Below are 57,671 nucleotides of genomic sequence, written 5' to 3' on the forward strand. Positions count from 1 at the left end.
CCCGTAGTCCTTGTCGCTGTTATTGACCGTAAACGCTGTCAAGGGCGTATCATCGCCCCATGCCCATGGATGGCCAGGTCAATGACGCTTTTCCGCGCTGAGCATTTCTCGCTCAAGACACTGGGCGCCCTACTGCCAAAGGTAGGGCGCTTCATGTGGCGTGTGCTTCTGGCCTTTCTGCGTAACCGAGGCATCCTGCTGGCGGGAGGCGTCGGCTATAACATTCTGCTGTCGATCGTGCCGCTGTTCGCCCTGCTGGCCGTGCTGCTGGCCGGAGTGGTCGATCAACAGCGGCTGCTTGACGTCCTGACGATCCAGGCGCGCCACCTGGCGCCTTCGCATGCCGAAGTGGTGCTCGAGGCCGTGCGTACCCTGCTCGATTCGCGTGACGTCATTGGCATCCTCGGCTTTCCCGTGCTGCTGCTGTTCAGCTCCTTTGCCTTTCGCATGCTGGAGGATGCTCTGGCGCTCATCTTCCACGCGCATGAGACACACCATCACCATCGCAGCGTCTGGGTATCGGTATTGATGCCCTATGCCTTCATGCTGGTACTTGGCGCCGGCCTGCTGGCCCTGACCCTGCTGGTGACCCTGGTCAGCTCGATCAATGCCTTGTCTCTCGCCGTCTTTGATCGCGAGTTGCCGCTGGCCGGGCTCTCGGAGTCGATGCTGAACCTCTTCAGTTTCGTGGGCGTTTTCCTGCTCTTCAGTGCCATCTACAAGGTGTTGCCGGTGGTCAAGATCGCCATCCGGCGAGCCATCGTCGGGGGGTTCGTGGCAGCGCTACTCTGGGAGGGGGTGCGTCTGTTGCTGGTGTTCTATTTCGCCAACCTGTCGTTCGTCAATGTCGTCTATGGCTCGTTCGCCACCCTGATCGTGATGTTGTTGAGCCTGGAAGTAGGCGCGATCATCCTGCTGCTGGGCGCCCAGGTGATCGCCGAACTCGAGTATAATGCGCGCCATGGCCTGCCCTGGCATGTCGATCCCCGCCGCCAGGCCGTGACGCACGTCGAGTGAGCCAAGGCACGTGGCATTAGCACGGGTCAGAAGGTCGACAGCCCCGTGGCCTCCATCACGCGATAGCGCAGCCGCTTCCAAGAGCCAGTCTCTTGATAGGCTGAGAAAGGCTCGCTGGTGATCTGCGTGGGCGTTGACAGCCAGCGACGCTCGAAGAAGTCAGCGGCGTCACGCAAGGCGCGAAACTCAGCGCGCCCCTGGAGACGCACGCTGGTTTCCAGATTGAGATTATCGAGATTGCGGCGAGTGAAGTTGGCCGACCCGAGAATCATCTCCGCCTCGCCACCGTTGGCCGACCGTCGCAGCAACAGCTTGCTATGGCACTGCTCGCCCTGCGTCAAGCACCATCGCACCGCGATACCGGCATCGACCAGCTCCTGGGCAACCGGACGGTTGGGGATGCCGTCCTTGTCGAGACCGAAGGCATCGCGGTTGGGGTCGAGCAGCACCCGAACCGCCGTGCCGCGCGCCCGGGCCGCGATCAAGGCCTCGATCACTTCACGATGCGCCAGATAGAATACCGCCACGTCCAGCCGATCTCCTGGCCCGCTGGCAGCGATGGCATCGAGCAGTGCTTCGCGAATCGCTCCTTCGGTCACTACTTGCAAACGAGCCTGCTCGAGCGGCCCCCCTGCATCCTCGGGCGGCACTGGCCCGGCCAGATCCACGCCTGACCAGTCCGCCACCGCACGTTCGGAGGCCAGCAGGTCGAGTGCGGCAGGTCCCTCGAAGCGCAGCGCCACGTTGCCGTGCAGGCTGCTGGCGTCATGGGGATTGGCCGAGGTCACCAGGCCCGCCCAGCCCTCTCCCCGGTCGACCACCAGCGTCTTGCGATGATTGGCGTTGAAATTGAGCAGCGCGAGATAACTTCGCAGCGTGACTTTTCCCGGCCCCAGCACGTTGGGCAACCAGCCGTTCGACTCGCTATTGCCCAGCCAGCGTGGCCCCAGGTGCCAGATACCCGACCACAGCGGGTTGGAGGCACGCAGCTGCGTCAGGTCGGTGACGACCACGGCGACCCCAGCTGCACGAAGCGCCTCGAAATGCTGAAGCGTCAGCCCGCCATAGAGGGTATTCAGGGGGTCGGTGATAACGACGGCCTGAAGCTCGGGATAGCGATGTACCTGCTCGATCAACGCAGTGGTCAGCTCGGCGGATAGCGGGCGGAACCCCTCATCCTCTGCCGCGCCGGCAAAGTCGTTGTAGAGAAACATGTCGAGCACGATCAGGCGTTGCGCCTGTCCGATGAGGCCGAGTATTTCATCGAAGATCTGGCGATTGGCGTGACGCCGGCCCGACGCGTCGTACCAGGTTTCGTCGGCCAGAAAGCGCACTTCCTCGGCGGGTCGCGCCGGGAAGGCCTGACCGACTCCGTCCGGCAGCGGCTTGTAACGCTGCCAGATGCCCACCGCTACCCAGGCCACCAACAGTACCGCCGCGATCCATGGCCACATTCGCCGTCGCCTCCCTGTCTTCTGGCCCTTCATGACATTCATGACTTCCTCGTGATGCTTGCCGCCGGGTCGGGCGGCGTCAGCGGCCAGCATAGCGACAGGCAGCCCAAAAAGCAGCGCGCCCGGCCTAAGCCGGGCGCGCTGCGTGCTGAGCGTCGATCAGGTTCAAGCCTGTCGACGTAGCCGGCGGCGGCGCAGCACCCGAAACAACGGCACCAGCGCCGCCACTCCCAGGGCCGCGATCCCGAGCACCATCAGCATCGCCGGGCTGCCGGTATGGGCATGGACCGAGGGGGCGCCATGGCCGGAATGGGCCAGTACGGTGGCGGCAGGCAGCAGCAGGCAGGTGCCGAGCACGACGGGTCGAAGCAATTTGAAAGAACGCATCATCATGGGAAATCTCCTGGCAATAGCGAAAGATGGCAATGGCGAAAGGGGGTGAGTAAAAAAGCGGTCAGGCGGTGGCGGCATCGGCTCGAGGCCGGCGCTCGGGCGGCCGGCGTTCCGGCAACATGCCGCGATCGAGGATGAAGCGGATGATCTCCTCAAGCCCCACGCCGTCATAAAGATTGGTGAACACGAAGGGTCGCTCGCCGCGCATCATCTTGGCGTCACGCGCCATGACCTCGAGCGAGGCGTGTACGTACTGGGCGATGTCGATCTTGTTGATGATCAACAGGTCCGACTTGGTGATCCCCGGCCCGCCCTTGCGCGGGATCTTGTCGCCTGCGGAGACGTCGATGACGTACAGCGTCAGATCCGACAACTCGGGGCTGAAGGTCGCCGAGAGGTTGTCGCCACCGGACTCCACCAGCACCAGCTCCAGGTCGGGGTGTCGCGCCTGAAGGTCGTCGATGGCGGCGAGGTTCATCGACGCATCCTCGCGGATGGCCGTATGTGGACAGCCTCCGGTTTCGACCCCGAGAATGCGGTCGGCCGCCAGCGCCTCGTGCTTGAGCAGGAAGTCGGCGTCCTCGCGGGTGTAGATGTCATTGGTGACCACGGCGATATCGTAGTGGTCGCGCAAGGCCAGGCAGAGCTGCTTGAGCAGTGCCGTCTTGCCGGAGCCCACCGGGCCGCCGACGCCGATACGCAGGCAATGGGTCATGGTCTTTTCTCCTAGCTTCTGAACAGTCGCGAATACTGGGTTTCGTGCAGGGCGCTCGCCAGCGCCAGGCCGGGCAGTGCCGGGCCGAGCTCGTCGTCGCCCAGGGATAACGCCTCGTCCACGGCCGTGACCAGCAAGGGGCGAAGGCGCTCGACCAGACGCTGGGCGGCGGTATGCCCCAGCGGCAGCGCCTTGCAGGCCACGGCGAGCTGGTTCTCGAGCCATGCCCAGGCGAAGCCCAGCAGCGCCTGGCGAAGCGGCACCCCCCGCATCTGCGCGGTCCAGGCGAACAGCGTGACGTACCCCGCACTGGGAGGCAGCGCTGGCGAGTCGGGCAATAATCGAAGGCTCGACAGCAGCCGCGCCAGCGAGGCGCCCAGCCGGCTATCCTCGGCGGCGAGCTCGGCCGTTTCGCGGTTGGCGGCGAGCCAGCCATCCCACTCGACGATGGTCTCGCCATCGCGCTCGGCCCAGGCGATATGCAGGCGCGCGAGCACCGGCAATTCACAGCGCATCAGGCCATCGTCGAGCACGCCTTCCAGCCAGTCGCCGAGGCTCGCCTCGTCACTGACCCAGCCCAGCTCGAAGGCACTCTCGAGCCCTTGGGAAAACGCGAAGGCGCCGATGGGCAGCGCCGGACTGACCAGTTGCAGCAAGCCGAGCAGCGCCAGATCCTCGCCCTGGCCTGCATGGCTGGGCACGTCAGTGTTCATGGTCATGCTCGTGAGAATGGGCGTGCTCGTGGTTATCAGTATGGTGGGAGGAATGGTCATGCCCGGCGTGGGCATAAGCGCCAGGCTCAGGATCGAAGGTGGCCAGGTGATGCTCGAGGCTGGCCCCTAGCCGTTCCGCCAACTCCTCCAGCACATGATCCGGTGGAAAGCGCACGTAGCCGCCCTGACCTGGTGAAGAAGGGTCGTCCTCACCGAGCGCCAATTGCACGTGGCGGTTGCCTAGATGGTAGGCGAGCCGCGCCAAAGGTAGACCCGCGGCGATGCGGGCGGTGACGACCGGCTCCACGGCGGCCTGGATGCGCACCAGCTCGCCACTCTCGGCACGCAATCCCTCGCCATCTCGCAGCACCGGGCCGCGGTCGAGGAAGAGGCCCAGCTCGCGGCCAGCGTCGCTCATCGCCCTGAGCCGGCCACGGATCCGCAGCTCATAAGGCAGGGTCAGGGTGTCACTCGCCTTGTTTGCCTCGATGGGGCCAAGCCGTTCGGTCAATTTCCACATACGCTGCCCCTTCAAAACAGGTAATATCGCTGAGCCAGCGGAAGCTCGGTCGCCGGCTCGCAGGTCAGCAGTTCGCCGTCGGCATGCACCTCGTAGGTCTGCGGGTCCACGGTCAGCTCGGGACAGGCATCGTTGAGCTTCATGTCACTCTTTCTCACCTGCCGGACATCGCGACATGCTGACAGCGGGCTCTGCAGGCCCAGCCGCTCTCCAATACCGGCCTCAAGCGCCGCCTGGCTGACGAAGGTCAGGCGGGTCTGGCTTGCCGCCCGGCCGAAGGCGCCGAACATGTAGCGGTAATGGACCGGCTGGGGCGTGGGGATCGAGGCATTGGGGTCGCCCATCGGCGCGGCGGCGATCATCCCCGACTTGAGAATCAGCGCCGGCTTGGTGCCGAAGAACGCTGGCTTCCAGAGCACCAGGTCGGCCAGCTTACCAACCTCAATGGAACCCACCTCGTGACCGATACCATGGGTAATCGCCGGATTGATCGTGTACTTGGCGATATAGCGCTTGGCGCGGAAATTATCGGCCCCGAGCGCCGCGTCCTCGGGCAGCAGACCGCGCTGCACCTTCATCTTGTGGGCCGTCTGCCAGGTGCGGCAGACCACTTCGCCGACACGCCCCATGGCCTGCGAATCCGAGGCGATCATCGAGATAACGCCGAGGTCATGCAGGATGTCCTCGGCGGCGATGGTCTCGCGGCGGATACGCGAGTCGGCGAAGGCCACATCCTCGGGAATCTTCGGGTCGAGGTGGTGGCAGACCATCAGCATGTCGAGATGTTCGTCGATGGTGTTAACGGTATAAGGCCGAGTCGGGTTGGTCGACGACGGCAACACATAGGGCTTGGCGCAGGCGGTAATGATATCCGGCGCATGGCCGCCGCCGGCGCCTTCGGTATGGTAGGTGTGAATGCAGCGCTCCTTGAACGCTGCCAGGGTATCCTCGACGAAGCCCGACTCGTTGAGCGTGTCGGTATGGATCGCCACCTGGACGTCGTAGGCGTCGGCAACGGAGAGACAATTGTCGATCGAGGCCGGGGTGGTGCCCCAGTCCTCATGCAGCTTGAGCCCCATGGCACCGGCCTTGAGCTGGGCCTCCAGGGCCTCGGGCAGACTGGCGTTACCTTTACCGAGAAACCCGATGTTCATCGTCATGTCGTCGACGGCCTGGAGCATCTTGCCGATGTGCCATTCACCCGGCGTACAGGTGGTGGCATTGGTGCCGGTCGCCGGCCCCGTGCCGCCGCCCAGCATGGTGGTGATGCCGCTCATCAGCGCTTCTTCCATCTGCTGCGGGCAGATGAAATGGATGTGCGCGTCGATGCCGCCGGCCGTGAGTATCTTGCCTTCGCCGGCGATGATCTCGGTGCCGGGGCCGATGACGATCTCCACGTCGGGCTGGGTATCGGGGTTGCCGGCCTTGCCGATGGCGGCGATGCGCCCGCTCTGAATGCCCACGTCGGCCTTGACGATGCCCCACCAGTCGAGGATCAGGGCGTTGGTAATCACGGTATCCATCACCGTTCCATCGACACGCTGGCTCTGGCCCATGCCGTCGCGGATGACCTTGCCCCCGCCGAACTTCACCTCGTCGCCGTAGTGAGTGGCATCGCGCTCCACTTCGATCCACAGCTCCGTGTCGGCCAGGCGCACCCGGTCGCCGACCGTGGGGCCGTACATGTCGGCGTAGGCCTGTCTCGAAATTTTCATTGCGTGCCATCCTCCAGGCTACCCATGACGGCGCCGCGAAAGCCGTAGATATGGCGGCGGCCGACATAAGGAATCAACGTTACCTCGCGGCGCTGGCCGGGTTCGAAACGGATCGCCGTGCCGGCGGCCACATCGAGGCGGTAGCCGCGTGCCTTGGCACGGTCGAAGGTCAGCGCCGGGTTAGCCTCGGCAAAATGGTAGTGCGACCCGACCTGGATGGGCCGGTCGCCGGTATTGGCCACCTCCACGGTGATCCGTTCGCGCCCTTCGCAGAGCTCGATATCGCCTTCCTTGAGTTGGTATTCACCTGGAATCATGGCGCACACTCCTTAAACGATGGGTTCGTGGACGGTGACAAGCTTGGTACCGTCGGGAAAGGTGGCCTCGACCTGGACCTCGTCGACCATCTCGGCCACGCCCTCCATGACGTTGTCGCGATTGATAATCTCGCGCCCGAAGCTCATCAGGTCGGCCACACTTCGCCCGTTACGAGCTCCCTCGAGAATCTCGAAGCTGATCAGCGCCACCGCCTCGGGATAATTGAGCTTCAGGCCCCGGGCCAGACGGCGTTCGGCCAGCTGCGCGGCGGAAAACAGCAGCAACTTGTCCTTGTCTCTGGGGGTCAATTCCATGGCGGCGTCTCCATTGACGGAAAAATCAGGTCAGCCAGATACGCGGCACATGCGCGCGCCGACCGATGAGTAGGGGTCTGAGGATTTCCCAGGCGCGCTGACAGAGCGTCCAGGCTTCGTTGCGCTCATGGCCCAGATAGCGCAGCAGCAGCACACCCTGGCGTACCGTGACCGCCCAGCGGGTGCTGGCGGGAATAGCCTCGCGCAAGGTATTGATCGCGGCAGGTTCGTCGTCGAGCCCCACGGCCCATAATGTCGCCTGCACCGTGGCGCCGCCCTGCCCCCAGCGCCCGCTGAAGCGCGAATGCAGCGGGTCGAGGGGCTGTCGCTCCACCCAGAGCGGCTTGCCGTCTCGGTACAGCCGGAAATGCTGATCGATACGCCCGGTGGCGAAGGGCAAGTCACTGGCGGGTCGACCCAGCGCGATGATTTCCCAGCCGAGACAGCGCGCACTGCCCTCGAGGTCGATCGAGGTCCGCTGCTGGCCCTTCGACCCATCGAAGGCGAGTGTTTCCTGGGGCAACCATTCGAGCACTCCGCCATCGGCGACCTCGAGCCAGGTCTGCTGAGACCAGGCCACGCCATGCGAGTCGGCCTTGTAGAGCTTGTTGGCAGCGGGCGTGGTCAGAAGCGCATGGGCGCCTGGGCCAACGCTGGCATGAATCGCTAGCGCGTCGCCACTGACCAGGCCCCCCGGCGGGTGCAGCAGGTAGGCATGACAGGGGCCGCTCGAGGCTTCCGGATACTTGGCTTCAGGATGAAAGGTACGCTGCACCCTCAGCGGGCCCTGGTGTCGCGAGCGAACCAGCCGCGTCGCGCCGTCACGCACGTCGAAGTCGAGTTCGATCGACGCCGCCCAGTGACGCTTGGCATCGAAACGATGCCCGGTGGCCAAAGGGCGGATCGCAGCCGGGGCAGGCGTGAAGGCCGTCATACCGTCAGGTGCTTCTTGATCAGGGCATCGCTCAACTCGACGATCTCCCCATGGGCCACCGGCGAGCCACGATCCATGATCACGAAGTTATCGGCGTACTTACGGGCAAACGGCAGCTTCTGCTCGACGAGCAGCACGGTCAGGCCGTCCTCGACGATCAGCTTGCGGATGACCTCCCCGATCTGGGCGATGATATTAGGCTGAATGCCCTCGCCCGGCTCATCGAGAATCAGCAGGCGCGGTTCGAGTACCAGGGCACGGCCTATGGCCAACTGTTGTTGCTGGCCGCCGGAGAGATCCCCGCCTCGTCGATGCTTCATCTCATCAAGTACAGGAAATAGCTCGAAGACCCGCTCGGGGATGGTCTTCTTGCCGTCGCTTCTGGCGGCAAGACCGGTGCGCAGGTTCTCCTCCACCGTCAACAAGGGGAAAATCTGCCGTCCTTGGGGGACATAACCGATCCCCAGCCGGGAACGCTCCTCGACCTGGCGCCGGGTCAGTTCGACTTCGTCGGCGTAGCGGACGCTGCCCGAGGCCACGGCCACCTCGCCCATGATCGCCTTCATCAGCGTGGTCTTGCCCACGCCGTTGCGCCCCATCACGCAGGTACAGGCGCCGGTGGGCACGCGCAGGTCGAGATCCCAGAGGGTATGGCTCTCGCCGTAGTACTGGTTGAGCTTATCGATGGTCAGCATCAGGCCACCTCCTCGGCGGGATCGGCACCGAGATAGACCTCGATCACCTTCGGGTCGCTTGCCACCTGGTCCATGCTGCCCTCGGCCAGTACGCTGCCCTGGTGCAGCACCGTCACGGTGCGCGCAATCGAGCGCACGAAGCCCATGTCGTGCTCCACCACCACCACCGACTGCTTGCCCTTGCCGGCAAGGCCGGTGAGCAGTTCGGCGGTGCGCTCCATCTCCTGCTCGGTCATGCCGGCCACCGGTTCGTCGACCAGCAGCAGGCGCGGGCGCTGCATCAGCAGCATGCCGATCTCCAGCCACTGTTTCTGACCGTGCGAGAGGATGCCCGCTGGGTCATGACGCAACTCGATGAGTCCGATGGTCTCGAGCACTTCCTCGATGCGATCGCGGCTCTCGCCGGACATGCGTGCCGTCAAGGTCGGCAGGATGCGCTTGTCGGCGGCCATGGCCAGCTCGAGGTTCTCGAACACGCTCAATGCCTCGAACACCGTGGGCTTCTGAAATTTTCGGCCGATACCCAGGCTGGCGATATCCGGCTCGTTCATGGCCAGCAGGTTATGCCGGCTGCCGAACCACACCGAGCCGCTATCCGGCCGCGTCTTGCCGGTAATAATGTCCATCATGGTGGTCTTGCCGGCCCCGTTGGGACCGATGATGCAGCGCAGCTCACCGTCATCGATGGTCAGGTTGAGACTGTCAAGGGCCCGGAAGCCATCGAAGGTCACCGTCACATCCTCGAGGTAGAGGATCGGCCCGTGGCGGACGTCGACCGGTGACGTCGCCGGGACCAGAAAATCGAAGACGCGATCGCGATCGGCCAGGGAACTCAGGAAACTCATGCAGTGGCCTCCCGGGTGCCAGAGGTGGACGTGTCGGAAGTGGACGTGTCGGGCGCCGACGAGCGGCGTTTGGAATGCCGTCCTTTAAAGCGATGCCCTCGAAATCGATAGCCGAGCAGGCCGGCAATGCCCTTGGGCAGGAACACCGTGACCAGGACGAACAGACCCCCCAGCGCGAACAGCCAGGCATCCGGCATGACGCCGGTGAATACGGTCTTGGCGTAGTTAACGAGAATGGCCCCGATCACCGCCCCATAGAGCGTGCCCCGGCCGCCGAGCGCCACCCACAGCACGACCTCGATGGAGAAGATCGGCGAAAACTCGCTGGGGTTGATGATTCCCACCTGCGGTACGTAGAGCGCGCCGGCCACCCCGGCGAGCATCGCCGAGACCACGAAGACGAACAGTTGAAAGCGCTCCACCCGATAGCCCAGGAAGCGCGTGCGTGCCTCGGCATCGCGCGTGGCCACGCTGACGCGGCCCAGCTTGCTGGCAACGATCGCCCGACAGATCACGTAGCCCAGCGCCAGCGCGATACCCGTGGCGATGAAAAGCCCCAGCCGCGTGGCATCACTGCGCAGGTCGAAACTCAGTAGCTCGCGAAAGTCAGTGAGGCCATTGTTGCCGCCGAAGCCCATCTCGTTGCGAAAGAAGGCCAGCATCAGCGCAAAGGTCATCGCCTGGGTGATGATCGACAGATACACCCCGGTCACCCGTGAGCGAAACGCCAGAAAACCGAAGACCAGCGCCAACAGCCCGGGCGCCAGTATCACCATCAGAAAGGCGAACCAGGGCATATCGAAGCCGAGCCAGTACCAGGGCAGCGAATCCCAGTCGAGAAACACCATGAAGTCCGGCAGGACCGGATCGCCGTAGGTGCCTCGATCACCAATCTGGCGCATCAGGTACATGCCCATGGCATAGCCGCCCAGGGCGAAGAAGGCGCCATGGCCGAGGCTCAGGATGCCGAGGTAGCCCCAGACCAGATCCACCGCCACCGCCAGCAGCGCATAGCTCAGATACTTGCCGAGCAGCGTCACCGTATAGGTGGACACGTGGAAGGGGTTATCGGCTGGCAGGGCCAGGTTGAGAAAGGTGACCGCGGCCAGCGCGGCCAGCAGCACACCGAGAAAGAGCTGGGTCGAGCGTTCACGAAACGGTCTGGATAACCACATATCGAATCAGCCCTCTGCCGCACGGCCCTTTTGCGGAAAGAGTCCGCGGGGGCGTTTCTGAATGAACAGGATGATGAAGACGAGCACCACGATCTTGGCCAGGACCGCGCCCACCCAGGGTTCGAGAACCTGATTGATCACGCCCAGCGACAAGCCGGCCACGAGGGTTCCCCACAGATTTCCGACGCCACCGAACACCACCACCATGAACGAATCGATGATGTAGTTCTGGCCGAGGTTGGGGCCGACGTTGGTGAGCTGTGAGAGCGCCACGCCCGCCAGCCCCGCCACGCCGGACCCCAGGGCGAAGGTCATGATGTCGACGCGGGTGGCACGGATGCCCATGGCGCGGGCCATGGCGCGATTCTGGGTGACCGCGCGCACCTCGAGGCCCAGCCGCGTGCGACGCATCACCAGCATCAGGCAGGCGAACACCACCAGCGCGAAGCCGAGCACGAAGAGACGATTGAGGGTCAGCGACAGCCCTTCGTTGATCATCAGCGAGCCGCTCATCCACTCGGGCGACACCACGGTGCGATTCAGCGGTGAAATGACCGTGCGCACCAGTTGCTGAAGGATCAGGCTGACACCGAAGGTTGCCAGCAGGGTTTCCAGCGGCCGCCCCTTGAGGAACTGGATGACGCCTCGCTCGATGGCGATCCCGGCCAGTGCTGCCACCGCGAAACCGGCGGGAATCGCCAGCACCAGAGACAGTCCCGGCTGGCCAGGCAGCAGCTGCTGCATGCCCCAGGTGGTGTAGGCGCCGAGCATGATCAACTCACCATGGGCCATGTTGATCACGCCCATCACGCCAAAGGTGATGGCCAGGCCGATGGCCGCCAGTACCAGCACCGAGCCCAGCGACAAGCCGAAGTACAGCGTCTCGAGACCACTGTTGATGCGAAGTTTCTGTTCGATATCGAGCAACGCCGCCGAGGCGGCATCGGCTACCAGCGGGTCATCGCTTTGCGTTGCCGAGTTGAGGGCCGCCCGGACGCGACTGTTCAGGCTGCCCTCGAGCTCCGCTATCGCCTCGATGTCGCCTTCGTTGAGGCGATGAATCGCCAGGCCCTGCTCGAGCAGACGGCGAACCTCGGCATCGTCTTCACTGCCGATCAACTCGCGAAGCGGCTCGACCATCGCGGCATCCACGCTGCCCAACAGCTCGCGAGCCGCATCACGGCGGTCATCGACATCATCGGTGTAGAGATCGAGTACCGCCAGAGCGCTCTGCAATTGCCCGCGCAGGGCATTGTTGATGCCGATACGGTCGAGATCGCGCCGAGACATCTCACCGGCTTCCTCGAAACTCAAGGCATCGATAACCGGCCAGTTACGCCCTCGGTTTTCGAGCACGATCACGAAGCGACCGGTATCCTTGTGGCGCTGCAACTTGCCATCGAGCAGTTCATCGAGCCAGCGACGGCTGCGCTCATCGCCACTGGTGATGATGGATTCGATGGCCTCGCCCTTCGCCTCGTATGACGAGACGGCCAGGGCCTCGAGCAGCGCCTGGCCTGCGGCATCGTCGTTCTGGGCCTGGGCAAACGGGACCAGCCCGATCAACAGACAGAGCAACAGCCCAGGCACGAAGCATCGGATCATCCTCATGGGTGAGTCCTGTGGGTTATGGGATAAATATCGAGCGGCGTGTTGAAAGGGGCCGGCCATCGCGGCCAGCCCAGAGCGTGTTATTCGGCGGCGGCTTCGGCCTGGCCGCTGCCGCAGCTGCCCTCGACCACGTTGTAATTGCCGCATTCCATCGGCTTGCGCCAGTCGCTGATCAGGTCACGCGAGCCCTCCAGGTAGTCGGACCAGGCATCGCCGGCAACCGTCGAGGGAGTTTCCCAGACGATGGAGAACTGACCGTTGTCCTGGATCTCGCCGATCAGCACCGGCTTGGTGATGTGGTGGTTGGGCATCATTGCCGCATAGCCGCCGGAAAGGTTGGGCACGCTGACGCCGATGATGGCGTCCTTGACCGCGTCGACCTCGGTGGTGCCGGCCTTGCGTACCGCCTCGGCCCACATGTTGAAGCCAATGTAGTGCGCTTCCATGGGGTCGTTGGTCACCGACATTTCATCGCCGGTATGCTCGATCCAGGCGTCGATGAAGTCGTAGTTGGCGTCGGTATCGACGCTCATGAAGTAGTTCCATGCCGCCAGATGGCCGACCAACGGCGCGGTATCGATACCCGAGAGCTCCTGTTCGCCCACCGAGAACGCCACGACCGGGATATCGGCGGCGTTGATGCCCTGGTTGCCCAGCTCGCGATAGAAAGGCACGTTGGCATCGCCATTGATGGTCGAGACCACGGCGGTCTTCTTGCCCTGACTACCGAACTGGCTGATTTCGGAGACGATGTTCTGCCAGTCGGAGTGACCGAAGGGCGTATAGTTGACCATGATGTCTTCATCGGCCACGCCGTGACTCTTGAGGTACGCCTCGAGAATCTTGTTGGTGGTGCGCGGGTAGACGTAGTCGGTACCGGCCAGCACCCAGCGCTCGACGCCGACGTTGTTCATCAGATAATTGACGGCGGGAATCGCCTGCTGATTGGGCGCCGCACCGGTGTAGAAAACGTTCTCGGAGGACTCCTCGCCCTCGTACTGCACCGGATAGAAGAGCAAGCCGTTGAGCTCCTCGACCACCGGCAGTACCGACTTGCGCGACACCGAGGTCCAGTTGCCGAAGATCACATCGACCTCTTCCTGGGCCAGCAGCTCGCGTGCCTTCTCGGCGAACAGCGGCCAGTCGGACGCTGGGTCGACAACCACGGCTTCCAGCTGACGCCCCAACAGACCGCCCTCCTCATTCTGTTTCTCGATCAACATCTCGACCGTGTCCTTGAGCGTCGATTCGCTAATCGCCATGGTGCCGGAGAGCGAATGCAGGATACCGACCTTGATCGGATCCTCTTGAGCCAGTGCCGGTGCCGCGACGCCAAGGCTCAGCAGGGAGGCAGCCAGCCAACGGGAAGAATGGGCAGGAAGTGTCGGGATCATGGGATCTCCTTGCGATCGATGTTGTTGTCGGTATGGACGGCGGCGGATAACCGCCAGCGAGGTCGTTTCCGGCGCTGCACTATGTCTGTCTCAAGGGATATCGCAAGGGGTGTGCCAGAATGGCCAAAAATTAGTTTTATTACTTATTTACAATAACTTAACCAATGCTCGCATTACTCACAGCTAGCGTAAGCGCCGCTTTGTGGTGCAAGTCGTCGTCTGGTTCGCGCCCTTTTTGTGCTTGGCGTTCGTACGTTGCACCTTTCTGGCGCGATGGGCAGGTAAAGCTGTCACGAGCCAGTTTTGACGTACCAAACGCAAGCAGCCCGGCACATGGCCGGGCTGCTTGATGGTGATACAGGTGGGGAAAGGGCTGGGAAAAAGTTCAGCGCCTATAAAAATCTCGATACCAATCAACGAAGTTGGCCACGCCCTCTTTCACCGGCGTGGCAGGCTTATAGCCCACGGCCTTCTCCAACTCGCTGCAATCGGCATAAGTGGCAGGCACGTCACCCGGCTGCAGCGGCAGCAATTCCTTGATGGCTTTCTTGTCCAGTGCCTCCTCGATCGCTTCAATGTAAGCGGAGAGCTGTACCGGATCGTTGTTACCGATGTTGAAGATGCGATACGGCGCGTTGCTGGTCGCCGGGTCGGGGCTGTCGCTGTTCCACTCGGGATTGGGCTTGGCGATATCATCATTGGCGCGGATCACGCCTTCAACGATGTCATCGATGTAGGTGAAATCCCGGGTATGGTTTCCGTGGTTGAACACCTGGATTGGCTCCCCGGCGAGTATTGCCTTAGTGAACAGGAACAGCGCCATGTCCGGGCGGCCCCAGGGACCATACACGGTGAAAAAACGCAGCCCGGTGGTGGGCAGGCGAAACAAGTGGCTATAGCTGTGTGCCATCAGCTCATTGGCCTTCTTGGTCGCGGCGTAAAACTGCAGCGGATGATTGACACTCTCGTGCTCCGAGAACGGCATATTGGTATTAGCGCCGTATACGCTGCTGGTGCTGGCGTAGGTCAGATGCTGCACCTGGTGATGCCGGCAGGCCTCAAGGATGTTGGTAAAAGCCACCACGTTACTCTGCACATAGGCGTGGGGGTTCTCGAGCGAATAGCGCACCCCGGCCTGGGCGGCCAGGTGAATCACCCGCTCGGGAGCATGCCCATGGAAGGCGTCGTTCAGCGCCGGTTGGTCGGCCAGGTTCTTCCTCACAAACTGGTACTCGCTGCCGGTACGTTGGGCCGTCTCCTCCAGGATCTCGAGCCGTGCTTCCTTGATGGTGGGGTCGTAATAGTCATTGACCACATCGAAGCCGATCACGCTGTCGCCGCGCTCCAGCAAGCGCTTGGCGACGTGAAAACCGATAAAGCCGGCATTGCCGGTCACGAGTATCTTCATTGTGTTAGCAACCTTTATAAAAGCGGCAAGTTCTCAGCGTTATATGACTCAGAAGCGAGAAATGAGGGAGAAAGGGTGACGGAACAGCCACTGGCTATTACAGACGCAGGTCGACTACAGGCGCAGGTCGACGGATTCTTTCGGCAGCACAAACTTGAGGTCGTAGAGCACATGTTCAGGCTTGCCCCAGGCCCGAATGTCTCCCACCCTGAGCTCGCGGAACTCCCGGTGGGCCACGGCCAGGATGATGGCGTCGTAAGCATCGTTCTCCGGCCATTCGACCAAGTGTATGCCATACTCACGCGCGGCCTCGGCCTTGTTGGCCTGGGGGTCGTATACCTCCGCCACCACACCGTAATCGCCAAGTTCGGCCAGGATATCCACCACGCGTGTGTTGCGCAGGTCCGGGCAGTTCTCCTTGAAGGTCAGGCCCATTACCAGAACCCGAGCACCTTGCACTTGTAGTCGACGTTTGATCATCTGCTTGATCAATTGCCCCGCCACATAAGCCCCCATCCCATCGTTGATGCGCCGCCCGGAGAGAATCACCTCGGGGTGATAGCCCACCTGCTGAGCGCGGTGGGTCAGGTAGTAGGGGTCCACGCCGATGCAGTGCCCCCCCACCAGGCCCGGGCGAAACGGCAGAAAGTTCCACTTACTGCCGGCCGCCTCCAGCACCTCCCCGGTGTCGATCCCTAGCCGGTTGAAGATCACCGCCAACTCGTTGATCAGGGCAATGTTGAGATCGCGCTGGGTGTTCTCGATCACCTTGGCGGCCTCGGCGACCTGGATAGAGCTGGCAAGATGGGTACCGGCGGTGATCACCCGACGGTAAAGAGAATCCACGAACTCCGCTACCTCCGGCGTGGAACCCGAGGTGACTTTCTTGATGGAAGCGATCCGGTGCTCCTTGTCGCCCGGGTTGATGCGTTCGGGACTGTAACCGGCGAAGAAATCGCGGTTGAAGACCAGGGGCGAAACCCGCTCGATGACCGGAATGCAATCCATCTCGGTGGCGCCAGGATAGACGGTCGACTCGTAGATCACCACATCTCCCACGCCCACCACCTGGCCCACCGTCTCGCTGGCCTTTATCAAGCAGGTAAGATCCGGACATCGGCACGCATCGATGGGCGTAGGCACGGTAACGATATAGACGTTGCAATCGCGCAGTGCCTCGATGTCATTCGAAAAGTGCAGCTGTGTGGCCGCGGCCAGCAGCGCCGGTTCCACCTCCTGGGTGAGGTCGGTACCGTTGCGTAAATCGCCAATCCGCTGGGTGTTGATATCGAAGCCGACCGTCGGCAGTATCTTTCCGAACTCCACGGCCAGTGGCAGCCCGACATAGCCCAGGCCGATCACCCCCAGGCGCACGTTCTCTATCTTCAGCATCGTCTCATTCCTTGCATGACAATGGATGGGCCCGGTTCAGGTCATGGATTTCATGCAAGCAGCCAAGCGCCGCCTCAATCACGATGCGCTCATCGAACTCCTCCTCGATGCGCACTCGCGCCGCCTTGCCTGCTGCCTGCAGTTCCGCCCGGGGCATGGCAATGCATGTCGCCATGCACTGGGCCAACGAATCAGCACTCTTCACTTCGCACAGCCAACCTGTCTTGCCGGCCACTACCGCCTGGCGGCACCCCGGGACATCGGACACGATGGCGGGCCGTCCCATCGCGGCGGCTTCCAGTACGGTTCTCGGCATCCCTTCCCGATAGGAGGGCAGCACCAGCACATGCGATTGCTCGAGGAAGGGCCGAACGTCGCCCTGCTCGCCAAGCACCTCAATTACGCCCTCTGACTGCCAGCGCTGCACCTCGGCTTCGGTAATCGCGGTACAGTTGCTGGCCTCATGGGGGCCGATCAGCATGAAGCGGCAATCGGGGTAAGCGGCACGCACCTGCCCCGCCGCCTGCACAAACTCGCGCACGCCCTTGTCGCCCAGCAGGCGAGCGATCATCACGAAGGTAAAGGGGACGGGGTTCGGCAGCGGCGAGAAAGTAAAGCGGGTGGTATCCATGCCGGAGCCCGGCAGCACCGTAGTCGGCGTCGTGCGAAGCAGGCCGTGGCTCAGAAACAGGTCATGATCTTCCTGGTTCTGGAAGAACACCCGCTGCGCCCCGCGGTTGGCGACGCCATAGAGCGAGTGCACCCGGCGAAACAGCCAGCTATCATGCAGGAAGGCGGTTCCCAGTCCCGAGACGTTATTGGCATAGGGAATGCCCAATAGCCGACAGGCCAACCCCGAATAGATATTGGCCTTGACGGTGAAGTTGAAGACAAAGGCGGGCTTGAGGCGACGCAGACTCTTGGCCAGGGTCACCAGGCTGTTGCTCTCGCCCAGCAGCCGTGTGCCCTTGCCCTCCATGGGCAGCGGCACATGTTCGATACCAAGTTCCTCCACCAACCGGAAGGAATAGACATCCTCAGGGGCCAGCGCCACCACATGATATCCAGCGCCACGCAGCGCATCGATCGTCCCGCGGCGAAAGTTATAGAGGTACCAAGAGGTGTTGGAAACCAATACCACAACGTCATTGCTTTGCATGCAGTGCTCCGACAGCAGCGGATGCGCTCCCTACTCGAATATGCGCAAAATATTCTGACTAAACTCGGCGACATTGATATCTGGCACCCGGTCATAAGGTGGATAGAACATACCGTGACGTGAATACAGCCCATACACAAAAGTGAAACCATGCGCATAGATAGAGGTCTCGGGCAGTGACATAAAGCGTTCCACCATACCGGAGCTACCCAGTCCCGAGAGTTGATCGATCGACACCGGCTGATATCCCTTGTCGAGAGACAACCATGGCTCGTTAGAGTCCACCACCATCCAACCTAGTGAGGTCAGCACTTCGGTAACGGCATGCGAGCGGACCTGTGGGGTGAGCAGGGACTTGATCGCTGATCCAGTTTCGGAGGTTGAATAGATAGCGATATGACGTGTTTCAAAGCCATGCTGGCGCAGGGCTTTTTCAATAAAGCGACTACGGTCGAAGCAGAGTCCTTTACCTAGCGCCAACAAGTCACTGGGCTCACGTGGCATGCCATGTGGTATCCCTGAATTGACAGGTACCTTGTCGAGCACAGTCACTTGCACTTTCCTTATGAAATCGACCTCTTGCTGAAAAGTCAGGTTTTCGTCATTTGTGCCTTCAAGAAATGTGCCTAACGTTTGCCCTATAGCTTGCTCATCTTCCCGAGTAAGCCCATTATCCACTTGCGTTAGATACAAGTAAGAGAAAAGCAACAAAGGCAATATAATAAATATTCCGACAAGCTTCTTTTTCATCTTCATCAGGACCATCCGAAGTCTTAATTTTTCAAGGCATTGAAAACCAGGCTAATCGGTAAGGCAGCCAGGGAAAACGCATGAAAACTCTCACACCGCGAGAATGTCCGCCAGGTACGTCTCATCCAGCGCGGCTTTCTTCTGCTTTCGCTGAATTCCACCCTTGAAAAGCTTCTCGCCTTTCAGGTAATTCAAGGCAATATGCCGGACCCTGGCGAGGTTTTCGGCTGCCTGTCCGCGGTGAATTTTGCAGGCGTCTTCTCTAAGTGCGACGTCGAGTGACCAGTGGAGTTTATTCTCAACAAACCAATGCTGGCGAGCTGCTTCGGCGAGCTTTTTGGCGCTAAGCTAGGCTGAGCTGATGGTATAGCGAACCATCGGGGCGTCGGGCGCTTCGTCACCTTCTTGGCGGAAGCTCATTACCACACCGACCGTTTTCAAGCCCGGCCATTCGTAGCTAGGCTCCTGAAACTCTTCAGTAGCATCACTGACGATGTGATAGCGCGTCTCCTGGCGCCCTCGGTTCTTCTCATCCGTGACGTAGGCATCCCCTTCGAAATTGACCACCTTCGCCATGGGGAATGCCGCCTCAAATGCGTCTGCCAGGGCGGGCTGATTCTCCTTCACTGACAGCAGGTAATCCGCGCCTTGTTGCAGCACCTGGGTGGCGATCTTTTTCTGGCAGCCCATGGCATCGATCGTCACTAGGCAGCCGTGGAGGTTCAGCAGCTTGAGCAGCTCAGGAATCGCGGTAATCTCGTTGCTTTTTTTCGCTGTCTTGACCTGACCCAGCACCACTCCATTGGCCGCACTGAAGGCGCTGACCATATGGATGGCGCCCTTGTTCTTGCCTCGGCAATAGGAGCCTCGTAGCGTCTTGCCATCAATGGCGACCACCGCCCCATCGGTGACGTCATGGCAGGCTTTCATCCACTCGGCGAACGCGCTTTGCAGCTGATCGGCATTCACCAGCGCCATGACCCTCGCCAGGGTGTCGTGGCTGGGCACCCCAGCGCTAAAATCGCCGTACTGGCGCAGAAAATCCAGCTTCGCGTGGCCAAAATCCTCGATTTCATCCCAACCTTCCGCACCAGAAATCACCGCGCAAACGGTCATAAACAGGATATCCGACAGCTGATGCTGCACTTTCCAGACTTGGCGGAAGTCGGGAATGATCGATAAATGGTGCATAAGTGACGGTGTCAGCATGGGGCCATCCATGAGCAAAAAGCGTTAGATGACCACAACAGCTCCTAGGGGTAAAGCGCTACGAAGCCCGTCATAGCGCGGTTTTTCATGCGTTTGCCCTGGTAAGGCAGCCAAGCATAAGAATTTGCAGAGAACTCGAGCCACACCAGCAACACCACCGCATAGTAGGCCACCACGCTGAAGACGATCACCGGTCCCTCAAAGACCTCAATAACCTGCCAATGACAAATGTAGGCCCCGGGTCAAAAAAATGGGATAACGATGACAACCGAACACTTGATGCGCCCAAGGAAACAGCCTTATTTGTATGCAATGTCGTTCGGCCCAGAAACAACAAAGGACACTGATCAGAAAACAGCTCAACCTCACATTTACGGGCCTTTACTAGCTTCATCATCGCCCGCCTACTCGAATACCTCTTGAAATACATCTTTCCAAAAATATTTTCAATTTCACTCTTGGGACTTCTTCTGGCATTAGGCATAAACAAGAATTCGCCAACTTCTTCGCCCAACAAAGAAGTTGGAATTATTAACGGAATTACCAAAGTGAACAAATGAGAATCAAAATGGGATCTATACTTCTCTACACTATTCCCAGGACAGACAAAGCGAGAAATATGATATTGGTTATCCACATTCCCTTTGTAACAGAACTGTTCTTTAGCAAATTCAAACAAGATAGGAGCCAAAAGGGATTTTAAACCCAAGTCATCAAAAAGTTTAGTTTGCGCAGGCGCCGACTCGACAAAGGTTTTACCGCCACATTCACCCAGAATATCCACAGCATAACTTTCAATATCTATCAACCCAGACAGCGTGGGGAACTTGACAAACCCCAGCTCAAGAATTTTATCCTGCATTCCATAGAAGCTACCCCAGTATTTTGTTAGTTCGGAGATGGAGAGACTCAAGGACGGCGATATCTTATTAATAATGGCTTCCTTACGCCCTGCGGGGTAACGCACGTTAAACACCTATAAATCCGTTTAGGTGATAATTACATTGACAAATAGGGACAGGCATCGCTGTGACCTCGAGGGGTAGCGGGAACTTGCTTCACCAGACATCACAGCAGCCACACCAGCTGGTAGGGCAACCAGGCATGGGAGTGTGCAGCGAACACGAGCCACACCAGCAACACCGCCGCATAGTAGGCCACCACGCTGAGCACGATTAGCGTCGACCAACGTGCGTCCGTGCTAATCAGCGGAAGCCGTGAGAACACGAAGACTTGCAGGGGAATCAGGTAAAGGGCGACACGGTCGGTGGCGGTGGAGGACATTACCACCAGCGGGATGCAGGCGATGGCCAGCAGCGAAAGCCACCACCACAGGCATCGCTCGTCTTCATTAAGTTGCAAATATCGGTGCAGCACCAGGTAGAGCCCTGCGGGTACGGCATTCATCAATACGCGGATTAGCCCACCCTCGGACTGATAATCGGCCTCGACGTAATTGGCCCAGAGCTGGTCGGCGGAATCCAGCAGGAACAGGTAACCGCCAATCAACGTAGCCACTCCCGCCCAGGCTATGGACGTGAACCGGCTCTGGCTGGCCGCCAGCCCCGCCATCGGCAGCATCAGCACCGCAGACTTGTGGAAAGCCGCGCCGATCAGCACCCAGACCACGAAAATACGCACCCTTCCATCACCGAGGGCCACTAGACCCAGCAGGATGAACCCCAGCGCCACTGCCTGGCGGGTGTAGCCCATGGCCACCACAATGATCAGGTAGGGCACCGCCACCATCAGGGCCAGCCAAGGCAGCGGCTGGTTGCGTGCAAAAGCGACTATGCCGGTCATTACGATGACGCCACAGACTAGGTTCACCCAGTAAATGTTGCCGCCCAGGTTCGCCGCCAGCCAGTTGAGCAGGTAATAGCCCGGGTCCTCACGTGACAACGCCTCAAGCAGCGTCATGGTGGAGGCATGGTCCAGATAACCCAGATACGAGCCCCAATCGCCACCGACCTGGAAACGCAGCCCAATGGCCAAGGCAAAGAGGCTACCGACCAGCCACCAGATCGCAGGACGAGAGGCGGGGGTCAGGCGGTATGGCGCCAGAACGCCTACCGCGGGAATCAGGAAAAGAATCCAGTAAGGCAACATGGCAACCGCGTTTGCAGTGAGTCGTTATTTAATGAGCCGTACCGCGAAGGCACGCGACGGAGACACAGATCAGGTACAAGGATTAGAAACCAGAGGCCAAAAACCAGAGATCAGGGAAGCCCAGGCTTCCACCGCCGCTGCCAAGCCAGTAATTGCAGCACCGTCCAGAGCTGCTGGGCGTGATGCCCGTGCCCCTTCAGGTGGGCTTGCCATAGCGACTGAGCCTGACGGGTATCGAGCAGCGGTAAATCTTTCAAACTGGCAGAAGAGAGTAGATCCTCGGCCCATGGCCTTAGTGGGCCCCGCAGCCAGGCATCCAGCGGCACCGCGAAGCCCATCTTGGGACGTTCTACTAACTCACGAGGCAAATTACGATAGAGCAGCTGACGCAGCACCCACTTGCCCTGCCCGTAGCGCAATCGAATATGCGCCGGGATACGCCAGGCGGTGTGGAAGACATCGGGATCCAGAAAGGGCACGCGCACTTCCAGGCTGCTGGCCATGCTGGCGCGGTCGACCTTCACCAGCACGTCATCCACCAGATAGTGGAGCGTGTCCATCAACAGCATCCACTCCATGCTGTTGAACTGCTGGAGAGCCGGAAACAGGGCATCCAGCGCCCTGCCCTGCCCTTGCCCGACCAGCAGTGCGGCGGGATGACGGTTCATCGCAGCCACCCCCGCGAACAGGGCCTGCTCGCTGGGGCTGGACAGGACTGCCGCCAGCTTGTGCAACTTCTCGCCGAAGGTACGCAGGCGCAGCTTGGCCGGCAGCACCCAGCCTCCCAGCCGCATCAGCTGGTCGTATCGGTGCGAGGGGATCGACTCTAGCGATACCGCCAGGGCTCGGCGTGCCGGCAACGGTAGACGCTTGAGTTTGTGCCAGATTCGCGGAACCCAGAGGTGACGGTTGTAGCCACCGAACAGCTCATCGCCGGCATCGCCGGAAAGCGCCACCGTGACGTGCTTGCGGGTCAGTCGCGAGACCAGCGCGGTGGGTAGCTGGGAAGAATCCGCGAAGGGCTCGTCGAAAAGCTCGGGCAACCGGGGCACCAGGTCGAGTGCCATGTCCGGGGTGGCTTCCAGCGTCAAGTGGTCGGTGCCCAGGTGGGCCGCTACCGCCGCGGCATGGGTGGACTCGTCGTAGCGGGCATCATCGAAGCCCACCGAGAAGGTACGCACCGGTCGGTCGGCCTGTTGCTGCATCAACGACACGATCAGCGAGCTGTCGATACCACCGGAGAGAAAAGCGCCCAGCGGCACATCGGACAGCATTTGGCGGCGTACCGATTGGCCCAGCGCCTGTTCCACCGCTGAAACGGCGGCCTCTGGGTCCTCGATGCGCCCGGTCTGCATCGCTTCATGCACGGCCTGCTCCGCCGACCACCAGGCCACCGAACGCGGCAGCTCACCGGCCAGCACATCGGCAGGCGATACCTTTAGCAGTCCTCCCGGAGGCAACTTGGCGATGCCCTGGAAGATACTGGTTTCGCCGCCCACACAGCCAAAGCGCAGGTAACCTTCCAGGGCGTCGGTCGCCATTGTGCCCTGCCACTCGGGGTGGGCCATCAAGGCCTTGAGCTCGGAGCCGAACAGCACCGGGCCGGTGCCGCGAACACCCTCTACCTCGCCCGCCACAACGCTGCCCCCCGAGCCTCGGGCAGAGCCGCAGCCCTGAGCGAAACCGCAGCCTTGAGCGAAACCATAGTAGAGCGGCTTTTCACCGAAGCGGTCGCGTGCCAGGGTCAGGGTACGGGTTTGCCGATCCCATAGCGCAATGGCGAACATTCCCACGCAGCGCTTCAGTGTCGCCTCGACACTCCAAAGCGCGAATGCCGCCAGCAGGGTTTCGGTATCTGAATGCCCGCGCCAGTTATGGCGCCCCCATCGTTCTTCCCTTTCCAATTCCGTTCTTAATTGTTGATGGTTATAAATCTCGCCGTTGAAAGTGAGCACATAGCGCTTGCAGGATGAATGCATGGGCTGGTGTCCCGCCGGCGAGAGATCCAGAATGGAGAGCCGACGGTGCCCCAATGCCACGCCAGCGTCGCTATCGACCCAAACCCCCGCGTCATCGGGCCCACGATGCCGAAGGGTATCGGCCATCCGCCTGACGGAATTCTCCAGCTCAGCCAGCGAGGGCGAGGCGCCTGTCAAGAAACCGGTGCAACCACACATGTCATCTACCCGTCCGTGAATGCGAGACGCGTGTCAGTGCCGGCCCCGCGAGGGTGCCCACTGCCGCCACTATGGCAAAGTAACTCGTCAGGACCATGTACCCTTCGGCGCCTGCATAGGGCCAAAGGGCCAGCAGGCCGATGAGGGGCATGAGAAAGTAAAACAGACGGAACGAGGCGCGCTGTCTGCCGGGCATACGCAGCAGACGCTTACTGTCCAGATAACCCAGCAGGCGAAAGGTGACGTAGGAAACCGCAGCAGCCAGCCCGATCCCGAGACGTTGGGCGTCCTCCACCACGAACATTACCGGGGCCATGAACCGCAACCATGCTAGCCACAGAAAGGTGGCGGACTTGAGCTCACTGTTCTGCAGCACATTGTGAAGGGAAAAGGTGAGACATAGGGCTAGATAAAACGACCACCACGCAGGCACCGTCAGGAAATCCAGCCATATCGTGATCAGCATGAATGCTATGAGACGACTGCCTGTCCATGCCAGTCCCCAGCCGAGCGTCGCTTCCTGCGGCCCTCGCTTGCGTCCCCCCACTTCCCGTTGAGCAGCGACAAGGTCATTCACGAGGTAACCAATCTCGTACAGGCTGATGAACGCCAAGTAGCTGAGGCCCGCCATGGCCAGGGCGGGTAGTGGTTCCACCTCGCCCAACACGACCACAAGCAGCATCGCGGCCAGCCATTCGAAGACCAAGTGAAAGGAAACACTTCCCTCGCGAAGGCGCGTGTTCAGGAAATAGCTGAATGGCAGAAGATACACCAACTTCATGAGTCAATTTCGATAAAGGTCGCCCCAATGCCTTGCCAGCGTTCACGGTGTGCCGCTTTATGCAGCACGATGTAGGCCACCGAAGCCATCTCGACCAGGCTTCGATCCGTTGCATTATCGGTCATTACGCTGATCGGCCCCTCCAGGAGGGTCTCCCCATACTTAGTGACCATCGCCTGGTGTTTCAGGCCCGTCAGGTCCGTCTCGTAATGCCCGGTGAGGATGCCGTCACGCTGCTCGAGTGAACTAGCCACATACCGCGCACCGGTCAAGTAGGCCAATGCCGCTATCACCGGATCCAGGCTGGCCGAGGCGAGCAGGACGCGTCCAGTTGCCATGGGTTCTTCCAGTACTTGCCAGACGGGATCTACTCGCCGATCAGCCAATAGCCGCCTGGCATACTCGTGGGCACTCTCAACAAGCGCCTCGCACCGCTCTCCGGCCAACTGACGTACGGCGAAACGCTTCAAGAGATGTTGCCCTGTCAATTTCTCAGCCACCGCGAAAACCCACCACGGCAGGCTGCTAGGGGTACACACGGCGCTGAAGAGCCGGGCACGCAATGGCCGAGCGGTGTCCTTGGCAAAGTGGTGGCGCAGAAGCCCGAGCGTGGTGTCATCAAGGACCAGGGTGCCGCAAACATCCACGATATAGAGTTCAATACGGGGCGCGACGGTCATGACTGGCCCTCAAGCTGCTCGTAGACCCTGCGATAGGCGAGCTTGGCCCTCTCAAGCCCAAGGGTTCCCCTGGCGCATTCGCGTAACCGCTCTCCGCCTTTGGCAAGAATGCTGTCCAGATCTCTCAAGATTGTCTCAAAGGCATCCGGATTATTCAGATCAACCACCGCTCCGGCATCCAGGGCGCGTGTCATCGCATCGATATCGCCAACGCCAGCGTTGCTGATCGCCGGGATACCCAAGGCGAACGCCTCGGCCAGCTTTGTCGGTGAACAGGCCATCTGGGAATAGGTGGCGCGTCGAAAGCTGAGCATGATATCCGAGGCACCTAACAAGTTCGGTACCTCGTCACGACGAGCAGGCCTAATATGGATACGATGTCGAAGGTCAGCCAAACTCGACTCGCCCAGGCGTTCCTCATGCTGAGGCGACCAGTCCTGGGTGATAAGAAGCAAGTGGGCGTAATCACGCTGCCGGGCCACGGTCTCGAACAGCCGAAGCATGTCGTCAAGCAGGTAGACAGTACCCAGCGACCCCAAATAGGAGATAACCAGTGCATGCTTGTCGATGCCAATATCGGTACGAGTCGCCAGCTTGTCTGTAGTTGATATGCCCGAAAAATGATCAAAATCAGCGCAACAAGGAATCACCGCAATGGGAGCATGCATTTCAGGCGCCAATCGGCGTATTTCAGGAACTACGCGCTCGGTCAAAACGATTACCGCATCTGCACATTCCAGAAGACGCCTCTCCAAGCGTTTGTAATAGTGATAAAGACGCCGATAGAGCCAGCGGTCCTGGGGCCATAGATTACCCTCCACCCTGTCATCAACCCATAAACCGCGCATATCGAATATCGTCTTTACTCCCATAAAACGACGCAGGAAACAACCTACCTGCATGGCGGGATAACTACGGCAGTGAACAATCGTAAAACGATGTCGACGCTGCAACTTGAGTGCAGTGACATACATTCTAAAAAGGTCCCATATTTTTCCCAACTTTCCCATCCGTGACGTAAAGGTGAGCGGCGTCCATCCAATATTTTTTCTATCAAGCTCATCCCTAAGAGCACTTGAACTACTTTTAAAACGTTCAGCCTTCTCGAAGCTTATAATGTGCAGATGCTGGGGGAGATCCGCGATACTATAGAGGTAAGGTAAAATTTGGCTGCCGCCTAGCGGGTCGAGTAACCCGTCGTAAGCAATAAACAGAACGGGCTGGTTGAATCCACTTGTAACAGGAATATTTTGCATAAAATACCAAATCATTAACCACGACAATGAAGAAGCACCTCAGCGCTCCAAGTTGCAAGCGCAAACACCCTCAATCAGATACATTATCTGTAAAAAAGTTGTTAAAAACATTTAGAAAACCTTTAATCAGAAATCGGTAAAAAGCACATTACGCAATTCAGTCGCTGTATGTGATCACTTAATACAGAAATCTACACACAAGATTTAAATATAACTTTATTGACGAAATGATTAGAGTTAACACTCCTATTTATTCTTCTTATTGAGCGCCAAAGTAAGGAGTTTGAAGTTACTCTAAAATTTCCATAACCGATATTTGAAGAAAAAGCCACGAAACTTGCAGGTGCAGGATGAATTACGAATATTGGAAAACTTACGTGTTGTCTAATATCATCCCACTGGTCTGAAATACATTTAACTGGTGTTTGATGAAGAATGACGCTTTCCGCCAGCGGTGGAGGCAAAAAATAGCATGCCGCACTGTAAATTTTACGACTTAGAACCTCGTAAACGCCAAACTTACCAAATGACAGCAAAGACTTTGAACTCACTTCAATTTTTTTATGTGAACTATAGCAACCCAATACCAAACCGTTAAGACCCGAAAGCTTTGATCTTACCGTTTTGCATTGCCAATGTTTTATAAATGAACTATCAATAACCACGTCATCTTCGCAAAGAAAACACTCTCTCTCCGCAGCCTCTTTAAGAAGCTTATCGCGATGGGTTATAGTGCAAGCAACTGCAGCTTCATTGACCCACTTTCGGCCTTTCTCCCTTTCTTTTTCTCGCAACAGCTTAAATTCTTCTGAAACAAGTTTGTCAGCGTCTTCAACAGTCCATTTTCTGCCATCAACACTTTCCACAAATCTATATTGAGCAGGGTCTTTAAAAGAAGAAGAGAATTTTAACCTGCGTTCAATTTCGCTAGATAAGCTTGCGCATAAAAATCCATCAAAATACATAAAAATCTCCATCTAACTTTCGTAAATTAATAAAGGTCAATAGGCTAGTGTTTGTTAGTCATGCACTCGAACTCCTTAGCCATTGTGCAAAGATATTGATACGAAATCATGCATTAATCGTCGATCAGGCACTTAACACTTATTTACTCAAATCTTATACATGTTAATCACTCTTCCACGCCACGTTATTATGGATAAGATTACGCACTCGAAATGCGACTTCTCCTACGTCATTGTCATTGACTAAAGTTACCATTTGAAAATTGTTATACTTTCGAGCTTCAAGGAGGCTGATGGCTTCTTCACGAAAAAATCTACGGTTTCTAAAGGACTCTCTATATCCACTAGAATAGCCTTGTAGCGATCCACGCTGCGACTCCTCCACCCGACGCTTCTTATCGCGCTCAAAATGAACAGCTGGGTCTGCTTTAACAAATACCACTAGCACTCTATACCGTGACAAAATCTCTAACTTATTTATGCAGAACTTTCGCCACACTTGGTACTGAATTTCACTATGTGCGGCATAATCCATGATGACGCGAAAAGGACCTTCATCCACCACAAAGATTTCTCCTCGGCAGTTCGCATACCAGTCCAGTCCGCCAGTAACCTTAGAGAATCCTTTTATAAGCCTGCCACTGGAAAACGCATCGAGCTGATGGCCATTAAACATTCTTCTTCCGAACAACTCCTGACGAAGCCGTATTCTAGCCTTGGCGAACCATGAAAGATCTGGAGCGCCAACATAGGAAAACTCGTGCCCATAACGGTTTTTAAGGCAATTCAGTAACGTAGTTTTGCCACTACTTCTTGGACCAACAAACTCTACAAAACAAGGAATTGGGTCACGACGACCAACCTTTTTATGTATAGAAATCATGCTTTTCACTTTCTAATTAACAGCTCAAGATAGTTTTTCGCTGCCTCGGCGGGGGAAAAGCTTTTCGCTCTTGTCATCAGGCGTTGGCTGTCATGATCACTCGCAAGTGAAACTTTCATTGCTGCTGTCAATGCAGCTTCATCATTTACTGGTACCAAAATGCCATACTCACCATTTCTTAATATTTCAGCAGGTCCGAAAGGACAGTTGGTAGATACTACCGGTGTACCGTTTAGTAGCGCTTCCACAATAACGTTACCAAAGCCCTCGTAACATGATGACAGTACAAATAAGTCAGCGGTCAAATAGAAACATGTAGGATCACGGTGAAAACCGGCGAAGATTACTTGATTTACAATACCAAGCTCTCGGGAAAGCAGCCGAAGCCTTCCTTCTTCGCTACCATCACCCACTAGCATCAGCCTGGCCCCGCTATTTTTTATTTGGGCGAAGGAGCGTAGGAGCAGGTCATGATTCTTTTGCGCCTTGAGACTCCCGACCGACAAAATTCTACCGCCGCTTGGCACTCCCCATAACGACTCAGCCTCCGACAAATTCTTCTGGCTCGGCATGGGCCTCTGAGGTATCGGGTTATTGATCACACTAAAACATTTTTTCTTGACGCCCGATAGTGTGGCGAGGTCATAAGATACACCTTCCGAAACAGCCACACATGCTTTCGCTAGCCGGTACCCACCGGCCATACTCAATCGCAGGATTCCCCGATGCATTCTCCCCCAGCTTTTGTATTGCTCAGAAAGTGTATTGTGTTCCGAGACCAACACGGAGCAGGTGTGTCCGGAGAGTCGCGCGGCCAGAGGGGCCAGAACTGTCATCGGCCACATGGCAGCAAGCAGGGCATCTGGGCGGCGATACTTGAGGTAGCGTGCCAAGGCCAGCGGCAGATAGCGAATACGTTCGCAGGCGAGGTCATGCACCACAAAATGGGCTTCTGCCTCGGCCAGTAATTCCCCTCTAGCTTGCAACAACACGAATTCCACGCGATGCCCCTGTTGGGAAAATTCTTTCGCCAACACAAGCCGCACACGTTCCACCCCACCGCCTCGCAGGTCCGGCAAGAGCATGGCGATATTCATGACTGCAGCCCGTTTGCTTGAAAAATAGCTCTGCACGTCGCAGACCATACCAATAAGCTTGATAAACTAGGCTGAGAGCGCACACAGGAAACAGATTGAGAACTCATCATTTTATGCATTAGTAACCTGGCTTCTTACAGAATTTGGAGCCTCCCAATTCTTTGAATACTCACACACCCGTGTCCATGCCCTGTCATTTTCATAATAATCGATACCCAGCGTATCGCGACAATATCCTATCGTTCGTTGATAAATCTTGTTTAGCAAGGAACCTTTTCTTCCCGGAAAATTGATCTTCCCAAGTCCTTCATGGTGAATAAGATAAATATTTTTTACATCTATTTCCGGATCAACATATACAGGGACGCTTTTTCTTAGGCTTGCCATTCTAAACCATAGGTCATCTGTTGTGGGTGATATCTCCAGAAACTTCGGATCGTTCAAGAAATCGAGATCCAGAAGGGGGCGTCTATAAACCACTCCCCCCGCGCCGGTTGGCAACATTTTCATGACAAGGGAGGCGCTAGTTGACAGGCACCAGTGAGAATAGTTCTGCCAGCCTCCCAGCAAAGACTGTTTCATGTAACGGCCCCGCGCACAGACGATACAACCGGAATGCTCACTAGCACTTTTTAGCAAACTGCCCAACCATTCGGGATGATAGAGAATATCGTCATCTATGGTAACGATTTGATCATTATCGGTACTCCCATTGATAGTCGGCAGGAGCTTGCGAAAAGGCCCGGTGTTGTCCACCCACTTCACGTCTACAAGTTCATGATTAAGCCAGTCGGGCACTTCTTGGATTCCTGCATCTCGCAGGTAAGGCTCTTTGGAGATGTTAACCTGAATTCTGCTTGGCAAAACCTTCTGCTTCTTTATGGATTCAATTGCATAGAAAAGCATCCCCAAACGCTGCGCTGTTGTGGTGCAACTTATAATGACGCGACTAGCTTCCATCACTTAGCTCCCGAGCCATTCACCGTGAAGTATGATCGAGCATGACGATCATCCGATTCTACTTGACTTTCAATTCAGCGTTCAGACCTTTCAGCTAATAGGCGTAGATTTATCACTCAGCGTTTTTTCAATTTGCGCGCTAATGCGGTCACCACATCTCGGTACATGTTGATCAATGATATCCAACACCGAATCGACCTGAGCATCTGACACGACGATATCTCCCTTTATGCCACTCGTAACGCCCTCTACCTGCTGGCAAGCAAAAGGGTAATAAAACAACTGATTTTGGGCAGCCAAATCGCGAAAGCAAGGAATCAAGTGCCGCTCAGACAATAAGTCGATGATGACGGTTCCAGAGCTACACCACACCAAATTGGTCAAGGCGGCGCCATGCGGTGCGCAGATAATAGCGGCTGAGGCGAACAGTTGCTGCTGCTTCGTAACACTTAAGCCGTTCAAGGTATGCACCTCAAAGCCCCTATCACTCAAATGCTCCCGGATGACCCTCTCGTTCACAACGCGTCGACGATCGGCATCGGCACGCGATACGAAGATCAGTCGCTCGCCCCTCTGCGGCTTGGGGGACCACCCGCTCATGTCATGCATCGCACGACATAACCACGACGGCAGATTCACGGCCCCCTTGTCTCGAATCGGTATGGTCAATTTATCGAGTGAGACAACCTCATGTCGAGCGTAGGGAATTACCTGTGACTCATGTACGCCGCACATGCTCAGCACATCCCATTGCCACGCCGCATTCGATAGTGGCACAAGGTAGTAATCTGGAAGCTCTGCCTCAGGAAGATGTTGGCGGATATACCAGATATCGGCGATCACATCGGTCCAAAAGTGATAGTAATTGGCGTTATCAAATACACTGTTGCCCAAGAGCGCTATGTTTCCCGACAAACTTCTATGCTCTTCTGTTTTAAGCCAATAGGCTAGGTTCCTGCGTATGAAGGTTAGGGAAAATAATAATGACTGAGCCCCAGGGTACTTCAGTGGCCGATAGTTTCTAGTACAGACGATTGCCTTACGCGACTCCGGATGTCGCTGATGAACTTTCAAAGGCCTACACATCAGTAGCATACCATTCGACAGCACGCACACACCCGAAAATTTAACCTTGCTGATTTGTATCCAATCTAGTGGATTGTACTTTTTATCGCAGGTGGCAACGCAAGTCGAAGGAGCATCCTTATCCTCAAGGATTTCATCTTTATACCATACTGCAAATTTGGTTTTTTTCGGGCTGACAAACCAAGCATGTTCCAGAACGATGGGCAACTTCCTTAAGGGTGCTTTTATTAGCTTCCTAACCACATTCTTCAGTAATTTATTTAAAGGTTTTGCCATGTGGTTACTCACGCCAGAGTCGGTATACACATATAGATTTTCAGCATGGAAGACGCGATCATGTCACCCTACCACTTTGATAAAAGACTCTTACTTTTAAAATTGCCAAACTAATTTATTAAAATTATCGAGATTTCACATCAAACAACTTGTCAGGAAGCTGTAATAGTAGATTTCGGCACTTTTAACTCCAGGTTAATAACCACTGCATCATTATAGTGTTCCAGCTGGGCAGCGAAATACTCAATTGTTCTCATCAACCCCTCCTCCAATGCCACGGTAGGTGTCCACCCGAGCTTCTCAGTAGCTCGACGTAGATCCGGACGTCGTTGTCTCGGATCATCCATGGGTAACGGATGAAAACTTAGCTTGCTGTTACTATCCGTTAGACTTATCACTTTTTCAGCTAATTCTCGCATGGAGAATTCACCGTCGTTACCAAGATTGACTGGACCGACTACGTTCTCCGCATTCATGAGACGAATCAAGCCATCGACCAAGTCATCAACATAACAGAAGCTGCGTGACTGATTGCCGTCTCCGTATATGGTGATTTCTTTATTCTGGAGCGCCTGCATGATGAAGTTGCTGACGACTCGCCCATCATCGGGGTGCATGCGCGGCCCATAGGTATTGAAAATACGCGCCACCTTAATATCCATCCCATACTGGCGATGGTAGTCGAAGAATAATGACTCGGCACAGCGCTTGCCTTCATCGTAGCAGCTCCGCGTGCCGATAGGGTTGACCTTTCCGCAGTAGGTTTCAGGTTGTGGGTGCACTTCTGGATCGCCATAAACTTCGCTTGTTGACGCCTGAAGAATTCTCGCCTTGGTGCGCTTGGCCAGTCCCAAAAGATTGATGGAACCATGTACGTTCGTCTTGATGGTCTGCACGGGATCGAGCTGATAGTGAACTGGACTTGCTGGGCACGCAAGATTATAGATTTGATCAATCTCAAGATATAAGGGAAAGTTAATATCGTGGCGAATAATTTCGAATTTCGGGTTATCATGCAAATGCATGATATTATCCTTGCTACCTGTAGAGAAATTATCGACACAGATAACATTTTTCCCTTCATTCAAAAGTCGCTCGCACAGATGAGACCCCAGAAACCCTGCTCCACCGGTGACTAGTATGGTATTTACCATTGTATTCTCCTATCTCTTATTCCAAAATTTTTTCAAGGCACTTAACCCATCAAACCCGATATAGAATTGTGTACTGGCTCGGTACGAAGCTGCATGGGAACTAGCGTTTATGCATGTTGTGCCATGCGTTGGAAGGTCCTGTTTCGCTTCAATAATGATCGGTAATCCCCTTGGTCTACGATCTTTCCCCCGGAGAGCAAGTAGATGTGGTCGCATTGCCTTACGGTGGCCAAGCGGTGGGCGATCATGATGATGGTCTTCTTGCCAGAAAAGGCGTTGATAGCCTCCATAATATTATTTTCGGTAATGCCATCCAGGGCGCTGGTGGCCTCGTCCAGAATCAGCACCTCCGCATCGTGGTAGAGCGCTCGTGCTATGCCGATACGTTGGCGCTGACCGCCGGAGAGCTGTACGCCCCGCTCGCCGACTCGGGTTTCTAGGCCATCGGGTAACTCGGCTAGGAGCCCATCTAGGTGTGCCAGTTTCGCGGCATGGCGTACCTTTTCGTCATCGATGACATCGGTCGGCAGACCGAAGCCGATGTTCTCGCGAATGCTGCTGTCTGCCAGGAAAATAGACTGTGGCACAAACCCCAAGACGTTCTGCCATGCACGCCGGTTTGCGGATGTCACTGGCTGGCCATCAACCAACAATTGCCCTTGGCTTGGCTCGATCAGCCCCAGCAGTAAATCAATGGCAGTCGATTTACCGGAACCGGAAGCTCCTACCAAACCGACTATCTGGTTAACTGGAATCACTATATTCACTCCTCTTAATGCCGGCTCCTGCTTGCCAGGATAGGTAAAGCTCGCATTTTCCAGTTGAATACTTTGTTTGAGTGCCAAGTGTTGCTTCGCTCGTTCCTGCTCGGTGGGCTGTTTAAGAATATCCCCTTGGCTGCTGGCGTAGAGATCAATCCGTAAGGCATCAAAGGCGGCCAGGTTGCCGCGGATCTGCGAGAGGCTGGTATAGACCTGCTGGAAGGCTGGCAACAGCTTGAAGCCCGCCAAGGCATAAACGGAAAGCACCGGCAGAATGGAACCCAGATTGCCTTTGTGTGCAGCCAGCAGATAGAGCACTAGAAAGATCACGCTGCCGAAGGCCACCAACTCCATGGCGTAGCGAGGTGCCTGGCTCAAGGCTTGGGTGGTGCCTTGGGCTTCGGCGAAGCGGTCGCTGGCACCGTCGAAGCGGTCGGTGAATACCTGTTGGCGACCCAGCAGCAGAGCGTCCTTGATACCGCCAAAACCTTCCGCCATCAGCTTGAAGCGCGACCGCTGCGCCTCGGAGATGCTCTTGCCATTACGAATCAGCCGCCGGCGCACGGTGCGAAAGAGCAGTACATAAGCCACAGAAAAAATTATCAGTCCCGCCAGGGCCACCAGCGGGTTGTAGAGGAATATCGCTACCGTCATGAACAGCGCCATCACCAACTTGGCGTTCATCTGCATCAACGGATTTATGATCTTACCGGTTATTCGCTGACACTCCTGAGCGATCTGATTGGTCAACTGGCTGCTGCTACCGCTGGCATGGAATAGCCAAGGCTGGTGCATGTAGTGGGTATAAAGTCGGCTAGCGAGCTGCGCCCCCACCTGCGCGCCATACATCGAAAGCCGCCAAATGGTGTACATCGAGATCAGCGCTGCGCCGGTCAGCACCACCAGCACGCCAATACCCAGCCAGAACAGAAAGGTGCGTGGCTCGGTAAAGCCGCTGGCGCGGTAGAACTCGGCCATCATGCCCTCGCCCTGAAGCTGGCTCATATCGCCTACCAGCGCCATGAAGGGGCCGATAGACACCACACCGGCGATCTCGGCAAAGGCCATCAGCACCACCAGGAACTGCAGACGCAAGAGTTTTTTGCGCTGCTCAGCAGTAAGGAGGCGATAGAGCTCCTTGAGCTGACTCAGCATGGCGCAACAAACGAAGCGATTGGGGTGGTGTTTGTATCATTTATTGTCAGGGTTGTGGTCTGACGCATCAGCTCTACCTGTCTCATATTAATTCGCTTCACTTGAGTACTGAACGCCGATGTTGAGTTAGCCCGAGTTCTGCAGGTCATAAAAAGTGCTAATCTTCAGGATTAACGACTACCGAAGCCGGTCAGCACGGTGCGGATGGTGCGTATCACAATCAACAAGTCGAGCCAGAACGAAATATTCTTGATGTAATAGAAATCATATTCCAGTTTCTGGTTCATGCCATCCACCTCGGCGGCGTAGCCCTGCTCCACCTGAGCCCAGCCAGAAATGCCGGGCCGCACCACGTGCCGGTAGTGGAAGAACGGTACATCCCTATGGTACCAATTTGCCAAGTCCATGGACTCCGGTCGCGGGCCGATCAGGCTCATGTCACCCTTCAGCACGTTGAATAGCTGGGGTAGCTCATCCACCCGATACTTGCGGATCACCTTGCCTACACGGGTGATGCGTGGATCCTCATTGTTTTCGGTATAGCCCATACCTTGCTGGTTTATAAACATGCTGCGGAACTTGTAGACGGTGAAGGGGCGGCACTGGAAGCCCATACGCTGTTGGGTGAAAATGACGGCCCCCGGGCTCTCCAGGCAGATAACAACAGTTGTGATGGCCATCAGCGGCAGGGTAAGGGGCAACGTTAACAGAACGGTGAGCAAGTCCAGGCAACGCTTGAGCACCTCATAGCCTTCATCCGGCTGTAGACTGCCGTAACGATTCTCGTACAGGTGGCCCAGCCGTACACGGCCGGTCAGCCACTCGTAGGTGGTAGTGGCGTGATAGACAGGGATGCGGTGAAGCGTACAGTCGGCCAGAAAACGCTCCCACTCAGGAGGCAAATCAGCGTGCAAATCGGCAACCACGCCGTCCACGCGAAGCTCACCCAGCGAAGGCATATCCAGGCTGTGCCATTTGACGTTACCGATTTGGCACAGGCTGGGCGCCTTACCGAATGGCACTACGGCGAGCTTGAGCTGATGGTAATTTTGTGCGATCCAGTAACCCGCGGTGGAAGACAAAGCGGTGAGTAAGTAACTGGCAAGATAGAGCGTCTCGTTCGGCTCGATCGTGATGAAATTAAACAGGACGAAGGGAATGGCAAAACAGACCGAGGTCACCGGTATGCTCAGCAAGTAGCCGCGAGCGCCAGGCAACCGGCTCAGGCGTTGCAAGATAGAAAGCGTACCCCCGTAGGCCAAGGTAATCGCGAAGAACGTCGTCCAGTGTGCAGCGTCGGCGATATTCCATAGGGCTTCGTCCCAGATGAACAATGCCGGGAGCAGGACGGTCAGGAAAAATCCCAGCAATAATTGCAACTTGCGGCTGAGGATCAGCCGTTTGAAGAACTGGGAGTTCCGCCTTTGCATCGGTAAGTAAGACGTGATGCTTGCCATGGTGACTTCCCTTGGGCGCTGCACTGGCACTCTGGTGTTACTGCTGTGCTTCTGCATGTCCTTATGCATATTCTTTCGCTACCCCGACCGTCTCCCCGGCATAATCGATTGCCGAGGATGTGGCTTGATGTCGGCCTCGTTTCGGCCGGAGTGGCTGCTCACTTGTAGGAATAGTTGTAGTGACCGTAGTAGCCGTAACTCGTGGCGGCCGTGCGCTCCGTAGCGTTGAGGATGGCGCCCTTGAGGGTGACGCCACTGGTCTCCAGGCGCTGCATCGCTGCTTCGACTTCCCTTGGTGGGTTCACGCCGAAACGCGCCACCAGCAAGCCAGTGCCGACCTGCTTGCCGATGATGGCGGCATCTGTCACCGCCAGCACTGGCGGGGTATCGATGATCACCAGGTCGTAGCGGGACGACACCTCCGCCAACAACCGGGAAAAGTTTGGTCGCATCAGTAGCTCGGAGGGATTAGGCGGTGAAGTACCACGAGCGATGTAATCCAACCCTTCCACCGCTGAGCCGCGGATAGCCTCTTCCAGCGTCTGCTGACCGCTGAGCAGTTCGGAGAGCCCGCCTTTGCTGTCACCTTTAAAGGCATGGTGGAGATGACCCTTGCGCATATCGCCATCGATGACCAAAACCTTCTGGCCAGCCTGAGCACAGATCGCGGCCAGGTTGGCGCTGATGAAGCTCTTGCCAACCGTGGGAGCGGAGCTCGTGATCATGAGCCGATTGTCACCTGCATCCAGCATGGCGAAGTGCAGGCTGGTGCGCAGACTACGCAATGCCTCGATGGAGAGATCCGTCGGGCTTCGCAAGGCCAACAGGTCACGCAGACCGGCAAGCTTGCGTCGCCGCGGGCCGGACTTGAAGCCACCCGAGAGCTTCGCCTGCTCCTCGGAAAGGGGAACGGTTGCATAGACGGGCAGGCCTAGGTCTTGTAGCTGCTTGGGCACCTCGATACCACGGTTGAGCAGGTAACGGACCATGACAATAGCAATCGCAACGAGCAGGCCCATAAGCAGGCTGATCGCCATGATCTGGCTCGAACGCGGCGCGATGGGTGATGGTTGTACGACAGCCGAATCGAGAATCCTGACATTGCCGACGGTGCCCGCCTGGATCAGACGCATTTCCTGCTGCTTGTTGAGTAGCTGGACATAGATTTCCTGATTAACGCGCGCCGCCCGCTCGAGCCTGAGAATTTCCTGCTGGGTCTCGGGGAGATCGGTGATGCGACTCTCCAGTTCCGCCTTGTTTTCCTCCAGCTGTTCTTTCTTTTCCATCAGCGCCTGGTAGGTTGGGTGGCTACTGGTGAACCTTCGCTCCAGCTCGGTCCGCTGAAACTCGATGTCCGATAGCTGGTTCTCGAGCGTCACCAACTTGTTCAGCATTGCCTCGGTCTGGAAGTCCAGATCAACGGAATCGCGCTGGGCACGATAGTTATTCAGGTTGGTTTCAGAAGCGGCGAGCTGTTCACCTACCTGAGGAATCTGTTCCTCAAGGAACTCCAGCTGGCGGTCGGCCTCGGCAGATTGACGTTCGATATTCTGAGCGAGGAAGACCTGCATGATGGTATTGAGGGTATTTTCTATCTGTGTCTGGTCCTGACCGGTCAGGCGAAGATTGACTAGCCACTCACCTTCTGCTTGTTGGCTGCTCAGGCTCGACTTGAGCCCGTTGATCGCACTTAGCCGTGTGCTTCGATTGAGTACGAATTCGGCACCTGGATGCGCCTCAATGCGCTGCACGAATAGCCGATGACCCTCATCGCTGTGCACCGTTTCGCCTGCCTGGCCGGTCACCACAACACGCTCGTCCTGCAGCAAGGAATAACCTCCGTCGCCCTCCGAGCGGAGGATATAGGGACCTAGGGACGCCCCCTCGGGCACCTCGAAGCGCGACACCTCGGCAAACTCATTGGCCCAGACATAAGGATAATCACGCAAGAAGGACGGAACGGACACACCCTGGTTGACCAAAAAGTTACCAAGGTACGGCAAGCGCCTGGGTGAGACGTGGATGGTCAGGTTCTCTCGGTCAACTGCCCCACCCAGCACCATTCTCGATTTCAGGATGCCGATCTCGGTCAGGGTTCGGGATTGCTCGGCACTGGACTGCTGACCCGCCATCCCGGGGAGGTTGATCAGCGAGCTGCTCTCGCTTTCCACCTGCACCAGCGAATCGGCGCTGTAAACGAGGGGCTGGGATCCTGCATACAGATACCCACCGATGGCAAACAGCAACATAACTAAGGCAATTAACCATTTATGATCAACCAACCAGCCGAAAAAGTGACCGAGATCAATATCTGGTACTGCAGATTGTTGCGAGGGGGGCTTTTCAGTCACATGACGTCCTTCGATGGACATAAAAATAACGGGTCGGGAATCTTCAGGTTGTGTACGTGGGAGTAACAGTTCGATTGAAACAATGTGGAAAGTGAGTAGTAAAACGAGACGTTAGCCACGCTACCGCCCGAGGGTAGCGCGGTGCATCCCCGTAACAGACATTGTTTATATTGCACAGACACATTGTGAAGTTAAGTAATCTTGGATAATAAACACCGGCGGCTCAAGGGTTAAGATAAGCATGCCCAATAGATGGATTTACTAATACTAAGAGCTTAAAGATTAAAAATTACCGATTTAAGCTATATTTTTAATTAGAAGTAATTAGTTAAATGTAACCACTTAAATAAAATCTGTTCATTAAGAATCTCCTTTAATTTAACTCATCAGTATATGAGACATCATATGTAACTGCCCGCCGATCATCGCGAAATAGTCCTTCGAAACTAACCACCGCATCACGCGCTGTAGGCTCGCCCTGGTAAGGGCCGGTCATGGCTGTTCGTGCCGGGCCAGCGTTTTGCATCGGGAATAAAAAAGGGCGCCGAATCAATCGGCGCCCTTTAGGTCAGTGAAGCGTCAGCAGGTCAATCGCTTTCGGGACTGCCTGAGTCCGGGGTGGCTCGCATGCGTCGACGCAGGATGGGCCCGACGATATAGGGCAGGATCAACCCCAGCCCGGCGAACACCCAGAGACCAATGGCCAGGCCGCTGTTCCACAGGATGGTCCAGTCACCGTCAGAGATATCCATGGCGTGGCGCAGGTTCTTTTCCATTTCCGGCCCCAGCAACAGCCCGAGGATGATCGGCACCAGCGGAATCTCCAGCTTGCGCAGGAAATAGCCGCCCACGCCGAAGGCCACCATGAAGTACAGATCAAAGATAGTGTTGCTGATCGAATAGATACCTACGAAGGCGATCATGGTGACGATCGGCAACAAGTACATAGGCGGTACCGACAGCAGCTTGACGAAGATGCCGACCAACGGAATGTTCAGGATCAGCAGCAGGAAGTTACCAATCAGCAGCGCGGCGATGACCCCCCAGACGATATCGGCGTTCTGGGTGAACATTAGTGGCCCCGGCGTGATGTTCAGCGAAATCAGCAGCGCCAGCAGCACCGCTGTCGTACCGCTGCCCGGCACACCCAATGTCAGCATGGGGACAAGAGCCCCGCTGGAAGCACCATTGTTACCAGCTTCGGGGGCTGCCACACCACGCGGGTCGCCCTTTCCAAAATAGCCTTTCTTGCCCAGCACGCGCTTTTCCAGGGTGTAGCTGATGAAGCTACCCAGCGAGGCACCGGCCCCAGGCAGTACGCCAGCGACGAACCCCAACACCCCGCCGCGAAAACTGGTAGGCAGGATCTCGCGAATATCCTTCCACTTCAGTGAGAGCTTGTTGACGACCATCTTCTCCTTGCCACCGCCGGCCTTCTCTTCGATGAAGAACAACAGTTCGGAAATGGCAAACAGCCCCACGATGGCAATGATGAAGTCCACGCCTTCGTAGAGCTCCAGGGTACCGAAGGTAAAGCGCTGCACGCCGGTGGAATCGATGCCGACCGTGGCGATCATCAGGCCGATGGCCGCCGCTACCACCGTCTTCATCGGATTCTTGCCGGTGATGCCGCCCAGGGTCGCGAAGGCCAGCAGGAACAGCGCAAAGTACTCGGCGGGCCCGAAGGTCAGCGCGAAATCGGCCAGCAACGGCGCCAGCAGGATCAGGCCGATGGTAGCGATCAAGCTGCCCATGAACGATGCCACGGCAGAGATCGCTAGCGCCTCGGAGGCCTTGCCCTGTTGCGCCATCGGGTAGCCGTCGAGACAGGTCATCATCGCCGGCTCATCGCCGGGAATATTGAGCAGTATCGAGGAGATACGCCCGCCGTACATGGCGCCGGCATAGACCGAGGTCAGCATGATCAGGGCGGTTTCCGGGGCCAGGCCAAGCGTAAAGGCCAGCGGAATCAGGATCGCCACCCCATTGGCCGGGCCAAGCCCCGGCAATGCGCCAATCAGGGTGCCGAGAAAGGCCCCGATCAGCGCAAACATCAGGTTATGCGGTTGCAGCGCGACACCGAAACCGTCCATCAGATAGCCCAGCGTTTCCATCAGCCCACCTCCAGGAACGACAGCACGCCCAGCGGTAGCGCCAGGTCGAGGGCAAAGTTGAACACCAGATACACCACCACACCGGAAATCGCCCCGATGATATAGGCCTTGACCGGGCGCGATCCCATCCGCCAGCACAGGGTGCCCACGGCCAGTGTGGTACTGATGATGAAGCCCAGCGGTTGAAGGAACATCGCATAGAGCACCAGCACCACCACGGCGATGATCAGCTCGATGCCCGTACGGCTCCATGGCCAGGCGTTATCCGGGTCCGGCCGCACGACCATGTAAAGGCTGGAAAGCCCCAGCACGATGGCCAATAAACGAGGAAAGGTGTCGGGTCCGACAGCTTCGGACCCACCAAACGGCTCGGGAAACTGGGTAGTGCCCCAGCCGTACGCGACGGCCAGGACAATCATCAGTATTCCGAAGATACGGTCGTTGTAAGTCATTATTGAATCAGCCCGATATCCTTGGACAGTTGTTCGATATCAGCGATCTGGTCGGTCACGAAGGCTTCGAACTCGCCGGCGCTCATATGGAAAGGCATCAGACCGTTCTGCTTCATGACGCTCTGCCACTCGTCGCTGGCATAGACGGTGTCCATCGCATCGACCCAGTACTGCTTGGCTTCGTCGGAGATATCCGCCGGCATATAGAAACCGCGCCAGTTGGGGCCAATCGCTTCGATGCCCTGCTCACGTGCGGTGGGGATATCCGCCAAGTCGCCGGGCAGGCGCTCTTCGGAAAGTACCGCGAGTACCTTCAGGTCGCCGGACTCCATGAAGCCCTGTGCTTCGGTGATATCGCCGGTGAACGCTTCAACGTGACCGCCGATTACCTGGGTCAGCGCCTCGCCACCGTTGTTGTACGACAGGTAGGCGATGCGTGGCAGGTTCTCAACCTCGGCGGCCTGGGCCGCGATCAGCACCTTGAGATGATCCCAACCGCCCTTGGCGCTGCCGCCGGCGAACTTCACGCTGCGCGGGTCTTCCTTCAAGGCGTCCATCAGCGCGGGTAGATCCTCGTACTCGGAATCGGCCGACACGGCGATGATGCCGTAGTCGGCGCCCAGCGCCCCGATCCAGTTGACCATGTCGGCGGTCATGTCAGGGAACTGGCCCTGAGCGAGGCGGGTCGTCGTGGCCGTGGACGCCGCCACGAGGAGCTTTTCGTCGCCGGCGCGCTTGCTGATGGTATGGCCATAGGCGACACCGCCACCGGCGCCGGCCATGTTGATGGTCTGAACGTTACCCGACACCAGGTCGAGCTCCTGGAGCACATTGCCGACGCTGCGGCAGGTGAAGTCCCAACCGCCGCCGGGATCGGACGGTGCTATGCACTCCACCTTGCCCTGGGGTTCAAAAGCCAAGGCGCTTCCCGCGCTCAGGGTCAGTGCGGCAATGGCGAACAGCTTGAGTGGCGCTCTGGTGGACATTGTTATATTCCCCTAACGGAATGGATCCGGGATGGATCGATGTTTGACTTGGGGAGGTTCATCGCTTACCTTACAGTTCTGTAAGGCAGAACCTCGTTCCTCAGAACAGAAAATTAGGCGCCTCGCCCAGCGAGGTCAACGGCTATTCAATCGATTGCGACTAAAGTTCAATTCAGCCCACCCCTCGCTTTCCGACTTTATCGGCCGCCTCCAAAGCGGCATCAGCGACAGGAATCGCCCATGGCACAGGATCGTGTAGAAGCCGTCGAGCGGGCGCTCACGGTGCTAGAAGCGTTCGATTCTGCTCAGGAAACCTTGAGTCTAGCCGAGCTCGCCCACGTCACCGGCTATTACAAGAGCACGCTACTGCGCCTGCTTGGCTCGCTCGAACGCTTCGACTACGTAAAACGCGGCGAGAACGGCCGCTGGAGCCTGGGACACACCCCCGTTCGCCTGGCGCGACGCCACACGCCCAGTCGGCACCTGGCGGCTCGGATCCAGCCATTGCTTGATCGCCTGGCAGCAGAGAGTGGCGAGACGGCCGCACTGCTGGAAGGCCGCGGCCGTCATATCGAATGCCGACTCGCCGCGCTTCCCGAGGCCAGCCTGCGTCACGACCTGCGGCCCGGCGTGCGTTGGTGCAGTAGCGATGCGCATGATCCGCGCCCGCTAGTAACCGGCGGTATCATGGTGTATCGACCGCTACCCGCCCCACCGGGAGAACCGCCCCTATGGCTGACGCTATCAGGCCCGGCGAGTCGCCTTGATCCCATCCTTGCCGCCGCCAGCCTGGACAATGCCCTGACAACGCTGGCCCAGCCGCGAGACGAGCCCATGGAGGCCACGCCATGACGCTGTTGCTGGTGGAAGATGATCGTCTACTGGCCGAGACGCTGGTCGACACCCTGCGGTTGGGCGGCCACCAGGTGGACCATCTGGCTGACGGTGAGGCGGCCCGCACACGCCTCGGGGCGATGAATCATGGCTATGCGCTGGTGCTGCTGGATCTCAACCTTCCCGGCTGCAGCGGTCTCGACGTACTGACGGCGCTGCGGCGCCAGGATAGTGGCACGCCCGTGCTGATCCTGACCGCACGCGGTGCCGTCGAGGATCGTGTGTGTGGCCTCGACCTGGGCGCCGACGACTATCTGGCCAAGCCCTTTGCCCTTGACGAACTGGAGGCTCGGGTCAGGGCGCTGATGCGCCGACGCGGCAGTGATCGTGAACTCAAGGTGGGGTCGCTGGTGCTCGATGTCATGGCTCAGCGCTTCACGCTGGAAGGCGAGCCGCTCGGGGTTCCCCCTCGCGAACAGCGCTTGCTGACGTGCCTGATGCGCCATGCCGGAGAGCCCGTGGAGAAGGTGCGGTTGGCGGAAGAAGCCTTTCAGGACCAGCCGATGGGCGACAACGCCATCGAGGTGTATATACACCGGTTACGCAAGCGGCTGACCGGGCACGGCGTGACGCTTCGCACCGTTCGTGGCCTGGGTTATGTGCTGGAGACGACGTGACGCTGACCGACAGCCTCTATCGTCGCCTGCTCACCTGGCTGCTGGTCCCCCTTCTCGCGCTGGGCGGGCTGATGCTGCTGCTGGCCTGGAGTGAAGCGCGCCGCACCGCCGACCGCGCCTTCGACCGCCTGCTCGAGGCGGCCACACTATCCATTGCCGAGCAGGTGCAGTGGCAGGACGAACAGCTATGGCTCGACCTGCCCCCCGCCGCACTCGAGATGCTGGCGACCGACGCGCAGGAGCGGGTTTTCTATAGCCTGGTCGACCAGGCAGGCCGCGTGGTCACCGGTAACGCGGAACTCCCGGGTGATCCGAGGGATGACAGCGCGTCCGGCGATACACGGCTTTATCGAGACATCGAGTGGCGTGGCATGGAGCTGCGCCAGGGCGTGCGTCGCTCCCGGCTCGAAGACTGGCGGCTGAGGGAGCGTTTCGAGGTACGGGTCGCCCATACCCGCGAGGGTCGCGAGGCACTGATGAAAGAATTGCTGCGCGGCAATCTCGCCTACATCCTGGCCATGGCGGCCGTGGCGATTACCGTGCTGCTGCTGGCGATCCGCGCCGCCCTCACCCCGCTGACCCGGCTGCGGCGTGCGATCCGCGCCCGCGACCCGCGCACCCTGGAACCCTTGACGCTGCCGCTGCCCAGGGAACTTGCCGAGCTGCGCGAGACCCTCAATGACCTGCTGGCCAGGATGCGCCGTGTACGTGCCAACCAGGAGCGTTTCATTGGCGACGCCTCCCATCAACTGCGCACCCCCTTGGCGGGACTCTCGGCACGTGCCGAACTGGCCCTGCGCCAGGAAGACCCCGCCCGTTGGCGTGAGGCTCTGCTCGCCATGCAGACGACCAGTGCCAAAACCGCGCGGTTGGCGATGCAACTCCTGTCACTGACCCGGCTGGACAACCCCGAATACCAACCCGAGCTCGTCCCGCTCGACCTCAACGCCATCGCCCGAGAGGCGGTTCGCGAGCATTGGAGCCAATGCCAGCGCAGCGGCGTTGACCTGGGTCTCGAGGCATCGTCGTCGCCGCTCGTCGTCAACGGGGTCGACTGGCAATTCGCCGAGGCGCTTAGCAACCTGATCGACAATGCCCAACGCTACGGCGCTCGCTGCATCACGGTACGCACCCGGGCAACACCTCTTACCCTTGAAGTCGAGGATGACGGTCCCGGAATTCCCGCCGAGCTACGCTTGAGAATGTTGCGTCCCTTTCATCGTGGTGACGAGGCGCTGGAGGGGTCGGGGCTTGGCCTGGCCATTGTTGATGGCATTGCCCGCAGCCACCATGCCACGCTGAATCTCGAGGCGGGCCAGGACGGACGCGGCCTGCGCGTGCGGCTGGTATTTCCGGAGGCGGCGCAATGAGAACGCTACGTTGCTATTGGCTGACGCTGGTGCTCGGTCTCTTGCCGTTGGCCACCCTCGCCGACGAGACCCTGCATTACCCAGCCGACCCCACCACCGACGCTCCCCGCCCGCTGGTGGTGCATGCAGCCCTCGACCTGCCCCAGATCGAGCCGGTCCTGCAAGCCTTTCACCGTCTGCATCCCGAGGTTGAGCTGACCTATCGCAACTTCACGACGCTCGACCTGCATCAGCGCTTTCTCAAGGCCCCCGATCAGGCCGATGTCATGATCTCCTCGGCCATGCCCTGGCAGTATCGGCTGGTCAACGACGGCCACGCGCGCGAGCAGCTCAGTGCCAATGCACGCGCATGGCCTGCCTGGGCCCGCTGGCGACATGAACTCTTTGCCTTCACCTTCGAGCCCATCGTCATGGTGGTCCGCAGAGAGCTGGATGAGCGCTATGGCACGATCCAGGGCCACGCCGATCTTCTGGCGCTGCTCGAGCGCCACGGCCGTGAGCTCTCGGGTCGGGTCGTGACCTACGATCCGGCGAGCAGCGGTGCGGGGTATACCTATGCCATCGAAGAGTCGCGTCTCTCGCCACGCTATTGGGAACTGGTGGCCGCACTCGGCCAGGCAAGGGCACAGCTGGTCGATACCACCGACGATATGCTGGAGGGACTGATCGAGGGGCGCTACCTGGTGGGTTACAACCTGCTGGGCAGTTACGCCCGGGATGTGGTCGCGGCGCATCCCGAATTGAGGCTTGTCGTGCCCGATGACTACGCCCTGGTGACGCGACGTCTGGCCTTCGTCCCCCAGCATGCGCCCCATCCCGATACCGGAGGACGCTTTCTGGACTTCCTGATCAGCGAGACGGGTCAACGCCTGCTCGCCGAGCAGACCGCTCTCGGCGCCATTCATCCAGCACTGGATGGGCCGGGTACCGCAGAGGCACTGCGCCGCGAACTCGGTGACGCCTTGCGGCCGATCGACCTGGGCCCAGGACTGCTGGCCACGCTCGATGACCTGAAACGCCAGGCGCTGTTGTCGCGCTGGCAGCGAGAGTTCAGCCGCTACACCGCCGCGCCGCCCTGATGGCTAACCACCGCGCTGGCCCTGCCCAGTATCCCAGCCAACCGCCCGAGCTTGCTCGGGAGAGAACCAGGCGAGCCGCTCATGCAGCCCCACGACCCCGCCGACGATGATCAGGGTGGGGGGGCGGATGCAATCCCGTTCCAGAGACGCCGGCATGCTGGCCAGCGTACCGCAGTGAACGCGCTGCCGCGCCGTTGTCCCCTGTTCGATAAGGGCCAGCCGAGTGTCGCTGCTCAGACCATGTTGCATTAGCTGGTGGCGTATCTCGTCGAGACCTTGCAGGCCCATATAGAAGACCAGCGTCTGCCCCGGGCTTGCCAATGCTGCCCAATCGAGATCACAACTGCCGTTTTTCAAGTGCCCGGTAATCAAGCGCACCGATTGGGCATGGTCGCGGTGGGTCAGCGGAATACCCGCATAGGCCGCGCAGCCAGAAGCCGCCGTGATGCCGGGAATTACCTCCACCACGATGCCGGCCGCCACCAGCGCCTCGAGTTCCTCACCCCCTCTTCCGAAGATGAAGGGATCGCCACCCTTCAATCTGACGACACGCTTGCCGGCCTTCGCCCAGTCGACCAACGCCTGGTTGATCCCTTCCTGAGGAACACTGTGACGGGAGCGTGCCTTGCCGACATAGCGGCGCTCGGCATCGGGGGCGGCCAGCGCCAGGATCTCCGCACCGACCAGGCGGTCGTGGAGAATGACCTCGGCATCCTGGAGCCGACGCAGCGCTTTCAGCGTCAATAGCTCGGGATCGCCCGGGCCGGCACCGACCAGGCTGACGCGTCCCGTCGTGCTCTTCGCGGTTGCCTGCGTGGCGTAGCGATGCTCGACGGAGTTGTCAGCGCGGCCGTCAGCATTTGTCATATTCCATAAACCTCAATTTTCATTTACCGGATATGCCCTACAGTAAGCAAACGCGCCTCGAGACGCTATCCCGCGAGGTGGCAATCTGCCGCGATACCGATACGCCGGCGCCCTGGCAGCGGTTGCTTACAGGTCGATAATGACGTGAATATTGGTGACTGATCTGGTCAAAACTTAAGTACATGAATCGGTAGCCAAACCATAAGGCGAACTTTCTCCAGACGTTAAAGGCTGGTCTATGCTCTTAGTTAATCGGCGCACGCCAGGCGAGTACTGCGCAGTGACCCCGACAGCTCGGAAGCAATTGTCCAGTGGATCAGGAGGATTCCATGACCAGCAATCTTCGTATCAGCCCGATTTCACTTCCGGACAATCGTGCCCGACACATCATCGAGCAACTACTTGACGGCTCTGGAATCACTTTGAACGGCTCGGCATCTCACGATATCCAGGTATTTCATCCTGATCTGTTCTCGCGGGTATTGCGCCATGGGACGCTGGGTCTCGGCGAGGCCTACATGGACGGCTGGTGGGAATGCGAACGTATCGATCAGCTTGCCTGCCGGCTGATCCGCCATGGGCTGGGGGATCGGGCGCACCCGGCCTCCAAGCGGCTCTTGTACCGGTTGCAGTCCGGCCTTATCAACCTGCAGAGCCGGGCCAGGGCATATATTGTCGGCGAGGCCCACTATGATCTCGGCAATGACCTCTTCGAGGAAATGCTCGACCCCACCATGTGCTATTCCTGCGGCTATTGGAAACGAGCCGACACCCTGCATGACGCCCAGTTCCAGAAACTGGAACTGGCCTGTCGCAAGTTGCAGTTGACCCCCGGGATGCGTGTGCTCGACATCGGGTGTGGGTGGGGCAGTTTCGCTGATCATGCGGCTCGCCATCATGGTGTCGAGGTCACCGGCATCACGATTTCCCGGGAGCAGGCCGAGCTCGCGCGCCAGCGTTGCGCTGGGCTGCCAGTGGATATACGACTCGAGGATTACCGTGAACTTGAAGGTAGCTTCGACCGTATCGTCTCCATCGGCATGTTCGAGCATGTGGGCCATCGCAACTACGACACCTACTTTCGCACCGTCAAGCAACTGCTCACTCAAGAGGGCCTGTTTCTGCTGCACACCATCGGCTCCAACGTTTCCCGGATCAGGGCCGACCCGTGGATCCACCGCTACATCTTTCCCAATGGCGTGCTGCCCTCCGCCATGCATGTGGCAAGGGCCAGTGAAGGCCACCTGCTGATGGAAGACTGGCAGAACTTCGGTCCTGACTATGACCCCACGCTGATGGGCTGGCTCGCCAACCTTGATACTCATTGGCATAAGCTGGCCCACCGCTACAACGAACGCACGCGACGCATGTTCCGGTATTACCTGGCGATTTGTGCGGGCGCCTTCCGTTCACGTCATCTACAGCTCTGGCAGGTGGTGTACTCCCGCTACCGCCAGGGACGCTACGACGCCCCACGCTGAAGACCGCCATCGAGGTTCGAGCTTGTCCTGAAGTGCTTGGCGTGAGGTGCTTGTCGCGAGATGAGGCGCTTCTCCCTGGCCTACCTTGCGACCGATCCTATGGTGCGCGAGTTGGCGACCTTGGGTTGCCAGCTGTTTGGTGCCTCACCAATGTTATGCTCCCCTGCCTGATACCCGCAGAGCGATATACCTTCATGATCAAGCAGACGCTCGAACAGGTCTTCGGCTATTCCACGTTGCGTCCGGGCCAGCGCCCGGTGATCGATGCGGTAATCGCCGGACGGTCGGCGGCGGCAATCTTCCCGACAGGCTCGGGCAAGTCACTCTGCTACCAGCTGCCGGCGCTGCACTTGCCCCACCTCACGCTGGTCATTTCCCCGCTGCTGGCGTTGATGCAGGATCAACTGGCGTTTCTCGAGCGCCATGGCATTGCCGCCGCCAGCCTCGACTCCGGCCAGAGTCGCGAAGAGGCGGCGGCGGTGATGGAGGGCGTCAAGCGCGGCGAGATCCGCATCCTGATGGTCTCGGTGGAACGCCTCAAGAACGAACGCTTCCGCGCCTTCATCCGGCACGTGCCGATTTCGCTGATGGTTATCGACGAGGCGCACTGTATTTCCGAATGGGGGCATAACTTTCGCCCCGATTATCTCAAGCTCCCCGCCTACCGCCGCGACTTCGACATTCCCCAGGTGCTGCTTTTGACCGCCACGGCGACCCCGCGGGTCATCGAGGACATGCGCGAGCGTTTCGACATCTTGCCGGGCGATGTCACCGCCACCGGCTTCTATCGTCCCAATCTCGATCTCCAGGTGAGCCCCGTGGCCGCCACAGAGCGTCCCGCGCGGCTGGTCGAGTGGCTGCGACCGCGCCTGGACGCTACCCCAACACAACCCACCATTGTCTACGTGACCCTGCAACAGACGGCGGAACGTCTTGCCGCCTACCTGGCCGCGGCGGGACTGGGGGCAGTGGCCTATCATGCCGGACTCGACGGTGAGCGTCGCGAGGCGCTTCAGCGAGACTTCATGGCCGGCCGGCTACCCTGCATCGTCGCCACCATCGCCTTCGGCATGGGCATCGACAAGGCAGACATTCGCAACGTCGTTCATTTCGACCTGCCCAAGTCGGTGGAGAACTATAGCCAGGAGATCGGCCGCGCCGGTCGCGACGGCCTTCCCGCCTCCTGCCTGATGCTGGCAGGACGCGACCATCTCAACGTGCTCGAGAACTTCGTCTACGGTGACACGCCGGAACGCCATGGCATTCGCTACGTCGTCGACGACCTGATCGCCTCGTCGCAGGGAGGGGCCGAAAGCCAGTGGGAACTATTGCTCAATCGGCTCTCGCAGCAATGCAATATCCGCCCGCTGCCGCTCAAGACGCTGCTCGTGCAGCTGGAACTACGCGGCATCATCGCCCCGCGCTACAGTTTTTTCGCCGATTATCGCTTCAAGCTTCGCGATACAGCCGAGCACCTGGCCGAACGCTTTCAGGGCGAACGACGCGCCTTCGTGCAGGCGATCCTCGACGCCTCGCGTCGCGCACGTACCTGGTATGCGCTGGATTTCGCTGCCCTCGACGCCCTGGGCGCAGAGCGTGGCCTCGATACCCGTCGAGCACGGGTTCTCACCGCACTAGAGTATTTCGTCGACAAGGGTTGGCTGGAACTGGAAAGCAAGCAAATGACCGACGTCTATGCGATATGCCAGCCCGACATCGATGCCAACACGCTGACCGATGAGCTCTTGGGGTACTTTCGCCACAAGGAGCAAACGGAAGTCGAGCGGCTGCATGCCATGCTGGCCCTGTTCGAGAGCGACGATTGTCTCAGCCGGCGCCTGGCGGAATGGTTTGGCGACACCCGCGCGCCCGAGCAGTGTGGCCACTGCTCAACCTGCCGGGGCGAGGTGGCTCGCCTGCCCCCGGTAAGCCCGCCGGCGCCGCTGGAACATCAGAATCTCGTGGCGCTCTGCCGGCCCTTGCTAGAGCGGCTGACCGAGCATGACGCCGGCCTACCCGCCTCCGCGGACCTGCTTACCCGCTTCTTGTGTGGCATTTCGACCCCCCTTTTTACACCACTTAAGGCTCGCCGATTGCCCGGCTTTGCGACGCTTGAAGAATACCCCTATGCCGAGGTTCGACGGCGCCTCGCCGTGCACCTGGCCGGTTGATCGAACCCCGTCAGCCGCGACGACGACGCAACAGGGCGAGGGTAAGCCAGTGCACCGGCAGATAGATCACCAGCGGCCAGAGCAACATCAGCACGACCAGGTAGAGCAGCGGGTCCAACACCGACTGAGGCTGGCCGAAGGGCCCCTGGACCCAGTTGATGTTGCGTTCGGGATCGGTGTAGAGATAACTGGCGGGGATAACAACCCAGGTGAGTAGGCTCTGCCAGAGTAGAGCCCGGCGATCATAACCGATCCGCCAGATCGCGAACCCTGCCACCAGCGGCAGGATCAGGTGGTAGAGCGACATCCCCCTTGCCAGCGGGGGGTGCTCGGTATCGAACATGTATTCAGTGCCGCCGATGGGATGCCACCCGGTCAGCCAGGCCGTACCCACATCCAGCGTCCAGAGAGCGCCCACCAGGGCCACCGCCAGCCACTGCATGGAAACCAGCCCCCGGCTCTCGCTCCAGAGCCCCGCCAGGATCAGGAAGTTGGCCAGGTTGCATAGCCAGAAATAGTTTTGCGGGCCCAGCAGCACCCAGTAGGTCGGCGCCCAGACGACGACCCACAGGCTCAGGACCAGCTTGAGCCACAGCGGCAGTTCTTTATGCGGCAGAGATTTATCGGTTGTATAGCGCATCGCCCCCTCCCCGCCGATCTTGTGGCGCTTTACTACGTGTTTACTACATGCTTGACGATCACATCTCCCTGCACGACCTTTCTCTGCAGGACATCATGAGCCTGGTGCACCGGGCAGCCCATCGAGACGACAAGGAGAAATCATGAGCGAGCTTTCCCAACAGCAGTGCGAGGCCTGCCGCTCGGGCGCCCCCCGCGTGACCGAGGCAGAGATCGAGCAATACAAGCCCGAGATCCCCGAGTGGCAGATCATCGAGCGTGATGGCATCATGAAGCTTGAACGCACTTTCACTTTCAAGAATTTCGTGCAGGCGCTTGACTTCACCCAGCGCGTTGGCGAGCTCGCCGAGCAGGCCGACCATCACCCTGCAATACTGACCGAATATGGCAAGGCGACAGTGACCTGGTGGACACACAAGATCAACGGCCTGCACAAGAACGACTTCATTCTTGCCGCTAGAACCGACGAGGTAGCGAAATAAATGTTCGAGCAAATTGAGCGGGTGCCCGGGGATGCCATCCTCGGTCTTATCGAGGCCTTCAAGAAGGACACCAATCCGCAGAAGGTCGATCTAGGGGTCGGTGTGTATCGTGATGCCCAGGGCAACACGCCGGTGATGCGCGCCGTCAAGGAGGCCGAGGCCCTGCTGCTCAAGAACGAGACCACCAAGACCTATATCGGCTCGCATGGGGCACCGAGCTACGGCCAGGTAATCCTGCCCATGGTGCTCGGCGAGGGTTCAGCGGTGCTCGAAGCCGGCCGCGCCAGCGCCACACAGTCTCCCGGTGGTACCGGCGCCCTACGGCTGGCGGCGGACTTCATCGCCGGCCAGCTGCCCGGCAAGGACATCTGGGTCAGCGATCCGACCTGGCCGAATCATCTGGGCATCTTCCCCGCCGCCGGCCTCACGCTTCGCAAGTATCCCTATGTCGACGCCGATAACCGTCTCGACTTCGACGGCATGCTGGGCGCCATCAAGCAGATTCCCGAAGGCGACGTGGTGTTGCTGCATGCCTGCTGCCACAACCCGACCGGCTTCGACCTCACCCGTGAGCAATGGCAGCAAGTCCTAGAAGTGGTGCGCGAGCGTGGCCTGCTACCGTTGATCGACTTCGCCTATCAAGGGTTTGGCGAGGGGTTGGACGAGGATGCCTACGGGGTACGCCTGATGGCCGAGAACCTCGACGAGGTCATCATCACCAGCTCCTGCTCGAAGAACTTCGGTATCTATTGCGAACGCACCGGCTGCCTGATCATGGTGGCGAAAGACAACGAGCAGATGGAGAACGTGCGCTCTCAGATCGCCATCGTGGCGAGGGAGAACTACTCCAACCCCCCGGCCCATGGTGGCGCCATCGTCAGCGAGATCCTGCAGTCTGCCGAGCTCGCCGCCATCTGGCGTGAAGAACTCACCGAGATGCGTGACCGTATCAATTCCCTGCGTCGCGATTTCGTCGAGGCTCTCAAGCCCTACGGGCTCGATCAGAAATACGCTTGTGTGGCAGAACAGCGCGGCATGTTTTCCTATACCGGCCTGCAGCCTGAGCAGGTCGATCGCCTGCGCGATGAGTTTGGCATCTATATGGTGCGCTCGGGGCGTGCCAACGTGGCGGGCTTTTCTCATGAGAAGCTGCCCTACCTGGCCGAGGCCATCGCCGCGGTCAATTGAGTTGTAGACTATCCCCGATGAAAGAACGCCCGGGTCTTCATAAGGCCCGGGCGTTCTCGTTTGTGGCGCCACCTACCCGCTCGGTGTTAAGGGAAAGGGATCGCCCCTCCCGAGCCAAGCATGGGTTACTCAGCCCTGAACAGCGGCCTTAAATTATCGACAAGGTAACGGTCATCGAACTCCGCTTCGCCGACCAGCGCCTCGAGATTGGGTATTACCACGTCGTAGCGATCACGATGCACCAAGCCTTCACGGCTCAGGGTAGTAAAGGTGCGGCTGACATGTACCGAACTAAGCCCCAGCAGGTCGGCGAGAAGCTCCTGTGATAAAGGCAGACGCAGATTGCAACCGCTCCCGGTTCCGGTCTGTCTTAGCCGCTGGTGCATTTCAAGCAGAAAGTGCGCCATTTTCTTCCTGGCGCTGCGTCGCGCAATGTTCACCAGCCTTTCGGTCATCAGCACCTGCTGGCGACTGGCAATGGCGAACATCACGGCCGTCAGGGTAAGGGATTGTCGGAATAACGCCATGATCCTGTGATGAGGGAAACAACAGATAACCCCATCCTCGATCATTCGCACACCGGCCAGGCGCCTGGAAAACGCGAACTCCCTGAGACCGATAATATCCCCAGGCAGGAAGATCTCGAGGATCTGTCGTGAGCCATTTTCGAGGTATCGATAGGAGTAGGCCCAGCCGCTGCGAAGCGTACAGAAGTCCTCAGCCGCATCGTTTTCTTCCCAAAGGGCCTCCCCCGCCTTGACCTCAGTAGGATTTTCCTCGAGCTCGTCGAGCAGGGCTTTTTCTTCCTTCGTCAGGACGCAGTAATGGCTGAAGTGGTGAATGATACAACTGTCTTGATCTTCCACAATGGCCTTCCTCTGGTAAACCACAGACGTCACATTCGACTTGAGCCCACCATATACTGCCGAGAGGCCCGACTTTAGCATTTCTTGTTCAGTAAAAGAAAAATACAGTATTTCTCCCTACCATCGTGATTCCCGCCTGCCCCGCCCACCGCGGCTTGACGATTTTCGTGCTACAAACACCAGGCAACTGAAGACCTGCAGACGAAAAAAAGCCCGGCCTTTCGGCCGGGCTTGAACACCGCTTTCCTTAGCAGTTCTCAACGAGCGTCCCGCTCGGGCATCCCTTGATCCATGGGCATCCCTGCCCGGCATTCCCTTTAGAGCCACTCCCTTGCTCCATATGATCAGTGTCTCACTTGGCTAGCAGTGTTCTATTAACGCATGTTATGAAAACAAAAAAATAATTTAGGGTTATTTTAATCTATGTTAAACCGTGCTCGCCAGGTTGTCGAAGCCAGACTTTCGAAACGAAAACAACATTACACTTCATTCTCAAAGCAGTAGATTTTTAACAAATGATGCACCGTTTATTTCATAAAAAGAGGCATTTTTAACCCTAGCGACATCGACGAAGAATTATCGCAAATGCAGTTCGTTGTCACGATGGCTGCCAGCTACTTCAAGCCACTATCCTGCCTCTACTTTCTTGCCACTATTATCTTGTGGCTATTATTTTGTGACTACGGCGGGTCTACGCCGTGGGCTTGCCAGGATACGGCGTAAAAGTTGCCAGGCCGCGAGACCCGCCAGCAAGTTGCCTACCGCCGCCCCGATTGCCAGACCCACCAAACCCTTCGTCAGCCATGCCCCTGCCCACAGGCACGGGAGATAAAAGACGAACAATCGCGCCCCGGACATCAGCATGGCGCGCAGGGGCCAACCCAGCGCGTTACCCGCCGACACGACCAGCATACAAATACCCAATGCCGCATAACTCGGTAGCAGAAATCGAATCAACGTGGCCAGGTCATCTCGCACCTCGGGGTTGCCCGACAGTGCCAACGCGACCCAGGGAGACAAGATCGCCAAGAGGATGCCAAGCGACAGCTGCCAGACCACCACCACCTTGAGTGCCAATTGCAGTAGGCGGTTTATCTGATCCCAGTCGCCGGTACCATAACAACGACCCAGCCAAGGAGGCAGCGACATGGTCATGGCCAGCACCACCATGAGCGACAACGTCTCTAACCGACTGGCCAGTCCCCAGGCCGCTACCTGCGTCTCGCCCAGGGTCGCCACCACCGAGATCGCCAGCATGGCGGCCAAGGGCGGCATCAGTTGGCTGATCATGGCTGGGCCAGCAATACCGAAGAAGGCACCGGCCGAGTGGCGCATCTCACTAACCAGCCCGGTTCCCGATAGCCAATCGGTATGCCTCAAACGCCTGGCCAGCACTACCACCCCGGTGGAAAACGCCACTACCGTGGCCCAGGCCGCCCCCGGCAGCCCCATACCCTCCCAGGGGCCGACACCAAAGATCAACAAGGGATCCAGCGCCAGATTGATCAGGCTGGTGATCAGCATCATCTTGCCCGGCAGCCAGGTATCGCCATGCGCACGGAAGAGGCTATAGCCGAAATAGAGCACTGCTCCCAACCAGGCCGCCAGTAGTTGGGGCGCCCAATAGGCACGAATCAATCCCAGGCTCGTCGCATCGGCGCCGAGCTGAGTGAATATCCGCTCTTGAGCCAGCCAGAGACCTATCGCCAGCAGGGCTATGAGTGCCCCGCCAGCCAGCAATACGAGGCTTCCCAACCGGCGGGCACGCGCCTGTTCATTGGCTCCCAGGGCACGCGAGATCAAGGCGGCGATGGCGATCCCCAACCCCACCTGGATTCCGATGATCAGAAATGACAAGGGAAAGGTGAATGACTGCGCCGCCAACGGGGCGGTGCCCAGCCGGGCAATGAAGGCGCTGTCGACGAGTTGAAAACCAAGCAGCGCCAACACGCCGATGGTCATTGGCCAGGTCTGACGCCAGAGCGTCATTCCCAGCGAATCGTGGGATCCGGCTCGAGTCACGATGGCTCCAACCTCACTACAAAGGGAAAGACATGCTAAGCGAAACCGAGCGAAATCTCAGCTCGACAAACCTGATTGAGCCGGTACGACACCGACGATGAGACGCTCGATGGCATCTGCCGGCATGGGGCGGAAGAAATAGAACCCCTGGACCAGGTCGCAATCAATTTCACGAATCAGGGCGAGCTGCTCGATATTCTCCACCCCTTCCGCCACGACCTCGAGCCCCAGGCGATGCCCGATGAAGACGGACGCCTCCATGATCGCCCGGTCCTTGGGTTGCAAGGGCGCATCACGTACGAAACTTCGATCGATCTTGAGTGCTGTGACCGGAAAATATTTCAAATAGCTAAGTGAGGAATAGCCAGTACCGAAGTCATCGATCGCAATGCGAAATCCTTGATCGTAAAGCGAGCGCAGACCGTCGAGGATTCTTCCATCGGCTTCGATCAGCACATTCTCGGTGAGCTCGATACCAATGTGACGAGGCCCCAGGCGATAACGATCGAGACACGACTCGAAACGCTGAAACACGTCGAGCCGATTGATCTGCCGACCCGAGAAGTTGATATCGATACGCTCGATCGGCAGACCGGCATCCCGCCAATGGGCTCGCTGCCGGCAGGCTTCCTCCATCACCCAGTCACCGATGCGATGGATCAGATCGGAACGTTCGGCAACCGGAATGAACTCTGCAGGCGATACCGCTGGGCCGATTGCCGGCTCCCAACGCAACAATGCTTCGAGGTTTTCAATCCGGCCACTGATCGCCGATACCTGCGGCTGGTAGTGCAGACGAAACTCGCCCTCATCAAGGGCGCGTTCCAGCCGATCGACCAGTCGATGCTTTTTCAGCAGATCTTCATGAAGCTGTTGGTTAAAGAACAGGACACTACCACGACCATTGAGCTTGGCCCGATTCTTGGCTAGATCGGCATTGTGCATCAATTCCCGAGCCGACTCGCCGTTAGCGGGAAACAGGCTGATGCCCAGACATGCGGTCACCTTGCGCTTGTGGTTATCCAGCACGAAGGGCTCGCGTAATAATTCATGAACCTTTTTCACCAAGCGATTAATAGCTTCTCCTTCGTGCTTGCCGGGAAAGGCCAGCACGAACTCATCGCTGGAGACCCGCGAGAGCATATCGGTGGCTCGCTGCCCATTACGCAATCGACGCGCGAGGTCCACCAGCAATCGATCCCCCTGCTCATAGCCCAGCGCATCGTTGATCTCGACGAAGTGATCGATATCCAGATAAATCAGTACCAGGGACCGGTCGTGGCAACGGCATTCCTCCAGCGTTTCATCAAGGCGTTCCTCGAAAGTCTGACGGTTGGGCAGATGGGTCAGACGATCGAAGCGAGTGGCGAAATCCAGCTCTCGACGGGCCTGCTTCTGATCGGAGAGATCCACATCGATACAGAACATCAGCGGCTCGTCGGTGTGCTCGTTGAGCATCACGTGATGTGAGAAAACGGGCACCAGTTCGCCACTGCGATGGAGCAACTCCAGTTCATCGGCGGGTATTTCATGTCCTTCCCGCATCCAGGCGAGGTGGGCCTGA

Annotated in this window: 51 protein-coding genes and 1 pseudogene (2 of these 52 only partly in view); 9 read left to right on the forward strand and 43 right to left on the reverse strand. The window is 58.4% G+C overall.

All coding sequences use genetic code 11. The annotated features are described in order from the left end of the window. Positions 1-42: the beginning of a hypothetical protein gene (locus tag BM341_RS19615; RefSeq protein WP_281246473.1), read on the reverse strand. Its footprint begins 90 nt before the window's first position; only the first 42 of its 132 coding nucleotides appear in the window; it begins with the start codon at positions 40-42; its stop codon lies off the left edge, out of view. A 39-nt stretch (positions 43-81) separates the two neighbouring features. Here BM341_RS19615 and BM341_RS01355 point away from each other — a divergent pair, with 39 nt between their 5' ends. Next, positions 82-1,017 (forward strand): YihY/virulence factor BrkB family protein, encoded by a 936-nt coding sequence (locus tag BM341_RS01355; protein ID WP_245784114.1) that lies wholly within the window; start codon positions 82-84, stop codon positions 1,015-1,017. A 26-nt stretch (positions 1,018-1,043) separates the two neighbouring features. On the opposite strand, the gene BM341_RS01360 is transcribed toward BM341_RS01355, so the two are convergent. The 37 genes and pseudogenes from BM341_RS01360 to BM341_RS01520 form a co-directional block, all read right to left on the reverse strand. Further along, positions 1,044-2,471, reverse strand: a complete 1,428-nt coding sequence (locus BM341_RS01360; RefSeq protein ID WP_089792151.1) for a phospholipase D family protein — start codon at positions 2,469-2,471, stop codon at positions 1,044-1,046. A 165-nt stretch (positions 2,472-2,636) separates the two neighbouring features. After that, the gene (locus tag BM341_RS01365) at positions 2,637-2,864 is read right to left on the reverse strand and encodes a hypothetical protein (protein ID WP_089792153.1); all 228 of its coding nucleotides are present in this window, start codon (positions 2,862-2,864) and stop codon (positions 2,637-2,639) included. A 61-nt stretch (positions 2,865-2,925) separates the two neighbouring features. Beyond that, positions 2,926-3,579 carry an urease accessory protein UreG gene (gene ureG, locus BM341_RS01370; protein WP_089792155.1) on the reverse strand — a complete coding sequence of 218 codons (654 nt, stop codon included), beginning with the start codon at positions 3,577-3,579 and terminating at the stop codon, positions 2,926-2,928. An 11-nt stretch (positions 3,580-3,590) separates the two neighbouring features. Then, positions 3,591-4,292: an urease accessory protein UreF gene (locus BM341_RS01375; protein WP_089792157.1), complete on the reverse strand. Its 702-nt coding sequence runs from the start codon at positions 4,290-4,292 to the stop codon at positions 3,591-3,593. Next, positions 4,282-4,812, reverse strand: a complete 531-nt coding sequence (gene ureE / locus BM341_RS01380; protein WP_089792159.1) for an urease accessory protein UreE — start codon at positions 4,810-4,812, stop codon at positions 4,282-4,284. Before ureE ends, BM341_RS01375 begins: the two co-directional genes overlap by 11 nt. An 11-nt stretch (positions 4,813-4,823) precedes the next feature. Further along, the gene (ureC, locus tag BM341_RS01385) at positions 4,824-6,527 is read right to left on the reverse strand and encodes an urease subunit alpha (protein WP_089792161.1); all 1,704 of its coding nucleotides are present in this window, start codon (positions 6,525-6,527) and stop codon (positions 4,824-4,826) included. Beyond that, on the reverse strand, positions 6,524-6,844 hold the full coding sequence (locus BM341_RS01390) for an urease subunit beta (RefSeq protein ID WP_089792164.1): 321 nt from the start codon (positions 6,842-6,844) through the stop codon (positions 6,524-6,526). The genes ureC and BM341_RS01390 overlap by 4 nt, the downstream gene beginning before the upstream one ends. A 12-nt stretch (positions 6,845-6,856) precedes the next feature. Continuing rightward, positions 6,857-7,159 (reverse strand): urease subunit gamma, encoded by a 303-nt coding sequence (locus BM341_RS01395; RefSeq protein WP_089792166.1) that lies wholly within the window; start codon positions 7,157-7,159, stop codon positions 6,857-6,859. Between the two features lie 25 nt (positions 7,160-7,184). Then, a complete protein-coding gene (locus tag BM341_RS01400; RefSeq protein WP_089792168.1) occupies positions 7,185-8,093 on the reverse strand; it encodes an urease accessory protein UreD in 909 nt (302 codons plus the stop codon). Continuing rightward, positions 8,090-8,788: an urea ABC transporter ATP-binding subunit UrtE gene (gene urtE, locus BM341_RS01405; protein WP_089792170.1), complete on the reverse strand. Its 699-nt coding sequence runs from the start codon at positions 8,786-8,788 to the stop codon at positions 8,090-8,092. The genes BM341_RS01400 and urtE overlap by 4 nt, the downstream gene beginning before the upstream one ends. Next, positions 8,788-9,633 (reverse strand): urea ABC transporter ATP-binding protein UrtD, encoded by an 846-nt coding sequence (gene urtD, locus BM341_RS01410; RefSeq protein WP_089792172.1) that lies wholly within the window; start codon positions 9,631-9,633, stop codon positions 8,788-8,790. Before urtD ends, urtE begins: the two co-directional genes overlap by 1 nt. Beyond that, positions 9,630-10,808, reverse strand: coding sequence for an urea ABC transporter permease subunit UrtC (gene urtC, locus BM341_RS01415; RefSeq protein WP_089792174.1), 1,179 nt, complete (start codon positions 10,806-10,808; stop codon positions 9,630-9,632). The genes urtD and urtC overlap by 4 nt, the downstream gene beginning before the upstream one ends. A 6-nt stretch (positions 10,809-10,814) precedes the next feature. Continuing rightward, a complete protein-coding gene (gene urtB, locus BM341_RS01420) occupies positions 10,815-12,419 on the reverse strand; it encodes an urea ABC transporter permease subunit UrtB (protein WP_175507763.1) in 1,605 nt (534 codons plus the stop codon). An 80-nt stretch (positions 12,420-12,499) separates the two neighbouring features. Next, on the reverse strand, positions 12,500-13,813 hold the full coding sequence (gene urtA / locus BM341_RS01425) for an urea ABC transporter substrate-binding protein (RefSeq protein WP_089792176.1): 1,314 nt from the start codon (positions 13,811-13,813) through the stop codon (positions 12,500-12,502). A 385-nt stretch (positions 13,814-14,198) separates the two neighbouring features. Then, a complete protein-coding gene (locus BM341_RS01430; protein WP_089792178.1) occupies positions 14,199-15,221 on the reverse strand; it encodes an NAD-dependent epimerase in 1,023 nt (340 codons plus the stop codon). Positions 15,222-15,335: 114 nt separating this feature from the next. Next, complete coding sequence (gene tviB / locus BM341_RS01435) at positions 15,336-16,613, reverse strand: Vi polysaccharide biosynthesis UDP-N-acetylglucosamine C-6 dehydrogenase TviB (protein WP_089792180.1); 1,278 nt, start codon at positions 16,611-16,613, stop codon at positions 15,336-15,338. A gap of 4 nt (positions 16,614-16,617) precedes the next feature. Then, positions 16,618-17,772 carry a glycosyltransferase family 4 protein gene (locus BM341_RS01440; RefSeq protein ID WP_089792183.1) on the reverse strand — a complete coding sequence of 385 codons (1,155 nt, stop codon included), beginning with the start codon at positions 17,770-17,772 and terminating at the stop codon, positions 16,618-16,620. Between the two features lie 30 nt (positions 17,773-17,802). Next, positions 17,803-18,528 (reverse strand): transglutaminase domain-containing protein, encoded by a 726-nt coding sequence (locus BM341_RS01445; RefSeq protein WP_175507764.1) that lies wholly within the window; start codon positions 18,526-18,528, stop codon positions 17,803-17,805. Positions 18,529-18,612: 84 nt separating this feature from the next. Then, positions 18,613-19,731, reverse strand: a pseudogene (locus tag BM341_RS01450) (ISAs1 family transposase). A 187-nt stretch (positions 19,732-19,918) separates the two neighbouring features. Continuing rightward, positions 19,919-20,698, reverse strand: a complete 780-nt coding sequence (locus BM341_RS18880; protein WP_139232951.1) for a hypothetical protein — start codon at positions 20,696-20,698, stop codon at positions 19,919-19,921. A gap of 101 nt (positions 20,699-20,799) precedes the next feature. Continuing rightward, positions 20,800-21,840, reverse strand: coding sequence for an EpsG family protein (locus BM341_RS01455; RefSeq protein ID WP_089792187.1), 1,041 nt, complete (start codon positions 21,838-21,840; stop codon positions 20,800-20,802). Between the two features lie 110 nt (positions 21,841-21,950). Further along, positions 21,951-23,945 (reverse strand): asparagine synthetase B family protein, encoded by a 1,995-nt coding sequence (locus BM341_RS01460; protein ID WP_217646154.1) that lies wholly within the window; start codon positions 23,943-23,945, stop codon positions 21,951-21,953. 73 nt (positions 23,946-24,018) lie between these two features. Continuing rightward, entirely contained in the window at positions 24,019-24,798 is a 780-nt protein-coding gene (locus BM341_RS01465) for a hypothetical protein (RefSeq protein WP_089792192.1), read from the reverse strand. Next, positions 24,795-25,478 (reverse strand): haloacid dehalogenase-like hydrolase, encoded by a 684-nt coding sequence (locus BM341_RS01470; RefSeq protein ID WP_089792194.1) that lies wholly within the window; start codon positions 25,476-25,478, stop codon positions 24,795-24,797. The genes BM341_RS01465 and BM341_RS01470 overlap by 4 nt, the downstream gene beginning before the upstream one ends. Then, positions 25,475-26,734 (reverse strand): glycosyltransferase, encoded by a 1,260-nt coding sequence (locus BM341_RS01475; RefSeq protein WP_175507765.1) that lies wholly within the window; start codon positions 26,732-26,734, stop codon positions 25,475-25,477. The genes BM341_RS01470 and BM341_RS01475 overlap by 4 nt, the downstream gene beginning before the upstream one ends. A 191-nt stretch (positions 26,735-26,925) precedes the next feature. Beyond that, positions 26,926-27,711 carry a hypothetical protein gene (locus BM341_RS18885; RefSeq protein WP_139232953.1) on the reverse strand — a complete coding sequence of 262 codons (786 nt, stop codon included), beginning with the start codon at positions 27,709-27,711 and terminating at the stop codon, positions 26,926-26,928. A 151-nt stretch (positions 27,712-27,862) separates the two neighbouring features. Then, the gene (locus tag BM341_RS18890; RefSeq protein WP_139232954.1) at positions 27,863-28,582 is read right to left on the reverse strand and encodes an ATP-binding protein; all 720 of its coding nucleotides are present in this window, start codon (positions 28,580-28,582) and stop codon (positions 27,863-27,865) included. A 5-nt stretch (positions 28,583-28,587) separates the two neighbouring features. Next, a complete protein-coding gene (locus BM341_RS01480; protein ID WP_089792197.1) occupies positions 28,588-29,679 on the reverse strand; it encodes a glycosyltransferase in 1,092 nt (363 codons plus the stop codon). Positions 29,680-29,790: 111 nt separating this feature from the next. Beyond that, positions 29,791-30,639: a hypothetical protein gene (locus tag BM341_RS18895; protein WP_139232955.1), complete on the reverse strand. Its 849-nt coding sequence runs from the start codon at positions 30,637-30,639 to the stop codon at positions 29,791-29,793. 90 nt (positions 30,640-30,729) lie between these two features. Beyond that, positions 30,730-32,001 carry a glycosyltransferase family 61 protein gene (locus BM341_RS01485; protein ID WP_089792199.1) on the reverse strand — a complete coding sequence of 424 codons (1,272 nt, stop codon included), beginning with the start codon at positions 31,999-32,001 and terminating at the stop codon, positions 30,730-30,732. Between the two features lie 152 nt (positions 32,002-32,153). Next, entirely contained in the window at positions 32,154-33,155 is a 1,002-nt protein-coding gene (locus BM341_RS01490; protein WP_089792201.1) for a UDP-glucuronic acid decarboxylase family protein, read from the reverse strand. A gap of 107 nt (positions 33,156-33,262) precedes the next feature. Continuing rightward, positions 33,263-35,071, reverse strand: a complete 1,809-nt coding sequence (locus tag BM341_RS01495; RefSeq protein ID WP_089792202.1) for an ABC transporter ATP-binding protein — start codon at positions 35,069-35,071, stop codon at positions 33,263-33,265. 170 nt (positions 35,072-35,241) lie between these two features. Continuing rightward, positions 35,242-36,528, reverse strand: coding sequence for an exopolysaccharide biosynthesis polyprenyl glycosylphosphotransferase (locus BM341_RS01500; protein WP_245784115.1), 1,287 nt, complete (start codon positions 36,526-36,528; stop codon positions 35,242-35,244). A 158-nt stretch (positions 36,529-36,686) separates the two neighbouring features. Further along, positions 36,687-38,900: a polysaccharide biosynthesis tyrosine autokinase gene (locus BM341_RS01505; protein WP_089792204.1), complete on the reverse strand. Its 2,214-nt coding sequence runs from the start codon at positions 38,898-38,900 to the stop codon at positions 36,687-36,689. A gap of 566 nt (positions 38,901-39,466) precedes the next feature. Beyond that, on the reverse strand, positions 39,467-40,993 hold the full coding sequence (locus tag BM341_RS01510) for a tripartite tricarboxylate transporter permease (protein ID WP_089792206.1): 1,527 nt from the start codon (positions 40,991-40,993) through the stop codon (positions 39,467-39,469). Next, entirely contained in the window at positions 40,993-41,445 is a 453-nt protein-coding gene (locus BM341_RS01515; protein ID WP_089792209.1) for a tripartite tricarboxylate transporter TctB family protein, read from the reverse strand. Before BM341_RS01515 ends, BM341_RS01510 begins: the two co-directional genes overlap by 1 nt. Further along, positions 41,445-42,431, reverse strand: coding sequence for a Bug family tripartite tricarboxylate transporter substrate binding protein (locus tag BM341_RS01520; RefSeq protein ID WP_089792211.1), 987 nt, complete (start codon positions 42,429-42,431; stop codon positions 41,445-41,447). The genes BM341_RS01515 and BM341_RS01520 overlap by 1 nt, the downstream gene beginning before the upstream one ends. Before the next feature lie 240 nt (positions 42,432-42,671). Between BM341_RS01520 and BM341_RS01525 the strand changes: the two genes are divergently transcribed. The 4 genes from BM341_RS01525 to BM341_RS01540 are packed head-to-tail and all read left to right on the forward strand — an operon-like array spanning position 42,672 to position 46,391. Then, positions 42,672-43,283 carry a helix-turn-helix domain-containing protein gene (locus BM341_RS01525; RefSeq protein ID WP_089792212.1) on the forward strand — a complete coding sequence of 204 codons (612 nt, stop codon included), beginning with the start codon at positions 42,672-42,674 and terminating at the stop codon, positions 43,281-43,283. Next, positions 43,280-43,942 (forward strand): response regulator, encoded by a 663-nt coding sequence (locus BM341_RS01530; RefSeq protein WP_089792214.1) that lies wholly within the window; start codon positions 43,280-43,282, stop codon positions 43,940-43,942. Before BM341_RS01525 ends, BM341_RS01530 begins: the two co-directional genes overlap by 4 nt. Continuing rightward, on the forward strand, positions 43,939-45,312 hold the full coding sequence (locus BM341_RS01535) for a sensor histidine kinase (protein WP_089792216.1): 1,374 nt from the start codon (positions 43,939-43,941) through the stop codon (positions 45,310-45,312). Before BM341_RS01530 ends, BM341_RS01535 begins: the two co-directional genes overlap by 4 nt. Further along, positions 45,309-46,391, forward strand: a complete 1,083-nt coding sequence (locus BM341_RS01540; protein ID WP_089792218.1) for an ABC transporter substrate-binding protein — start codon at positions 45,309-45,311, stop codon at positions 46,389-46,391. The genes BM341_RS01535 and BM341_RS01540 overlap by 4 nt, the downstream gene beginning before the upstream one ends. A 3-nt stretch (positions 46,392-46,394) precedes the next feature. Here BM341_RS01540 and cobA read toward each other — a convergent pair whose 3' ends face one another. Beyond that, positions 46,395-47,258, reverse strand: a complete 864-nt coding sequence (gene cobA, locus BM341_RS01545; protein ID WP_089792219.1) for a uroporphyrinogen-III C-methyltransferase — start codon at positions 47,256-47,258, stop codon at positions 46,395-46,397. Positions 47,259-47,587: 329 nt separating this feature from the next. Between cobA and cfa the strand changes: the two genes are divergently transcribed. Further along, positions 47,588-48,739, forward strand: a complete 1,152-nt coding sequence (gene cfa, locus BM341_RS01550) for a cyclopropane fatty acyl phospholipid synthase (protein WP_089792221.1) — start codon at positions 47,588-47,590, stop codon at positions 48,737-48,739. A gap of 194 nt (positions 48,740-48,933) precedes the next feature. Then, positions 48,934-50,910 carry a RecQ family ATP-dependent DNA helicase gene (locus tag BM341_RS01555; protein ID WP_089792223.1) on the forward strand — a complete coding sequence of 659 codons (1,977 nt, stop codon included), beginning with the start codon at positions 48,934-48,936 and terminating at the stop codon, positions 50,908-50,910. Between the two features lie 10 nt (positions 50,911-50,920). Here the strand turns inward: BM341_RS01555 and BM341_RS01560 are convergent, their stop codons facing one another. Then, positions 50,921-51,550 carry a hypothetical protein gene (locus BM341_RS01560; protein WP_089792225.1) on the reverse strand — a complete coding sequence of 210 codons (630 nt, stop codon included), beginning with the start codon at positions 51,548-51,550 and terminating at the stop codon, positions 50,921-50,923. 142 nt (positions 51,551-51,692) lie between these two features. Here BM341_RS01560 and BM341_RS01565 point away from each other — a divergent pair, with 142 nt between their 5' ends. Together BM341_RS01565 and BM341_RS01570 are read left to right on the forward strand one after the other, a co-directional pair. Beyond that, positions 51,693-52,031 (forward strand): 4a-hydroxytetrahydrobiopterin dehydratase, encoded by a 339-nt coding sequence (locus BM341_RS01565; RefSeq protein ID WP_089792227.1) that lies wholly within the window; start codon positions 51,693-51,695, stop codon positions 52,029-52,031. Next, on the forward strand, positions 52,032-53,219 hold the full coding sequence (locus BM341_RS01570) for an amino acid aminotransferase (RefSeq protein ID WP_089792229.1): 1,188 nt from the start codon (positions 52,032-52,034) through the stop codon (positions 53,217-53,219). Positions 53,220-53,344: 125 nt separating this feature from the next. On the opposite strand, the gene BM341_RS01575 is transcribed toward BM341_RS01570, so the two are convergent. The 3 genes from BM341_RS01575 to BM341_RS01585 all read right to left on the reverse strand — a co-directional run. Next, positions 53,345-54,085, reverse strand: a complete 741-nt coding sequence (locus BM341_RS01575) for a Crp/Fnr family transcriptional regulator (protein WP_089792681.1) — start codon at positions 54,083-54,085, stop codon at positions 53,345-53,347. Positions 54,086-54,754: 669 nt separating this feature from the next. Beyond that, positions 54,755-56,074, reverse strand: coding sequence for an MATE family efflux transporter (locus tag BM341_RS01580; RefSeq protein WP_089792231.1), 1,320 nt, complete (start codon positions 56,072-56,074; stop codon positions 54,755-54,757). 90 nt (positions 56,075-56,164) lie between these two features. Then, positions 56,165-57,671 carry the 3' portion of a putative bifunctional diguanylate cyclase/phosphodiesterase gene (locus BM341_RS01585; protein WP_089792233.1) on the reverse strand. Its footprint extends 320 nt past the window's final position, so only the last 1,507 of its 1,827 coding nucleotides appear in the window; its start codon lies off the right edge, out of view; the stop codon is at positions 56,165-56,167.

This window comes from Halomonas korlensis (assembly GCF_900116705.1).
In the GTDB taxonomy this organism is placed as follows: Bacteria; Pseudomonadota; Gammaproteobacteria; order Pseudomonadales; family Halomonadaceae; genus Halomonas; species Halomonas korlensis.

Coding starts and splice junctions, on each gene's coding strand:
- BM341_RS18895 (WP_139232955.1), bottom strand. CDS start 30,639: ATGGAAGCTAGTCGCGTCATTATAAGTTGCACCACAACAGCGCAGCGT.
- tviB (WP_089792180.1), bottom strand. CDS start 16,613: ATGCTGAAGATAGAGAACGTGCGCCTGGGGGTGATCGGCCTGGGCTAT.
- cfa (WP_089792221.1), top strand. CDS start 47,588: ATGACCAGCAATCTTCGTATCAGCCCGATTTCACTTCCGGACAATCGT.
- BM341_RS01490 (WP_089792201.1), bottom strand. CDS start 33,155: ATGGTAAATACCATACTAGTCACCGGTGGAGCAGGGTTTCTGGGGTCT.
- BM341_RS01390 (WP_089792164.1), bottom strand. CDS start 6,844: ATGATTCCAGGTGAATACCAACTCAAGGAAGGCGATATCGAGCTCTGC.
- BM341_RS01555 (WP_089792223.1), top strand. CDS start 48,934: ATGATCAAGCAGACGCTCGAACAGGTCTTCGGCTATTCCACGTTGCGT.
- BM341_RS01355 (WP_245784114.1), top strand. CDS start 82: ATGACGCTTTTCCGCGCTGAGCATTTCTCGCTCAAGACACTGGGCGCC.
- BM341_RS01570 (WP_089792229.1), top strand. CDS start 52,032: ATGTTCGAGCAAATTGAGCGGGTGCCCGGGGATGCCATCCTCGGTCTT.
- BM341_RS01460 (WP_217646154.1), bottom strand. CDS start 23,945: ATGGCCGATACCCTTCGGCATCGTGGGCCCGATGACGCGGGGGTTTGG.
- BM341_RS01470 (WP_089792194.1), bottom strand. CDS start 25,478: ATGACCGTCGCGCCCCGTATTGAACTCTATATCGTGGATGTTTGCGGC.
- ureC (WP_089792161.1), bottom strand. CDS start 6,527: ATGAAAATTTCGAGACAGGCCTACGCCGACATGTACGGCCCCACGGTC.
- BM341_RS01500 (WP_245784115.1), bottom strand. CDS start 36,528: ATGGCAAGCATCACGTCTTACTTACCGATGCAAAGGCGGAACTCCCAG.
- BM341_RS01560 (WP_089792225.1), bottom strand. CDS start 51,550: ATGCGCTATACAACCGATAAATCTCTGCCGCATAAAGAACTGCCGCTG.
- cobA (WP_089792219.1), bottom strand. CDS start 47,258: ATGACAAATGCTGACGGCCGCGCTGACAACTCCGTCGAGCATCGCTAC.
- BM341_RS01580 (WP_089792231.1), bottom strand. CDS start 56,074: ATGACGCTCTGGCGTCAGACCTGGCCAATGACCATCGGCGTGTTGGCG.
- BM341_RS01365 (WP_089792153.1), bottom strand. CDS start 2,864: ATGATGATGCGTTCTTTCAAATTGCTTCGACCCGTCGTGCTCGGCACC.
- urtB (WP_175507763.1), bottom strand. CDS start 12,419: ATGAGGATGATCCGATGCTTCGTGCCTGGGCTGTTGCTCTGTCTGTTG.
- BM341_RS01475 (WP_175507765.1), bottom strand. CDS start 26,734: ATGCAAAATATTCCTGTTACAAGTGGATTCAACCAGCCCGTTCTGTTT.
- BM341_RS01515 (WP_089792209.1), bottom strand. CDS start 41,445: ATGACTTACAACGACCGTATCTTCGGAATACTGATGATTGTCCTGGCC.
- BM341_RS01540 (WP_089792218.1), top strand. CDS start 45,309: ATGAGAACGCTACGTTGCTATTGGCTGACGCTGGTGCTCGGTCTCTTG.
- urtA (WP_089792176.1), bottom strand. CDS start 13,813: ATGATCCCGACACTTCCTGCCCATTCTTCCCGTTGGCTGGCTGCCTCC.
- ureG (WP_089792155.1), bottom strand. CDS start 3,579: ATGACCCATTGCCTGCGTATCGGCGTCGGCGGCCCGGTGGGCTCCGGC.
- BM341_RS01495 (WP_089792202.1), bottom strand. CDS start 35,071: ATGCTGAGTCAGCTCAAGGAGCTCTATCGCCTCCTTACTGCTGAGCAG.
- BM341_RS01375 (WP_089792157.1), bottom strand. CDS start 4,292: ATGAACACTGACGTGCCCAGCCATGCAGGCCAGGGCGAGGATCTGGCG.
- BM341_RS01520 (WP_089792211.1), bottom strand. CDS start 42,431: ATGTCCACCAGAGCGCCACTCAAGCTGTTCGCCATTGCCGCACTGACC.
- BM341_RS01505 (WP_089792204.1), bottom strand. CDS start 38,900: ATGTCCATCGAAGGACGTCATGTGACTGAAAAGCCCCCCTCGCAACAA.
- urtE (WP_089792170.1), bottom strand. CDS start 8,788: ATGCTGACCATCGATAAGCTCAACCAGTACTACGGCGAGAGCCATACC.
- BM341_RS01400 (WP_089792168.1), bottom strand. CDS start 8,093: ATGACGGCCTTCACGCCTGCCCCGGCTGCGATCCGCCCTTTGGCCACC.
- urtD (WP_089792172.1), bottom strand. CDS start 9,633: ATGAGTTTCCTGAGTTCCCTGGCCGATCGCGATCGCGTCTTCGATTTT.
- BM341_RS01430 (WP_089792178.1), bottom strand. CDS start 15,221: ATGAAGATACTCGTGACCGGCAATGCCGGCTTTATCGGTTTTCACGTC.
- BM341_RS01360 (WP_089792151.1), bottom strand. CDS start 2,471: ATGTGGCCATGGATCGCGGCGGTACTGTTGGTGGCCTGGGTAGCGGTG.
- BM341_RS01510 (WP_089792206.1), bottom strand. CDS start 40,993: ATGGAAACGCTGGGCTATCTGATGGACGGTTTCGGTGTCGCGCTGCAA.
- BM341_RS01530 (WP_089792214.1), top strand. CDS start 43,280: ATGACGCTGTTGCTGGTGGAAGATGATCGTCTACTGGCCGAGACGCTG.
- BM341_RS01440 (WP_089792183.1), bottom strand. CDS start 17,772: ATGCAAAGCAATGACGTTGTGGTATTGGTTTCCAACACCTCTTGGTAC.
- BM341_RS01480 (WP_089792197.1), bottom strand. CDS start 29,679: ATGAATATCGCCATGCTCTTGCCGGACCTGCGAGGCGGTGGGGTGGAA.
- BM341_RS01485 (WP_089792199.1), bottom strand. CDS start 32,001: ATGGCAAAACCTTTAAATAAATTACTGAAGAATGTGGTTAGGAAGCTA.
- BM341_RS01445 (WP_175507764.1), bottom strand. CDS start 18,528: ATGAAGATGAAAAAGAAGCTTGTCGGAATATTTATTATATTGCCTTTG.
- BM341_RS01395 (WP_089792166.1), bottom strand. CDS start 7,159: ATGGAATTGACCCCCAGAGACAAGGACAAGTTGCTGCTGTTTTCCGCC.
- BM341_RS18890 (WP_139232954.1), bottom strand. CDS start 28,582: ATGATTTCTATACATAAAAAGGTTGGTCGTCGTGACCCAATTCCTTGT.
- urtC (WP_089792174.1), bottom strand. CDS start 10,808: ATGTGGTTATCCAGACCGTTTCGTGAACGCTCGACCCAGCTCTTTCTC.
- BM341_RS01565 (WP_089792227.1), top strand. CDS start 51,693: ATGAGCGAGCTTTCCCAACAGCAGTGCGAGGCCTGCCGCTCGGGCGCC.
- BM341_RS01525 (WP_089792212.1), top strand. CDS start 42,672: ATGGCACAGGATCGTGTAGAAGCCGTCGAGCGGGCGCTCACGGTGCTA.
- BM341_RS01465 (WP_089792192.1), bottom strand. CDS start 24,798: ATGAAGTTGGTGTATCTTCTGCCATTCAGCTATTTCCTGAACACGCGC.
- ureE (WP_089792159.1), bottom strand. CDS start 4,812: ATGTGGAAATTGACCGAACGGCTTGGCCCCATCGAGGCAAACAAGGCG.
- BM341_RS18885 (WP_139232953.1), bottom strand. CDS start 27,711: ATGGAGATTTTTATGTATTTTGATGGATTTTTATGCGCAAGCTTATCT.
- BM341_RS01455 (WP_089792187.1), bottom strand. CDS start 21,840: ATGTTGCCTTACTGGATTCTTTTCCTGATTCCCGCGGTAGGCGTTCTG.